This is a genomic window from Streptomyces sp. NPDC057616 (assembly GCF_042800575.1).
Lineage (GTDB): Bacteria > Actinomycetota > Actinomycetes > Streptomycetales > Streptomycetaceae > Streptomyces.
In genome coordinates this window covers 1-55284 of sequence record NZ_JBHVGU010000032.1, presented here as the reverse complement: position 1 = coordinate 55284, position 55284 = coordinate 1, and the positions used below count along the sequence as shown (strand labels likewise).

General features: G+C 71.5%; 52 protein-coding genes and 3 pseudogenes (1 of these 55 only partly in view). 31 read left to right on the top strand and 24 right to left on the bottom strand.

Annotated elements, in window-relative coordinates; genetic code table 11:
* The 3 genes from atpD to ACFU97_RS33170 form a co-directional block, all read left to right on the top strand.
* A protein-coding gene (atpD, locus tag ACFU97_RS33180; protein WP_384264137.1) for a F0F1 ATP synthase subunit beta crosses the window boundary here: on the top strand, positions 1 to 745 show its 3' portion. 692 nt of this gene lie to the left of the window's left edge; the window shows 745 of its 1437 coding nt (coding positions 693-1437); its start codon lies off the left edge, out of view; the stop codon is at positions 743 to 745.
* Positions 746 to 858: 113 nt separating this feature from the next.
* A complete protein-coding gene (locus ACFU97_RS33175) occupies positions 859 to 1233 on the top strand; it encodes a F0F1 ATP synthase subunit epsilon (RefSeq protein WP_384264136.1) in 375 nt (124 codons plus the stop codon).
* 142 nt (positions 1234 to 1375) lie between these two features.
* Entirely contained in the window at positions 1376 to 1822 is a 447-nt protein-coding gene (locus ACFU97_RS33170; protein ID WP_384264134.1) for a DUF2550 domain-containing protein, read from the top strand.
* Positions 1823 to 2212: 390 nt separating this feature from the next.
* Here the strand turns inward: ACFU97_RS33170 and ACFU97_RS33165 are convergent, their stop codons facing one another.
* The 3 genes from ACFU97_RS33165 to ACFU97_RS33155 all read right to left on the bottom strand — a co-directional run bounded on the left by ACFU97_RS33165 (position 2213) and on the right by ACFU97_RS33155 (position 5973).
* Positions 2213 to 4039: a glycosyl hydrolase family 18 protein gene (locus tag ACFU97_RS33165; RefSeq protein ID WP_384264133.1), complete on the bottom strand. Its 1827-nt coding sequence runs from the start codon at positions 4037 to 4039 to the stop codon at positions 2213 to 2215.
* Positions 4040 to 4162: 123 nt separating this feature from the next.
* Positions 4163 to 4804, bottom strand: a complete 642-nt coding sequence (locus ACFU97_RS33160; protein ID WP_384264131.1) for a response regulator — start codon at positions 4802 to 4804, stop codon at positions 4163 to 4165.
* Positions 4801 to 5973, bottom strand: coding sequence for a sensor histidine kinase (locus tag ACFU97_RS33155; protein WP_384264130.1), 1173 nt, complete (start codon positions 5971 to 5973; stop codon positions 4801 to 4803). The genes ACFU97_RS33160 and ACFU97_RS33155 overlap by 4 nt, the downstream gene beginning before the upstream one ends.
* Before the next feature lie 161 nt (positions 5974 to 6134).
* Between ACFU97_RS33155 and ACFU97_RS33150 the strand changes: the two genes are divergently transcribed.
* Genes ACFU97_RS33150 through ACFU97_RS33130 form a run of 5 tightly spaced genes read left to right on the top strand, consistent with a single transcriptional unit; the run spans position 6135 to position 9595 of the window.
* Entirely contained in the window at positions 6135 to 6716 is a 582-nt protein-coding gene (locus ACFU97_RS33150) for a hypothetical protein (protein WP_384264129.1), read from the top strand.
* A 13-nt stretch (positions 6717 to 6729) separates the two neighbouring features.
* Positions 6730 to 7422 carry a response regulator transcription factor gene (locus ACFU97_RS33145; protein WP_384264127.1) on the top strand — a complete coding sequence of 231 codons (693 nt, stop codon included), beginning with the start codon at positions 6730 to 6732 and terminating at the stop codon, positions 7420 to 7422.
* Positions 7419 to 8882, top strand: coding sequence for a sensor histidine kinase (locus tag ACFU97_RS33140; RefSeq protein WP_384264125.1), 1464 nt, complete (start codon positions 7419 to 7421; stop codon positions 8880 to 8882). The genes ACFU97_RS33145 and ACFU97_RS33140 overlap by 4 nt, the downstream gene beginning before the upstream one ends.
* A 54-nt stretch (positions 8883 to 8936) precedes the next feature.
* On the top strand, positions 8937 to 9371 hold the full coding sequence (locus ACFU97_RS33135; RefSeq protein WP_384264123.1) for a hypothetical protein: 435 nt from the start codon (positions 8937 to 8939) through the stop codon (positions 9369 to 9371).
* Entirely contained in the window at positions 9371 to 9595 is a 225-nt protein-coding gene (locus ACFU97_RS33130) for a hypothetical protein (RefSeq protein ID WP_384264121.1), read from the top strand. The genes ACFU97_RS33135 and ACFU97_RS33130 overlap by 1 nt, the downstream gene beginning before the upstream one ends.
* A gap of 58 nt (positions 9596 to 9653) precedes the next feature.
* Here the strand turns inward: ACFU97_RS33130 and ACFU97_RS33125 are convergent, their stop codons facing one another.
* The 3 genes and pseudogenes from ACFU97_RS33125 to ACFU97_RS33115 form a co-directional block, all read right to left on the bottom strand.
* Entirely contained in the window at positions 9654 to 10226 is a 573-nt protein-coding gene (locus ACFU97_RS33125; protein WP_384264119.1) for a cob(I)yrinic acid a,c-diamide adenosyltransferase, read from the bottom strand.
* A gap of 13 nt (positions 10227 to 10239) precedes the next feature.
* A pseudogene (locus ACFU97_RS33120) lies at positions 10240 to 10706 on the bottom strand (ABC transporter permease); the annotation flags it as partial.
* Between the two features lie 5 nt (positions 10707 to 10711).
* Positions 10712 to 11510, bottom strand: a pseudogene (locus ACFU97_RS33115) (hypothetical protein); the annotation flags it as partial.
* Here ACFU97_RS33115 and ACFU97_RS33110 point away from each other — a divergent pair.
* The 4 genes and pseudogenes from ACFU97_RS33110 to ACFU97_RS33095 form a co-directional block, all read left to right on the top strand.
* Positions 11409 to 11752 (top strand): annotated as a pseudogene (locus ACFU97_RS33110) (TetR/AcrR family transcriptional regulator); the annotation flags it as partial. The pseudogenes ACFU97_RS33115 and ACFU97_RS33110 sit on opposite strands and share 102 nt — an antisense overlap.
* Positions 11753 to 11890: 138 nt before the next feature.
* A complete protein-coding gene (locus tag ACFU97_RS33105; protein WP_384264117.1) occupies positions 11891 to 12739 on the top strand; it encodes a 3-hydroxyacyl-CoA dehydrogenase family protein in 849 nt (282 codons plus the stop codon).
* Between the two features lie 170 nt (positions 12740 to 12909).
* Positions 12910 to 13233, top strand: a complete 324-nt coding sequence (locus tag ACFU97_RS33100) for an STAS domain-containing protein (RefSeq protein WP_384264115.1) — start codon at positions 12910 to 12912, stop codon at positions 13231 to 13233.
* Positions 13234 to 13501: 268 nt separating this feature from the next.
* On the top strand, positions 13502 to 16024 hold the full coding sequence (locus ACFU97_RS33095; RefSeq protein ID WP_384264113.1) for an ATP-binding protein: 2523 nt from the start codon (positions 13502 to 13504) through the stop codon (positions 16022 to 16024).
* Between the two features lie 68 nt (positions 16025 to 16092).
* Here ACFU97_RS33095 and nucS read toward each other — a convergent pair whose 3' ends face one another.
* Entirely contained in the window at positions 16093 to 16764 is a 672-nt protein-coding gene (gene nucS / locus ACFU97_RS33090; protein WP_384264111.1) for an endonuclease NucS, read from the bottom strand.
* Between the two features lie 311 nt (positions 16765 to 17075).
* On the opposite strand from nucS, the gene ACFU97_RS33085 reads away from it, so the two are divergent.
* Positions 17076 to 17468: an SCO5389 family protein gene (locus tag ACFU97_RS33085; protein ID WP_097269047.1), complete on the top strand. Its 393-nt coding sequence runs from the start codon at positions 17076 to 17078 to the stop codon at positions 17466 to 17468.
* 91 nt (positions 17469 to 17559) lie between these two features.
* On the opposite strand, the gene ACFU97_RS33080 is transcribed toward ACFU97_RS33085, so the two are convergent.
* Positions 17560 to 18588 carry an LLM class flavin-dependent oxidoreductase gene (locus ACFU97_RS33080; RefSeq protein WP_384264108.1) on the bottom strand — a complete coding sequence of 343 codons (1029 nt, stop codon included), beginning with the start codon at positions 18586 to 18588 and terminating at the stop codon, positions 17560 to 17562.
* 224 nt (positions 18589 to 18812) lie between these two features.
* On the opposite strand from ACFU97_RS33080, the gene ACFU97_RS33075 reads away from it, so the two are divergent.
* A complete protein-coding gene (locus ACFU97_RS33075) occupies positions 18813 to 19154 on the top strand; it encodes an ATP/GTP-binding protein (RefSeq protein WP_384264106.1) in 342 nt (113 codons plus the stop codon).
* A gap of 7 nt (positions 19155 to 19161) precedes the next feature.
* Here the strand turns inward: ACFU97_RS33075 and ACFU97_RS33070 are convergent, their stop codons facing one another.
* The 7 genes from ACFU97_RS33070 to mce form a co-directional block, all read right to left on the bottom strand.
* Positions 19162 to 20037: an ABC transporter permease gene (locus tag ACFU97_RS33070; RefSeq protein ID WP_384264104.1), complete on the bottom strand. Its 876-nt coding sequence runs from the start codon at positions 20035 to 20037 to the stop codon at positions 19162 to 19164.
* A complete protein-coding gene (locus ACFU97_RS33065; RefSeq protein ID WP_384264102.1) occupies positions 20034 to 21260 on the bottom strand; it encodes an ABC transporter ATP-binding protein in 1227 nt (408 codons plus the stop codon). The genes ACFU97_RS33070 and ACFU97_RS33065 overlap by 4 nt, the downstream gene beginning before the upstream one ends.
* A 113-nt stretch (positions 21261 to 21373) precedes the next feature.
* Complete coding sequence (locus ACFU97_RS33060) at positions 21374 to 22144, bottom strand: ABC transporter permease (RefSeq protein WP_384264100.1); 771 nt, start codon at positions 22142 to 22144, stop codon at positions 21374 to 21376.
* A complete protein-coding gene (locus ACFU97_RS33055) occupies positions 22141 to 23121 on the bottom strand; it encodes an ABC transporter ATP-binding protein (RefSeq protein ID WP_384264098.1) in 981 nt (326 codons plus the stop codon). Before ACFU97_RS33055 ends, ACFU97_RS33060 begins: the two co-directional genes overlap by 4 nt.
* A gap of 89 nt (positions 23122 to 23210) precedes the next feature.
* The gene (locus tag ACFU97_RS33050; protein WP_384264096.1) at positions 23211 to 24146 is read right to left on the bottom strand and encodes a cellulose-binding protein; all 936 of its coding nucleotides are present in this window, start codon (positions 24144 to 24146) and stop codon (positions 23211 to 23213) included.
* Positions 24147 to 24329: 183 nt separating this feature from the next.
* Positions 24330 to 28175, bottom strand: coding sequence for a polarized growth protein Scy (scy, locus tag ACFU97_RS33045; RefSeq protein WP_384264094.1), 3846 nt, complete (start codon positions 28173 to 28175; stop codon positions 24330 to 24332).
* Positions 28176 to 28408: 233 nt separating this feature from the next.
* Positions 28409 to 28849 carry a methylmalonyl-CoA epimerase gene (gene mce / locus ACFU97_RS33040; RefSeq protein WP_384264093.1) on the bottom strand — a complete coding sequence of 147 codons (441 nt, stop codon included), beginning with the start codon at positions 28847 to 28849 and terminating at the stop codon, positions 28409 to 28411.
* Positions 28850 to 28998: 149 nt separating this feature from the next.
* Here mce and ACFU97_RS33035 point away from each other — a divergent pair, with 149 nt between their 5' ends.
* The 3 genes from ACFU97_RS33035 (at position 28999) to ACFU97_RS33025 (ending at position 32594) form a co-directional block, all read left to right on the top strand.
* The gene (locus ACFU97_RS33035; RefSeq protein WP_384264092.1) at positions 28999 to 30198 is read left to right on the top strand and encodes an acetyl-CoA C-acetyltransferase; all 1200 of its coding nucleotides are present in this window, start codon (positions 28999 to 29001) and stop codon (positions 30196 to 30198) included.
* A gap of 37 nt (positions 30199 to 30235) precedes the next feature.
* Complete coding sequence (gene meaB, locus ACFU97_RS33030) at positions 30236 to 31192, top strand: methylmalonyl Co-A mutase-associated GTPase MeaB (protein ID WP_384264090.1); 957 nt, start codon at positions 30236 to 30238, stop codon at positions 31190 to 31192.
* Between the two features lie 157 nt (positions 31193 to 31349).
* A complete protein-coding gene (locus ACFU97_RS33025) occupies positions 31350 to 32594 on the top strand; it encodes an MFS transporter (protein WP_384264089.1) in 1245 nt (414 codons plus the stop codon).
* Between the two features lie 149 nt (positions 32595 to 32743).
* Here ACFU97_RS33025 and ACFU97_RS33020 read toward each other — a convergent pair whose 3' ends face one another.
* The 4 genes from ACFU97_RS33020 to ACFU97_RS33005 form a co-directional block, all read right to left on the bottom strand.
* Positions 32744 to 33220 carry a MarR family winged helix-turn-helix transcriptional regulator gene (locus ACFU97_RS33020; protein ID WP_384264088.1) on the bottom strand — a complete coding sequence of 159 codons (477 nt, stop codon included), beginning with the start codon at positions 33218 to 33220 and terminating at the stop codon, positions 32744 to 32746.
* 93 nt (positions 33221 to 33313) lie between these two features.
* The gene (locus tag ACFU97_RS33015) at positions 33314 to 34111 is read right to left on the bottom strand and encodes an AIM24 family protein (protein WP_384264211.1); all 798 of its coding nucleotides are present in this window, start codon (positions 34109 to 34111) and stop codon (positions 33314 to 33316) included.
* A 2-nt stretch (positions 34112 to 34113) separates the two neighbouring features.
* Positions 34114 to 34764, bottom strand: coding sequence for an AIM24 family protein (locus ACFU97_RS33010; RefSeq protein ID WP_384264086.1), 651 nt, complete (start codon positions 34762 to 34764; stop codon positions 34114 to 34116).
* On the bottom strand, positions 34764 to 35396 hold the full coding sequence (locus ACFU97_RS33005) for an AIM24 family protein (protein WP_384264210.1): 633 nt from the start codon (positions 35394 to 35396) through the stop codon (positions 34764 to 34766). The genes ACFU97_RS33010 and ACFU97_RS33005 overlap by 1 nt, the downstream gene beginning before the upstream one ends.
* 205 nt (positions 35397 to 35601) lie before the next feature.
* Here ACFU97_RS33005 and ACFU97_RS33000 point away from each other — a divergent pair, with 205 nt between their 5' ends.
* The 5 genes from ACFU97_RS33000 (at position 35602) to ACFU97_RS32980 (ending at position 38473) form a co-directional block, all read left to right on the top strand.
* Positions 35602 to 35946, top strand: a complete 345-nt coding sequence (locus tag ACFU97_RS33000) for a DUF3817 domain-containing protein (protein ID WP_384264085.1) — start codon at positions 35602 to 35604, stop codon at positions 35944 to 35946.
* Entirely contained in the window at positions 35943 to 36236 is a 294-nt protein-coding gene (locus ACFU97_RS32995) for an MTH1187 family thiamine-binding protein (protein WP_384264083.1), read from the top strand. Before ACFU97_RS33000 ends, ACFU97_RS32995 begins: the two co-directional genes overlap by 4 nt.
* 145 nt (positions 36237 to 36381) lie before the next feature.
* Entirely contained in the window at positions 36382 to 37143 is a 762-nt protein-coding gene (locus tag ACFU97_RS32990; RefSeq protein WP_384264081.1) for a hypothetical protein, read from the top strand.
* Positions 37140 to 37826 (top strand): DUF4166 domain-containing protein, encoded by a 687-nt coding sequence (locus ACFU97_RS32985; RefSeq protein WP_384264079.1) that lies wholly within the window; start codon positions 37140 to 37142, stop codon positions 37824 to 37826. The genes ACFU97_RS32990 and ACFU97_RS32985 overlap by 4 nt, the downstream gene beginning before the upstream one ends.
* A complete protein-coding gene (locus ACFU97_RS32980) occupies positions 37823 to 38473 on the top strand; it encodes a TetR/AcrR family transcriptional regulator (RefSeq protein WP_384264078.1) in 651 nt (216 codons plus the stop codon). Before ACFU97_RS32985 ends, ACFU97_RS32980 begins: the two co-directional genes overlap by 4 nt.
* Before the next feature lie 263 nt (positions 38474 to 38736).
* Here ACFU97_RS32980 and ACFU97_RS32975 read toward each other — a convergent pair whose 3' ends face one another.
* Complete coding sequence (locus tag ACFU97_RS32975) at positions 38737 to 39720, bottom strand: DUF5937 family protein (RefSeq protein ID WP_384264077.1); 984 nt, start codon at positions 39718 to 39720, stop codon at positions 38737 to 38739.
* A gap of 85 nt (positions 39721 to 39805) precedes the next feature.
* On the opposite strand from ACFU97_RS32975, the gene ACFU97_RS32970 reads away from it, so the two are divergent.
* The 4 genes from ACFU97_RS32970 to ACFU97_RS32955 all read left to right on the top strand — a co-directional run bounded on the left by ACFU97_RS32970 (position 39806) and on the right by ACFU97_RS32955 (position 43855).
* Positions 39806 to 41134: an MFS transporter gene (locus tag ACFU97_RS32970; RefSeq protein ID WP_384264076.1), complete on the top strand. Its 1329-nt coding sequence runs from the start codon at positions 39806 to 39808 to the stop codon at positions 41132 to 41134.
* A gap of 10 nt (positions 41135 to 41144) precedes the next feature.
* Positions 41145 to 41654, top strand: coding sequence for a MarR family winged helix-turn-helix transcriptional regulator (locus ACFU97_RS32965; protein ID WP_384264075.1), 510 nt, complete (start codon positions 41145 to 41147; stop codon positions 41652 to 41654).
* A gap of 53 nt (positions 41655 to 41707) precedes the next feature.
* Positions 41708 to 42046 (top strand): DUF3817 domain-containing protein, encoded by a 339-nt coding sequence (locus ACFU97_RS32960; RefSeq protein ID WP_384264073.1) that lies wholly within the window; start codon positions 41708 to 41710, stop codon positions 42044 to 42046.
* A gap of 108 nt (positions 42047 to 42154) precedes the next feature.
* The gene (locus ACFU97_RS32955; protein ID WP_384264072.1) at positions 42155 to 43855 is read left to right on the top strand and encodes a methylmalonyl-CoA mutase; all 1701 of its coding nucleotides are present in this window, start codon (positions 42155 to 42157) and stop codon (positions 43853 to 43855) included.
* Positions 43856 to 43887: 32 nt separating this feature from the next.
* Here the strand turns inward: ACFU97_RS32955 and ACFU97_RS32950 are convergent, their stop codons facing one another.
* Positions 43888 to 44508, bottom strand: a complete 621-nt coding sequence (locus ACFU97_RS32950; protein ID WP_384264071.1) for a TetR/AcrR family transcriptional regulator — start codon at positions 44506 to 44508, stop codon at positions 43888 to 43890.
* Between the two features lie 209 nt (positions 44509 to 44717).
* Between ACFU97_RS32950 and ACFU97_RS32945 the strand changes: the two genes are divergently transcribed.
* The 4 genes from ACFU97_RS32945 to ACFU97_RS32930 all read left to right on the top strand — a co-directional run bounded on the left by ACFU97_RS32945 (position 44718) and on the right by ACFU97_RS32930 (position 48977).
* A complete protein-coding gene (locus ACFU97_RS32945; protein ID WP_384264069.1) occupies positions 44718 to 45698 on the top strand; it encodes a tetratricopeptide repeat protein in 981 nt (326 codons plus the stop codon).
* Positions 45699 to 46343: 645 nt separating this feature from the next.
* The gene (locus ACFU97_RS32940) at positions 46344 to 46976 is read left to right on the top strand and encodes a DUF6230 family protein (RefSeq protein ID WP_384264068.1); all 633 of its coding nucleotides are present in this window, start codon (positions 46344 to 46346) and stop codon (positions 46974 to 46976) included.
* 131 nt (positions 46977 to 47107) lie between these two features.
* Positions 47108 to 47665: a DUF6114 domain-containing protein gene (locus tag ACFU97_RS32935; protein WP_384264067.1), complete on the top strand. Its 558-nt coding sequence runs from the start codon at positions 47108 to 47110 to the stop codon at positions 47663 to 47665.
* Positions 47655 to 48977: a hypothetical protein gene (locus ACFU97_RS32930; protein ID WP_384264065.1), complete on the top strand. Its 1323-nt coding sequence runs from the start codon at positions 47655 to 47657 to the stop codon at positions 48975 to 48977. The genes ACFU97_RS32935 and ACFU97_RS32930 overlap by 11 nt, the downstream gene beginning before the upstream one ends.
* 108 nt (positions 48978 to 49085) lie before the next feature.
* Here ACFU97_RS32930 and pyk read toward each other — a convergent pair whose 3' ends face one another.
* The 3 genes from pyk to pta all read right to left on the bottom strand — a co-directional run bounded on the left by pyk (position 49086) and on the right by pta (position 53932).
* A complete protein-coding gene (pyk, locus tag ACFU97_RS32925) occupies positions 49086 to 50513 on the bottom strand; it encodes a pyruvate kinase (RefSeq protein ID WP_384264064.1) in 1428 nt (475 codons plus the stop codon).
* Between the two features lie 114 nt (positions 50514 to 50627).
* Entirely contained in the window at positions 50628 to 51836 is a 1209-nt protein-coding gene (locus tag ACFU97_RS32920; RefSeq protein ID WP_384264063.1) for an acetate kinase, read from the bottom strand.
* Positions 51833 to 53932, bottom strand: coding sequence for a phosphate acetyltransferase (pta, locus tag ACFU97_RS32915; protein WP_384264061.1), 2100 nt, complete (start codon positions 53930 to 53932; stop codon positions 51833 to 51835). Before pta ends, ACFU97_RS32920 begins: the two co-directional genes overlap by 4 nt.
* Before the next feature lie 235 nt (positions 53933 to 54167).
* Here pta and ACFU97_RS32910 point away from each other — a divergent pair, with 235 nt between their 5' ends.
* Positions 54168 to 55193 (top strand): ATP-dependent 6-phosphofructokinase, encoded by a 1026-nt coding sequence (locus ACFU97_RS32910; protein ID WP_384264060.1) that lies wholly within the window; start codon positions 54168 to 54170, stop codon positions 55191 to 55193.
* The last annotated feature ends 91 nt before the right edge of the window (positions 55194 to 55284 follow it).

Here is a 55284-nt window from a genome sequence, read left to right as displayed (position 1 = left end):
TCTGCGCGTCGCGCTGGCCGGCCTGACCATGGCCGAGTACTTCCGTGACGTCCAGAAGCAGGACGTGCTGTTCTTCATCGACAACATCTTCCGCTTCACGCAGGCCGGTTCCGAGGTCTCCACGCTGCTCGGCCGTATGCCGTCCGCGGTGGGTTACCAGCCGAACCTGGCCGACGAGATGGGTCAGCTGCAGGAGCGCATCACCTCGACGCGTGGTCACTCGATCACCTCGATGCAGGCGATCTACGTCCCCGCGGACGACCTGACCGACCCGGCCCCGGCCACCACGTTCGCCCACCTCGACGCGACGACGGTTCTCTCCCGTCCGATCTCCGAGAAGGGCATCTACCCGGCCGTGGACCCGCTGGACTCCACGTCCCGCATCCTGGACCCGCGCTACATCGCGCAGGACCACTACGACGCGGCCATGCGCGTCAAGACGATCCTGCAGAAGTACAAGGACCTCCAGGACATCATCGCGATCCTCGGTATCGACGAGCTCGGCGAGGAGGACAAGCTCGTCGTCCACCGTGCCCGTCGTGTGGAGCGCTTCCTGTCCCAGAACACCCACGCCGCCAAGCAGTTCACCGGCGTCGACGGGTCGGACGTTCCGCTGGACGAGTCGATCGCCGCGTTCAACGCGATCTGCGACGGCGACTACGACCACTTCCCCGAGCAGGCGTTCTTCATGTGCGGTGGCCTGGAGGACCTCAAGGCCAACGCCAAGGAGCTGGGCGTCTCCTGACCCCGGTGCTCGTGGCGTGAGGGGGCGGGCGCGTCCCGCCCCCTCTGCCACGCCTACTAGACTTGTAACCAACACCCGGCGAGATGGCCGGGTGGTGACCCGAGGAGCCACCCTTGGCTGCTGAGCTGCACGTCGAGCTGGTCGCTGCCGACCGCCAGGTCTGGTCCGGTGAGGCCCGCCTGGTCGTCGCTCGCACCGCGTCCGGCGACATCGGCGTCATGCCCGGTCACCAGCCGCTGCTCAGCGTGCTGGAGTCGGGCCCGGTGACCATCCGCACGAGCGATGGTGGAACGGTTGTCGCCGCGGTGCACGGCGGTTTCATCTCGTTCGCGGACAACAAGCTGTCGCTGCTGGCGGAGATCGCCGAGCTCGCGGACGAGATCGACGTCCAGCGCGCGGAGCGGGCGCTGGATCGCGCCAAGTCGGACGCCGACGCTTCCGCCGAGCGTCGTGCGGACGTACGACTGCGTGCGGCGACGACGAGCTGAACCCGCGCGGAGCGTGATGACGTCACTCAGCCGCGGTCGGAACCGGAGCAATCCGGAGCCGACCGCGGCTGAGGCAGATCTGGATGTTTTTTCCGTTCCGTTACCTGTTTTCGGTACCTAGGAGACGAGGAGGTCGGTGTCGATGGTCCTCGCTCTGACTGTGTGCGGAATCGTCGTGGCCCTGGTGGTGCTGGGGCTGTTCGTCTTCGGCCTGCGCCGCAGACTCATCCAGCGCTCCGGCGGCACCTTCGACTGTTCGCTGCGATGGGGTGTCCAGGAGAAGGCCGACACCAGCGGCAAGGGCTGGAGCTACGGCGTCGCCCGCTACAACGGCGACCGCATCGAGTGGTACCGCGTCTTCTCCTACGCCTACCGGCCGCGGCGCACCCTGGAGCGCGCCGCGATCGAGGTCGCGGGCCGCCGTCTTCCGGAAGGTGAGGAGGAGCTGGCGCTCCTCTCCGACGCCGTCGTCCTCACCTGCCTGCACCGTGGCACCCGTCTCGAACTCGCCATGAGCGAGGACGCGCTGACCGGCTTCCTCGCCTGGCTCGAGGCGGCCCCGCCCGGTCAGCGCGTCAACGTCGCCTGACACACCGGATTCGGGCTCTCCCCCTGACCGGCCACGGCGGTGCCGGGCCCTGGGCTCAGACTCACCGTGACGTGCAGCGGCAGGGCGGCCAGCACGGCCGCGAGGGCCGTCCCGGTGAACACCCCCGCAGCCATGGTCCTGTTGGGCCTGTCGGTCCTCCGCCTCGTCTGGTTCCCCCGTGACATCTCATCCCCCTGGTCGTGCACTTCCACTTGCTGGCTGAGGTGTACATCTTTCACGGTCGGCAGGCGTCCTCCACCTGCCGTTCGGACCCGCCGCGAGGGGCCGAATGTCCCCCCACAGTGCACGCGGGGGGCGTGCGGGGCGCGCAAAAAGGTCCGCCGCGGACGGCTCGTGGCCGTCCGCGGCGGAGGTGTGACGCGGTGAGGATCAGCTCAGACCGCTGCTGATGGCGCTCACCAGCTCGCCGTTGCTGGTGTCACCGCTGAACTCCCAGAAGAACGCGCCGCCGAGGCCCTGGGTCTTGGCCCAGCTCATCTTTCCGGCGATGGTCGACGGGGTGTCGTAGGACCACCAGTTGCTGCCGCAGTGCGCGTAGGCCGTTCCCGCGACCGTGCCGGTCGCCGGGCAGGACGTCTTGAGGACCTTGTAGTCCTCGATGCCCTGCTCGTAGGTGCCGGCGGCCGGGCCCGTGGCCGTGCCGCCCGGGGCGTCCTGCGTCACGCCGGTCCAGCCGCGGCCGTAGAAGCCGATGCCGATGAGCAGCTTCTTCGCGGGGACGCCGATCGCCTTGAACTTGGCCATCGCGTCGGCCGTGGTGAAGCCGGCCTTCGGGATGCCGGAGTACGAGGTGAGCGGGGAGTGCGGGGCGGTGGGGCCCTGCGCGTCCCAGGCGCCGAAGAAGTCGTACGTCATCACGTTGTACCAGTCGACGTACTGGGCGGCGCCCGCGTAGTCCGCGGCCTCGATCTTGCCGCCGGCCGAGCCGTCGGCCGTGGTGGCCGCCGTGACCAGGTTGTTCGAGCCGAACTTGGCGCGCAGCGCCTGCATCAGGTTCTTGTAGGCCGCCGCACCGCTGGTGTCGCAGCTCAGGCCGCAGGCGTTCGGGTACTCCCAGTCGATGTCGATGCCGTCGAAGACGTCGGCCCAGCGCGGGTCCTCGACCAGGTTGTAGCAGGACTGCGCGAACGCGGTCGGGTTGGCCGCGGCCTGGGCGAAGCCGCCGGACCAGGTCCAGCCGCCGAAGGACCACAGCACCTTGATGTTCGGGTACTTGGCCTTCAGCTCGCGCAGCTGGTTGAAGTTGCCGCGCAGCGGCTGGTCCCAGGTGTCCGCGACGCCGCTCACCGACTGGTCGGCGGTGAACGCCTTGTCGTAGTCGGCGTAGGAGTCGCCGATGGCGCACTGGCCGTTGGTGACGTTGCCGAAGGCGTAGTTGATGTGCGTGATCTTCGCGGCCGAGCCGGACGTCACCAGGTTCTTGACGTTGTAGTTGCGGCCGTAGATGCCCCACTCGGTGAAGTAGCCGAGCTTGACCGTGTCGCCGGTGGCCGGGGGCGGGTCGGTGGTGCCGCCGGTGGTGTGCACGGCGACCGCGCCGCTGACCGGTCCGGTCTGGTCGGCGGTGTCACGGGCCTGGACGGTGTAGGAGTAGTCGGTGCCGGCGGTGAGGCCGGTGTCCGTGTACGACGTCGTGGTGACCGTCGAGACCTTCTTGCCGTCGCGCAGGACGTCGTAGTTCTTGACGCCCTTGTCGTCGGTGGCCGCGCTCCAGGAGAGCTTCACCGAGGTGTCGGTGACGGAGGAGGCGGTGGGGGTGCCCGGCGCGGAGGGCGCCGCGTCGCCGGGGACCGTGGTGCCGTCGCAACTGTCGCCGTTCAGCTTGCAGTTGGACGGGGAGCCGGAGCCCGCGCCGTTGAAACCGAAGGAGACGGAGGCGCCCGGGGCCAGGGTGCCGTTGTAGGACTTGTTCTTGGCGGTCCAGTGGGTGCCGGAGTTCGTGACGTCCGCGTCCCACGCGGAGGTGACGGAGGTGCCGGAGGGGAAGTCCCACTCGACGGTCCAGGAACTGATGCTGCTGGAGCCGGTGTTCTTCACGGTCCACTGGCCGCCGAAGCCGGTTCCCCAGTCCTGGGTCTTGGTGTACGTGGCGGTGGCGTTCGTCGCGGCCTGGGCGGGGCTCGCGAGGCCGACCAGACCGGCCAGGGGGAGCAACAGGGTCGCGAACCCTGCCGCGGCTCTGTGTCTGAAGCGCATGCTGCGCCTCCCTCGTCTAAGGGGATGAGGGCGCGACTGAGCCTTCGCACCCACGGTGCCGCGAGAATAGAAAGGTCTGGACCACCGGTCAATAGGTCTGTACCACTGGGACGACCGATCGCGTCAGATCCCCAACTCCTGCGCCAGCACCGCCGCTTGGACCCGGCTGCGCAGCTCCAGCTTGCCCAGGAGGCGGCTGACGTGCGTCTTCACCGTCGCCTCCGCCATGTCCAGCCGGTCCGCGATGGCCGCGTTGGACATCCCCTCGCCGAGACAGGACAGCACCTCGCGCTCGCGCCGGGTCAGGGAGTCGAGCACGGCCGGGTCGGCCGCCGGTGAGCGCACCGGCCGGGCGGCGAACTCGGCGATCAGGCGCCGGGTGACGGCCGGCGCGATCAGGCCCTCCCCGCGGGCGACCGTGCGCACCGCCTCCAGCAGATCCTTCGCCTCGGTGTTCTTCAGCAGGAAGCCGGCCGCTCCCGCGCGCAGCGCGCCGAACACGTACGCGTCGAGGTCGAAGGTGGTCAGCACCAGGACGTCCGCGAGGTGTTCCGCGACCACCTGCCGGGTCGCCGACACCCCGTCCAGGCGCGGCATCTGAACATCCATCAGGACCAGGTCGGGGCGCAGCTCCCGGGACAGCGCCACCGCCTGCTCGCCGTCGGCCGCCTCACCGACCACCTCGATGTCCGGTGCGCTGCGCAGGATCAGGACGAGCCCCGCACGGACGGCGGACTGGTCCTCGGCGACCAGGACACGGATCATTCGGGGGCTCCTTCGGTCACGGGAAGCGTGGCGTGCACGGTCCACAGCGCGCCCTCGGGACCGGCCTCGAAGGTGCCGCCCAGCAGCGTGACCCGCTCGCGCATCCCGACCAGACCGGCGCCGGAGCCGGGGGCGCGTGGCGCGTCCCGGTGGCCGTAGGGGCTGGTCACCCGGATGTCGAGGGCGCCGTCCCGCTGGGCGAGGGCGACGGTGATCCGGCCGGGGCGGGCGTGCTTGAGCGCGTTGGTCAGGGACTCCTGGACGATGCGGTAGGCGGCGAGTTCGACCGGCACGGGGACCGCGCAGGCGCCGGTGTCGAGGGTGACGTCGAGGCCGTTGGCGCGGGCGCCGTCGACGAGGGCGGGCAGTCCGTCGAGGGTCGGGGTGGCCGCGGGCGCGTGGTCGTCGCCGCCCTCCCGCAGGATGCCGATCAGCCGGCGCATCTCGGCGAGCCCCTCCACGCTGTTCTCGCGGATGACGCCGAGGGCGTCCCGGGAGGTACCCGGATCGTCGAGGGACAGCGCGGCCGTGGAGTGGATGGCGATCGCGGACAGGTGGTTGGCGACCATGTCGTGCAACTCCCGTGCCACCCGAGCCCGTTCGGCGACGACGGCCTGGCTGCGGTCCATCTCGGCCAGCAGCGCGGTCTGTTCGGCGCGCAGCCGGGCCGCCTCGGCGGTGTCGCGGTGGTTGCGCACCACCCAGCCGGTCGCCGCGGGCACCAGGCTGACCAGGCCGACGCCCGCCCCGATCAGCAGCGCCTGCGGTACGCGCCAGGCCACGTAGGGGACGACGGTGCCGACCACCGTGAGGAGCCCGGTGATCCACGGCAGGCGGTGGGCGGAGGCGGGGGTGCCGTACAGGACGGCCGCGTAGACCAGATCGGTGAACATCACCACGGTGGCGAGGTTGCCCAGGGTGAAGAGGTCCGCCGTGATCGCCGCCGTGCCGATGAACAGGGCGGTGCGCGGGCGGGTGCGGCGCAGCAGCTCGCAGCCCGCGGTGACGCACAGCGGCACGAGGACCGCCCAGCGCGTGTCGACCACCGCCATCGGGTCGTCGATCGTACGGCTGAAGAGGCCGACCCCCCACAGCAGCAGCCCGCCGAGCAGTCCGCCCAGGGCGATGCGCACGTCGTCGCGGTGCGGGCGGGGGAGTCGCGGGGCCATGTCCCCATCCAACACGGCGCACGGGCCGCCCGCCTGATTCCCGGGAACGGTCCCGAACTGCATCTTTCGATGTACCGCGGCCTCCTCACCGCCGACGACGAAACCGGCCGAAACCGCCGGGAGCCTGGAAGCGTGACCGAACCCGCCGTGAGGAGCGAACCGTGATCGTCGCGCTGATCGTCGCCTGCGAGGTCGGCTTCTGGGTGCTGCTGGCGGCCGGCCTCGCCGTCCGCTACCTGCTGCGCCGGCGCCGCACGAGTGTGGTGCTGCTGCTGTGCGAACCGGTCCTCGAACTGGTCCTGTTCGCGGCCACGGCCGTCGACCTGAGGAACGGCGCGAAGCCGGGCTGGGAGCACGGCCTCGCCGCCCTCTACATCGGCTTCACCGTCGCCTACGGCCACTTCACCGTCAGCCGGCTCGACGCCCACGCCGCCCACCGGCTCGCGGGCGGGCCCAGGCCGCCCACACGCCCTCGGTACGGGACGGCGCGGGCCCGGTACGAGGGCCGGCTGTGGCTGCGCACCGTCCTCGCCGCGGCCGTCGCCTGCGCCCTGCTGCAAGGCGCCGTCTGGTACGTAGGCGACGGCGACACCTCCTCGCTGCGCGCCTTCCAGTGGGTGGCACTGAGGGCCGCGGGCATCCACGGGCTGATCGCGCTGACGTATCTGATCTGGCCGAAGAAGGCCCCGGCCGAGGCCGCCGGACGGGCCGGGCAGGAGGGCCGTACCCTGACCGGGCGGTGAGGGGAGAGGGCGCATGGGAGAGACCGGCAGTCCCGGAGCGGTCCTGGTCGTGGACGACGACCCGGCCATCCGGCGTTCGCTGGAGCGCGGGCTGCGGCTCAGCGGCTTCCGGGTGCGGACGGCGGACGGCGGCCGCGAGGCGCTCGCGGTGATCGGGCAGACACCGCCGGACGTCCTCGTCCTGGACGTGTCGATGCCGGACATGAGCGGCATCGAGGTGTGCGAACGGCTCCGCGGCGACGGCCAGGACCTCCCGGTGCTGATGCTCTCCGCGCTCGACGAGACCGCCGACCGCATCGCCGGGCTCCAGGCGGGCGGCGACGACTACCTGGTCAAGCCGTTCGCGCTGCAGGAACTGGTGCTGCGCCTGCACGCGCTGCTGCGCCGCCGCCCGCCCGCCGGCGAGGTGCTGCGGGTCGCCGGCCTGGTCGTCGACCCCGCGGCCCGCACCGCCGAGCGGGACGGCCGGCCGCTGGAGCTGACCCGGCGCGAGTTCGAACTCCTCGAGGTCCTCGCCCGCAACGCCGGGCTGGTCCTCACCCGCGACCAGCTCTTGGAACGGGTGTGGGGCTACGACTTCGACGTGCGCACCGACGCCGTCGACACCTTCGTCAGCTATCTGCGGCGCAAGCTGGAGGCCGGCGGACGGCCCCGGCTCGTGCACACCGTGCGCGGCGTCGGCTTCGTGCTGCGGGACGAGCCGTGAGGCTGTCCACCCGCATCGGGATCGCCGTCGGCGTCACCGTGCCGCTGCTGGTGCTGGCCTCCGGCTGGCTGCTGCTCCGGCTGGTCGACCGCGATCTGCACAGCGCCGAGGACGACCATCTGCAGGCCCGCGCCGCCGCCGTGGCCCCGGACGCCCGCGCCCTGCTGCGGGCCAGCGCGAACGGCCGGCCCAAGGCGGCCGACACCCGCGAACGGCAGCTCTACACCGCCGCCCTCGACGTCGGCGTACGTGTGGTCGGCCCGGACGGCACCTTCAGCGGCGGCCCGCAGCCGGACGCCTCGGTGCCGCTCCCGGCGCGCCGGAACACCCCGGTCACGGTCCGGGACGGCGCCACCAGCTGGCGCGCGCTGTCCGTGCCGGTCAGGACGGGCCGCGGCCCCGGGACCCTGTGGGTCTTCTCGCCCAACGCCGCCGACCAGGCCCAACTCCGGCTCGTACGGCGGCGGGTGGCGTGGACGACCCTGCTGGCCGTGCCGCTGTCCGGGCTGCTCGCCTGGGGCATCGCCACCGGGGCGAGCGGCCCCCTGCGCCGCCTCGGCCGCCGTACCGCCGGACTCGACCCGCGCATCAGCAGCGCCCGGCTGCACCACGAGCGGACCGGGGTGACCGAGGTCGACGAGCTGGCGGCGACCCTCCAGAAGGCCCTCGCCCGCTACGACGAGCAGGCCGCCCGCACCGCCGAGGCCCTGGACACCGCTCGCTCCTTCTCCGCGGCCGCCTCCCACGAACTGCGCACCCCGCTGATGAGCATGGGCACCAACCTCGACATCCTCGCCGCCCATCCCGACCTGCCTGAGCCGGACCGCGCCGAGGTCCTGGCCGATCTGCGCGGCGAGCACGCCCGGCTGCTGAACCTGCTGGTGATGCTGCGCGAACTGGGCCGCGGCGACCTGGTCGAGGCGGAGGCCTTCCGGACCGTGGACCTCGCCGAGACCGCGGACGCCGCGGTGGCGGAGGCCCGCCGGCGCGTGCCCGACGCCCGGATCACGCTGGACGCGGCACCCGGGCTCACCGTGCACGGCTGGGAGCCCGGACTGCGGCTGCTGCTGGACAACCTGGTGGCCAACGCCCTCGCACACGGGCGGGACGGGACCGGCCGGGCGGGCGCGGCGGTGGCGGTGCGGCGCGCGGGCGATCAGGTCGTCGTGACGGTCGACGACCGAGGACCCGGGGTGCCGCCCGAGGCCCGCGCCCGGATCTTCGAGCGCTTCGAGCGCGGGCCCGGAAGCACCGGCACCGGTCTCGGCCTGACGCTCGTGGCCCAGCAGGCGGCGCTGCACCGGGGCACCGTGACGGTCGCCGGCGGCCCCGGGGAAACCGGCTCCCGCTTCGAGGTACGGCTGCCGTCCACGGGCGGCACGCTGCCGGCCCACCGCGACTGGCTGATCACCACGGCCGGGACAAACCGGTCACAGAGTTTCCCCAAAGAGCCTTCCTAGCCTGCACCGCGTACGGACGGACGAAGGTGGCCGTCCGCGACGACGGAGGCTGAGATGGACGTACGACGACACAGGCGCACGCTCCTGGTGGGGGTGGCCACGGTGACGGTCCTGGCGACCGGCACCGGTGTGGCGCTGGCCGAGAGCACGACCGCCACGACCGCTGCGTCGTCCACGGCGTCGCCGGCACCGGGGCCGACCGGGGACGGCGCGCAGAAGCTGTGCAAGCGGGTGCCGAAGATCGACCACCGCATCGACCGGGCCCTGAAGCGGCTGGAGGCCGGCGCGGGCAGGCGCGGTTCGGTGGCGCGGCTGCAGCAGCGCGTGGACAACGCCAAGAGCGCGGGCCACGACGAGATCACCACGTTCCTGCAGGACCGGCTGACCTTCCGCAAGTCCCTGGTCACCACGCTCAAGCAGCGCCGGACGGACCTGGCCGGCGTGAAGACCTGGTGCGACAACAACGGCAACGGCGCGGGAGGCAAGTGATGCGGGCCCGGGCGGCCGCCGCAGCGGCGCTGCTGGCCGTCGGGCTCCTCGCGGGCTGCGCCCGGGAGCACGGCTCGGCGGCGACCACGCCCTCCTCGTCCGCGAGCCCCTCGGGCTACGCGGACATGGAGAAGAAGGTGGCCGCGGCCGAGTCCGCGCTCGCGCAGGCGGACAAGGACGCGGCCCAGGACGACTCGGACGGCGCGGACGGCACGGGCCGCTGAGGAGAGGGGGTGCGGGCGGGGAGCGCACGGACCCGGCGCTCCCCGCCCGTCACCGAGCTCAGCGTTCGCCGCCGGGCACCCACAGGACGTCGCCCACGTCCTTGTTCGCGACCCGCGCCAGGATGAACAGCAGGTCCGACAGGCGGTTCAGATAGGTCGCGGTCAGCGGGTTCATCGTCTCGCCGTGCACCTCCAGCGCCGCCCACGTCGAGCGCTCGGCCCGCCGTACGACCGTGCATGCCTGGTGCAGCAGGGCGGCGCCCGCGGTCCCGCCGGGGAGGATGAACGAGCGCAGCTTCTCCAGCTGCTCGTTGAACCGGTCGCAGTCCGCCTCGAGCTTGTCGACGTAGAACTGCTCGACCCGCAGCGGCGGGAACTGCGGGTTCTCCACGACCGGCGTCGACAGGTCGGCGCCCACGTCGAACAGGTCGTTCTGGACGCGGGTGAGGACGGTCGCGACCTCCTCGTCCAGGCCGCCGAGCGCGAGCGCGGTGCCGATGACCGCGTTGGCCTCGTTGGCGTCGGCGTACGCCGAGATCCTGAGGTCGGTCTTGGCGACCCGGCTCATGTCGCCGAGGTTGGTGGTGCCCTGGTCGCCGGTCCGGGTGTAGATACGCGTCAGATTGACCATGTGACCAGCGTAGTTATGCTCCGGCCGTCCGGACCCCGCGTGTGCCCACTGTCACGGTGGGCGCCGCGAGACACACCAGATAGCGGAACGGCATCAGGTGTGAGAGCACGTTGAGCCAGGCGGGGGCGAGGCCCGCGAGCCGAGCGAGACCGTGAGCAGGGCGACGAACGCGAACCCGATCAGGATGCCGGCAAGGGCTGCGCGCAGGCCCATCGCGACGGCCGCCGGCACCGGCAGCGCCGACTGGAGGACGAAGACCGTGGTGTCGCGCAGCACCCGCCCCAGCAGCAGCGCGAGCCGGCTGCCGGGCGTCACCCGCATGCGCTCGACCACCCCCTGGCTCTTCTCGATGACGACCGTGAAGCCGGCGAACGCCGCGCCGACCAGGCCGAGTTGGAGCAGTGGTCCGGGCACCGGCAGCTGCCACGAACTGCCCCGCCCACCCAGCGGCGGCCCGAGCAAGAGCAGGTACAGCAACGGTCCTGTACGGCTACGGGGGCGGGGTCGGCCGGGACGGGGCCGGGGCCGGTGATGGCGAGGAACGTGTCCTGGAGCGTCGCGTCGATCGAGCCGCCGTGGCGGAGCTTGAGCGCGCTCGGCGTGCCGTCCGCGACGACCGTCCCCCGGTCGACGATCACCAGGCGGTCGGCGAGGGCGTCCGCCTCGTCCATGTGGTGCGTGGTCAGGAAGACGGTCGTGCCGTGCTCGTCGCGCAGGCGGCGGATCAGGTCCCACAGGTCGGCGCGGCTGCCGGGGTCCAGGCCGGTCGTCGGCTCGTCGAGGAAGCGCCTTCGGCCGGTGGGTGAGCGCCATGGCGATGTCCAGGTCGCGGGCCAACTCCTCGGGGCGGGCGACCGCCCGGGCCTTCGGCAGGCGGTACAGGCGGCCCTGGGCGACGGGTTCCTCGCGCACGCCGATCTGCCCGTCGACCCCGCGTCGACCCCGCCGGACTGGGCGACGTATCCGCAGGTTCGGCGCACCCCCGGCCGGGTCGGTGGCGAGGTCGTGCCCGGCGACGGTGGCCGGGTGGGCGGAACCGACCGTGATCGGTTCGGGGCGGTCGGTGTACGGGGGCACCGTCGCCTCGGCCGCCCGTACGAGCCGGCTGTGGGTTCTCACCCGAGCGGGGGTGCCCCCTGACCGCCCCTGCAGACCGCCGGGGGCACCCGCGCGGCCGGGGTCGTCCCGCCCGCGGTCGGACTGGGGGAGGGCTACGACCGGTTCATGCGGGTCCTGCACGGCGCGCCCGCCCTGCGCTCGCGCATGTGGGGCATGCGGCGGCAGATCCAGGAGCCCTGGAGCAGACCCTGCGCGAGACCGGCGCGCCGCCCGCCGACCCGCTGCCGGCCCTGATCGCGGGTCAGATCAACTGGGCCCACCAGACCGTCATGGCGGCCATCGGCCGGGCGATGGCCGACAGGTGCAATCCGCGCGAAGTGTCACGAGAGGTGCTGGTCCTCCTCGACGCCATCGAGGACCTGTTGGGCGAGAAGGCGCTCAACTACGCCGTCCGAGGCATGGAATGACCCGTGCCGGTGTGATGTCCGTCAGATGAGACGTGACGCGCATTACTTACCGGTCACACAGCACCGACGGAGCGCTAAGGTCCGCCGAAGAGGCATACGTAAACAGCGTGTAAGGCGTTTCAAAGGGGAGTCGCAGACGTGGCACGGAAGCTTGCCGTCATCGGAGCCGGTCTCATGGGTTCCGGCATCGCCCAGGTCTCCGCCCAGGCGGGCTGGGACGTCGTCCTGCGCGACGTCACCGACGAGGCACTGGACCGTGCCGTCGGCGGCATCCAGGCCTCGTACGCGAAGTTCGTCGGCAAGGGCAAGCTGGAGGCGCACGACGCCGACGCGTCCCTCGCCCGCATCACCACGACCACCGACCTGGACGCGGTCGCCGACGCCGATGTCGTCGTCGAGGCCGTCTTCGAGAAGCTCGAGGTCAAGCACGAGATCTTCCGCGCGCTCGACAAGATCGTGCGCGAGGACGCCGTGCTCGCCTCCAACACCTCCGCGATCCCGATCACCAAGATCGCGGCGGCCACGGAGCACCCCGAGCGGGTCGTCGGCGTGCACTTCTTCTCGCCGGTGCCGATGATGCAGCTCGTCGAGCTCGTCCGCGGCTACAAGACCAGCGACGAAACCCTCGCCACCGCGCGGGAGTTCGCCGAGTCCGTCGGCAAGACCTGCATCGTCGTCAACCGCGACGTCGCCGGTTTCGTGACGACCCGTCTCATCTCGGCGCTCGTCGTCGAGGCGGCCAAGCTGTACGAGTCGGGCGTGGCCAGCGCCGAGGACATCGACCTCGCCTGCAAGCTGGGCTTCGGCCACGCGATGGGCCCGCTGGCCACGGCGGACCTGACCGGCGTCGACATCCTGCTGCACGCCACCAGCAACATCTACACCGAGTCGCAGGACGAGAAGTTCGCGCCGCCGGAGCTGATGCGCCGGATGGTTGACGCCGGTGACATCGGACGCAAGAGCGGGCAGGGCTTCTACACGTACTGAAACACCAGTACGTACAGCCACTGAGACCGCACAGACCCCTGGAGCATCACTCGCCAGGGTGAATTCGGTATCGGTTCGCTTACAGACGGCAACCTCGTTGCCGCTGAAGCAGTCAGACGTTGCACAACCACCGTCACGGAGTACGCCACCGCACTCACGGGGAGCGACATATGTACATCAGGGGCGACCACGCCGAGCTGGTCGTCGGGGGCCGCCTCGACGTCCGCAGCGCGGCGGACGCCCGTACGGTCCTGCACTCGGCCGTCGACGACGGAGTCGGCGACCTGGTGCTGGACCTGTCCGAACTGGCCTCCTGGGACGCCACCGGACTCGGGGTGATCATGGGTGTCCACCGGCGGGCCGGCCGCCGCGGCCGGCGCCTGGTGCTGCGCGAGGTGCCGCCGCAGATGCAGCGCCTGCTCGTGGCCACCCGACTGCACCGGATCCTGGCGATCGAGGGCGGCATCGGGGTGGAGTCACTGCCCCGGGTGTGACCCTTCGTCCGGGTGTGGCCCGGGTTGCGGGGGAGGCGAGGCCGCACCACGGCGCGGAACAGGCCGGATGCGATCCGCACGAGACTGTGACGTCTCGCACGGAGCGGTACCCCGGGCTGTCGTAGATACTGAGCGAAGGTTTAGGGTTCGGTCGCCCGCTGCCCGACAGTCCCTGCGAGCGGGTCCGGACCAGAAGCGACAGCGCGGTGTGCAGCAAGGCCGGGAGGGGCTCGAGGCACACACGACGCTTTTGGGGGGCTTGAAACCTATGGACCCGAACAGCCGGGGACCCGAGGAGTACGGCCATGACGGCAGCGGCGGCCAGCCGCGCCAGCGCCCGCCCAGGGACCCCCTCACACCCGACTTCGGACAGCACACGCCCGCGCTCGCCCGCACGGTGCAGCTCGTCACGGGCGACTACCTGCTCACCGTCAATCCGGTCGACGGCAGCGAGATAGAAGCCTGCCCGCTCGGCGAGCGCCCGGGCCGGCCGGAGAAGCTCACGGCGGCCGAGCGCGCCGAGGTGGAACGCGCGGCCAGGCCGCCCGTCCCACCCGGTCCGGCCCTGCCCTCGCTGCCGCTCCTGGAGCGCCAGGAGGAGCGCGAGCGGCTCGTCCGGCTGCTCGCCCGCGGCCGCTCGGTCCGGCTCACCGGACCGGCCGGCTCCGGCCGCACCAGCCTCCTCGGCCTGGTCGCCGAGGACTGCGGGGACCTCGCCCCCGACGGCGTCGTCCGGCTCAGCGGCTTCCGCCGTACCGCGGACGACCTGCTGTACGACCTCTTCTACGCCGTGTACAACGCGCCCCTGCACCGTCCGGAGCGCGGCGAACTCCTGGAGTACGTGCGGGAGATCGGCGCGGTCGTCGTCCTCGACGACATCGAGTTCGGCGGTGCCGGGCTGGACGAGCTGCTGGACGCGACGCCGGAGTGCGCCTTCGTCATCGGCGCCACCCCCGACGTCCCCGCGCCCTCCGCCGACTCCGCCGTCGAGGAGGTTTTCCTCGGCGGTCTCGAGCGTGCCGGCGGCGTGGACATCATCGAGCGCACCGTCGGCCGGGCCCTCTCCGAGGAGGAGGCCAACTGGGCGGGCGACCTCTGGTTCGAGTCCGAGGGGCTGCCGCTGCGCTTCGTGCAGGCCGGCGCCCTGCTGCGGCGGCGCGACCAGCTGCGGGCCGGCACCAACGCCGTGGACGAGTTCGGGGTCTTCGAGGACGCGCTGCCCGTCGACGCGCCCTTCGAGACCGAGGCGGGCGACGACGTACCGCTGCCCTCGCTGGGCGAGGCCGCCGCGCCCGCCCCGCTGCTCGCCTCGCGGCTCAGCTCCTCGGCGCGCGCCACCCTGCGCTTTGCCGTCGCGCTCGGCGGCGAGGTGCCGCACCAGGCCCATCTGCCCGCACTCGTCGGCGACACCCACGCGGACGCCGCCCTCGGCGAACTCGCCTCCTGCGGACTGGTCTCGCCCGTCGGCACCCGCTACCGGCTCGCGGCCGGGGTGCTCCAGCAGCTGGAAGCCGCAGGCTACGGCGACGACATCGATGCCCGTGCGCTCACCGCCGCCCAGCACTACGCCTGGTGGGCCGGACACCCGTCGGTCACCCCGGAGCGCGTGTGCGCCGAGGCCGACGCGGTGCTCGCCGCCCTCGGCGTCCTGGTGCCCCGCACGACCCCGCCCGCCGAGGGCGAGGAGAGCGTCACCGTGCAGCTGGCCCGCACGGCGGCGCCGGCGTTCGCCGCGGGCATGCAGTGGAGCGCCTGGGAGCGGGCCCTGCGGTCCGGCGCCGAGGCCGCCCGGCTCACCGGCGAGGTGTCCGAACAGGCCTACTTCCACCACGAGTTGGGCATCCTCGCGCTGTGCGGCGGGCAGTTCGACCGCTCCCGCTCGGAGCTGGAGACCTCCATCGGCCTCAGGTCCGCGCTCGCCGAGAAGCACGGCACCGTGTCCGGCCGCCGCGCCCTCGCCCTGGTCGCCGACCGCACCGGCACGGCGCCGGGGCTCGGCTCGACGGCGGGCGAGGAGGTGCCGGACGCGCGCTACGAGGAGTCGCAGTCGCCGCCCGGGGGAGTGCCGGCCGCGCTGCCCGCACTGCCGCCGCCGTCCGCGGACGACTCGACGCTGCTCGTCCACCGGGCCGCGTCCGGTTCGATGCCCAAGGCCCACCGGGCCGGCATCCGGGGCCTGGCCCGGCGCAACCTGGTCGCGGCCGGTGCGGGCGCGCTGCTCGTGGCGGTGCTCGGCACGGTCGTGACGCTCGGGGCGACGTCCAACAACGACGCCAACACCCCGTCCGACAAGGTCGGCGTCAACCCGTCCGCCAGCCAGGGCCTCGACGACGGCAGCCTCGGCGCCGACAAGCCGAAGAGCGACACCGGCAAGGGCGACACCGGCACGGCGACGAGCCGTCCGACCGACCCGGGTCCCGACGGCACGTTCGGCACGTCCGACGACCCGACCCCGCCGTCCGACACGCAGGGGCCGTCGGACTCCCCGAGCGGCACCAAGGGCTCGGGCGGCGGTTCGACGGGCTCGCCCTCGCACTCGGCGACGTCGAAGCCGCCGACGAAGAGCCCGACGACGAAGCCGCCGACGTCCAAGCCGCCGACGTCGTCGCCTCCGCCCACGTCTGAGCCGCCGAGCAGCTCGCCCCCGCCGTCGGAGTCGACGTCACCGTCCACCTCCGACTCGGCCAGCGGCCCGGCCACCAGCGCCCCCGCCTCGTCGAGCGCCCCGGCGACGGCGGACAGCAGCTCGGCGAGCGCGCCGTCGAACAGCGCCACGGGTGCGGTGATCTGAGGTCCCGCGCACGCAGGAGGGCCGGGTCCGCAGAACGGACCCGGCCCTCCTCGTCGTTGCGCGTCGCCTCAGAACAGCCGGAGCTTGTCGTCCTCGATGCCGCGCAGGGCGTCGTAGTCCAGCACGGCGCAGCCGATCCCGCGGTCCGTGGCGAGGACGCGTGCCTGCGGCTTGATCTCCTGGGCCGCGAAGACACCGCGGACCGGGGCGAGATGGGGATCGCGGTTGAGCAGTTCGAGGTAGCGGGTGAGCTGCTCGACGCCGTCGATCTCACCGCGCCGCTTGATCTCGACCGCCACGGTCTGCCCGTCGGCGTCCCGGCACAGGATGTCGACCGGGCCGATGGCCGTCATGTACTCACGGCGGATGAGCGTGTAGCCCTCACCGAGGGTCTCGATGCGGTCGGCGAGCAGTTCCTGAAGGTGTGCTTCCACGCCGTCCTTGATCAGGCCGGGATCCACGCCGAGTTCGTGCGAGGAGTCGTGGAGGATCTCCTCCATCGTGATGATCAGCTTCTCGCCCGCCTTGTTGACGACGGTCCAGACACCCTCCTGCTCGTCCGTGCCCTCCTTCAAGGTGCAGGGCGGGGACATCCAGTTCAGGGGCTTGTAGGCGCGGTCGTCCGCGTGGATCGAGACGCTGCCGTCCGCCTTGACCAGGATCAGGCGGGGTGCCGAGGGGAGATGGGCGGTGAGCCGGCCCGCGTAGTCGACGGAGCATCGGGCAATGACGAGACGCATGGTCGGCAACGCTACTCGACGCACGCACCCCGGCGCGATTCGCCCTCCGGACACCGACCGCCGCCGTCCGGGCCGTCCCGGCGGGCCGCCCCTGTTGTCCGGGAACACCCGAGACAACCCTTGTTCATTCGTGGCTGATTGTGGGCCCAATGAGGGCGCCCCATGTACGCATTTTCCTGGTGCGGCCCCCGTCGGCTGCTTACCGTAGTAAACGGGAGGTCGCGAGACGGGTACTGAGCGTGTTCGGTATCGCGGACTCCCACATCTGTCCGGCAACCCCTGTCGACCACGGGGGTGCGAGAGGAGAACCCATGTCGCTCGACGTCTCACCGGCCCTACTCGAAAAGGCCGAGCGAGGCGAGGTCGACGAAGCGGAATTCGTCGACTGCGTCCGGACCTCCCTGCCCTACGCATGGGAGATGATCAGCTCCCTGGTGGCCCAGCTGAAGGTCGACGGCGGCTCGTTCGCCGACAACCAGACGCCCCCGCCGGACGAGCAGGCACGCGGTCAGCTGCTGCGTGCGCTCGCGAGTGACGCGATACGCGGCGCGCTGCAACGGCACTTCGGTGTGCGGCTGGCCTTCCAGAACTGCCACCGGGTGGCGGTGTTCCCGCTGGACGCCTCGGTCGACGAGACGCTGGCCCGCTTCACCTCGGTCCGCAGTCAGCTGCTCAACCAGTCACCGGAGTTCAGGGACTGCTAGGAGCATGCCGCCGCTTGCCGCTCCGTACGCGGGAGGTGCTTAAGTACTGGAGCGGCAAGCTCCCCGCCGGGCTCCCGGCGAGGTCGTCCCTTCAACCGAGCTGCGGGAGCACCTCGCCACCCAGCCGCCGTACGTTCTCCTCGGTGGCTGCCAGATCTCCCGAGCCCTCCACCAGCAGGGCGAAGCGGGAGATGCCGGTCCGCTCGCTGGTCGCCGCGAGCCGGTCGGCGCACAGCCGCGGAGTCCCCACCGGGTGCAGCCCGCAGAGCAGTTCGGTGTACGCCAGCGGGTCGCGCATCTGCCGGATCCGGCCGTCCACCGTGACATGCGCCTCCAGTCCGTGCTTCAGCCAGCCCGGCATCGCCTTCGTCAGCGCCTCCACCGCGTCCGTGCGCCGGTCCGCGATCTGGCAGACGCCGGCCGAGACGTGCGCGGCGCCGCGCACAACGTGCGCCGGATGCCCGGCGGCGCGGGCGAGCCGCCCCCACAGGGCCACCATCTCGGCCTTCTCCTCGTCCCCCACATGCATCCCGAGCAGCATCGGCAGCCCGCGCTCGGCGGCCAGCCGCACGCTCGACGGCGAGGTGCACGCGACGACGACCTCGGGGCCTGTGGCGTCCGACAGGGACTCCGACGGCCTTGGTACGACGGGGACTTCACGGAAGGCGAAGCGGTCGCCGGACCCCGCGACCGACGGCTCGCGCAGCCAGCGCAGCAGCAGATCGAGTGATTCCGGGAACCCCCGCTCGTACGCATCGAGGCCGGAGCCGAAGACCTCCAGGTCGACCCAGGGCCCGCCGCGCCCCACGCCCAGCGAGAACCGCCCGCCGGAGGTGATGTGCAGCAGCGCCGCCTGCTCGCCGACCGACACCGGGTGGACGGTGGGCAGCACGGTGACCGCCGTGCCCACCCGGATCCGCCGGGTCCGGCCCAGCAGCATCGCGGCCAGGGTGATCGCCGACGGACAGGTGCCGTACGGTACGAAATGGTGCTCGGCCAGCCAGACCGAGTCCAGACCCGCTTCCTCCGCGACCTCGGCCGAGCGGACCGCGCGGTGCAGTGCCTCCCCCTGGCCCTGCCCCGGGAACTGGGCCGCCAACACGAACGTTCCTACGCGCATTGCTTTTTCCTGCTTCCTTGGCCCCGACGCGGAGCTCCCCCACACCCGCATAACCGTCTGACACGTGCCGAGGACACGGCCTGGCGGAGAGATTTCCGGATTTTCTGCAGAATGGGTGCGCGAGGCGGGCGGGACCGGCGTCGGCCGGTCCTTTACGTCTACCCCTGTCCGCGGCCCGTAGGCTGGACACGACCCGCTTCCTGTATAGCCCCGTGAGGTGTCCTGTGTCCCCGCGTCGCAACCGGCCCAACGGAGCCGGCTCGTCGGGTTCGTCCGGCCGGAGCGCCGACGACGACCGCTCCGGCCGCTACGGCGGCTGGCAGTCGACCGAGAGCTGGCAGGGCGAGGAGTGGAACGTGCGGCATGTCGCGGGGGCGAGTGCCGAGGGCAAGACCTACCGCTGCCCGGGCTGCGACCAGATGATCCCCTCCGGCGTCCCGCACGTCGTGGCCTGGCCGGAGTACGCGGGCGTCGACGACCGCCGGCACTGGCACAAGGCCTGCTGGAACGCGAAGGACCGCCGCACCACCAGGGTGCAGCGGTCCCGGAACGCGCCGAAGTTCTGAAGGCGCGCTACACGTCGCGCTTCTGCAGCAGGGCGACCGCGCCGGCGAACGCGGCGGCCGTCACGCCCAGGGCGATCCACAGCGGGTCCCAGCCCGACGGGCCGGAGTCGCTCAGGGAGTTGGTGTAGAAGACGCCCAGCTGGTTCGGGATCGAGTAGTCGAACAGGGCCTGGCGCACGTCCTCCAGGGCCGACGAGACCATGAACAGCGCGATCACCAGCGGCGCCAGCACGAGGCCGATCATGATGGTGATGGCGCCCGCCGAGTGCCGGATGATCGAGCCGACGACGAGCGAGAGCAGGCCGAGCAGCGCGATGTAGAGCGAGATGCCGAGCGTGCCCTTCAGCCATTCCGAGTTGCTCGGCTGCCTGGCCCCGTCCAGCATGGCCACGTCGGCGAGCGCGACGAGCAGCGCCGAGACGAACGTGACGGTGAAGGCCACCCCGAAGAACACGATCGCCTTCGCCGCCAGCACCCGTGCACGGGACGGGCACGCCGTCATCGTGGTCCGGATCATGCCGGTGCCGTACTCGGAGGCGGTGGTCAGCACCCCGAGCGTGATGATGCACATGCTGCCGAGCAGCAGCCCGAAGACACCGAAGGAGAGCGGGTTCTCGCCCGCCAGGCTGCCCTCCGACTCGTTGGCGGCGACCAGCGAGGCGGTCAGCAGGCCGATGCCGACGACGAGCAGCACGAAGACGCCGAGCGTCCACATCGTGGAGCGCACCGACCGGATCTTCGTCCACTCCGAGGAGATCGCGTTCCCGAGATGGGTGCGCATGACGGGGATCGGCGAGGTGTAGGAGGGGTACGGCGAACCGGGCGCCGCCGCCCGCCAGTCGGGAGCGGCGGCCTGCGGCATCGGGGGCTGGGGCGTGCTCATCGGGCGTCCTCGGGCTTGGTCAGGTCGGCGGGGGCGGGCTGCGCGGGCGGCTGCGGCGCCGCGGCGGGCGGCTGGGCGTACGGGTTGGGCGCGCCCGCGCCGGGCGCCGCCGGAGCGCCGTAGGGACCCGGCTGGGGCTGCCCGGGGCCGCCGTACGGTCCCGGCTGTCCCTGCGGCATCGCGAACGCCTGGCCGCCCTGCTGGGGCGGCGGCGGGGCGTACCAGTCGGGCTGGCCCTGCCCGGGCACCGGCATCGGCGGCTGCGCGCCGGGCGGCAGGGGCTGCATCAGCCCCTCCTTCTGGTCGATCGTCGAGCGGTAGTCGACGGCCCCCTGCGTCATCCGCATGTACGCCTCCTCCAGCGAGGCCTGGTGCGGCGACAGCTCCCACAGGCGTACGTCGGCGTCGTGCGCGATGTCGCTGATGCGGGGGAGTGGCAGTCCCGTGATCCTGAGGGCGCCGTCCTGCTCGGGCAGCACGTGCCCGCCCGCCTCGGTCAGCGCGGAGGTCAGCTTCTCGCGCAGCTGCGGCTCGGAGTCGGGCGTGCGCACGCGCGCGAAGTCGGCGGAGTTGGCCGAAATGAAGTCCTTGACGCTCATGTCGGCGAGCAGCTGCCCGCGCCCGATCACGATGAGGTGGTCGGCGGTCAGCGCCATCTCGCTCATCAGGTGGGAGGAGACGAAGACCGTACGGCCCTCGGAGGCGAGCGCCTTCATCAGGTTGCGCACCCAGAGGATGCCCTCGGGGTCGAGGCCGTTGACCGGCTCGTCGAAGAGGAGCACCTGCGGGTCGCCGAGCAGCGCGGCGGCGATGCCGAGGCGCTGGCCCATGCCGAGGGAGAAGCCCTTGGAGCGCTTCCGGGCCACCTCCTGGAGCCCGACCACGCCCAGCACCTCGTCGACCCGGCGGGCCGGGATGCCGGAGAGCTGGGCGAGGCTCAGCAGGTGGTTGCGGGCCGACCGGCCGCCGTGCACGGCCTTGGCGTCGAGCAGGGCGCCCACGTGCCGGGGTGCGTTCGGCAGCTTGGGGTACGGGTGGCCGCCGATCGTCACCTGCCCCGCCGTGGGGTTGTCCAGGCCGAGGATCATGCGCATCGTCGTCGACTTGCCGGAGCCGTTGGGCCCGAGGAAGCCGGTGACGGCACCCGGCCGTACCTGGAAGGAAAGGTTGTATACGGCGGTCTTGTCGCCGTAGCGCTTGGTCAGGCCGACAGCCTCGATCATGCTCCGCACCCATCGAAAGGATCAGGACAGCAGGGCACACGCCCCCGTAAGGGTTAGGAGGATATCGAGGCGCTGACGGTTCCGCTCAAGAGGAAGTAAAAGTCCGGCCCCGTTCAGGCGTCCCGTCGCTTCAGCAACACGTACCCGCCGACCAGGGCCGCGAGCACCCACAGGACCATGATGCCGAGGCCGCCCCAGGGCCCGTACGGGGTGTCGTCGTCGATCGGCGTGATCACCCGCATGATCCTGCTGCCGGCCTGGTCGGGCAGGAACCGGCCGATCTTCTTCGTCGCCGAGACGTTGCCCAGGATGTTGGAGATCAGGAAGAAGAACGGCATCAGGATGCCCAGGGACAGCATCGGCGAGCGCAGCATCGTGGCGACGCCCATCGAGAACACCGCGATGAGCGTCATGTAGACACCGCCGCCGATGACCGCGCGCAGCACGTGCGGGTCGCCGATGGCGGCGCGGTGCGAGCCGAGCAGGGCCTGCCCGAGGAAGAAGGCGACGAAGCTGGTGACCATGGCGACGGCCAGGGCGAGGCCGGTCGCCACGGCGATCTTGCTGAACAGGAAGGTGCCGCGCTGCGGCACGGCGGCCAGCGAGGTGCGGATCATGCCGGTGCTGTACTCGTTCGAGACGACCAGCACACCGAACACGATCATCGCGAGCTGGCCGAGGCTCATCCCGGCGAAGCTGATGAAGGTCGGGTCGAAGGAGAGCCGGTCGTTGCGGCTCATGTCGTCGAACTGGTGGTTCGTCAGCGCCGAGATCAGCATGCCGAGCCCGACGGTGACCACCACGGCGAGCGAGAGCGTCCACACCGTGGACGCCACCGAGCGGATCTTGGTCCACTCGGACCGCACGACCTGGACCCCCGTCATGACCGGCTCCTCTCCCAGCCGTCGCCCCAGCCGCTCGCGGGCGGCGCCTGCGCGGGCGCGTCCGTGGGTGCGTCCGTGTGCGCGTGGTACTCCACCGACTCCGCGGTCAGCTGCATGAACGCCTCCTCCAGGGAGGCCTGCTGCGGGCTCAGCTCGTGCAGCACGATCTGGTGCTGCGCGGCCAGCTCGCCGATCCGCTCGGCCTTGCCGCCGTCCGCCTCCAGCGCCCCGGAGCCGGACTCGACGACGGTGATCCCGGCCTGGTGCAGCACGTCGAGCAGCCGCTCGCGCTGCGGGGAGCGGACGCGGACGTAGGACCGCGAGTTCTGCGCGATGAAGTCCGCCATGGAGGTGTCGGCGAGCAGCCGGCCCTGCCCGATGACGACGAGGTGCTCGGCGGTCAGCGCCATCTCGCTCATCAGATGGGAGGAGACGAAGACCGTACGGCCCTGCGCCGCGAGGGACTTCATCAGGTTGCGGATCCAGTGGATGCCCTCGGGGTCGAGGCCGTTGACGGGCTCGTCGAACATCAGGATCCGCGGGTCGCCGAGCAGGGCGCCGGCGATGCCGAGCCGCTGGCCCATGCCGAGCGAGAAACCGTTGGCCTTCTTCCGCGCGACCGCCGTGAGGCCCACCGTGTCCAGGACCTCGGCCACCCGGCGCCGGGGGATGCCGTTGCTCTGGGCGAGGCAGAGCAGGTGGTTGTAGGCGCTGCGGCCGCCGTGCACGGCCTTGGCGTCCAGCAGGGCGCCGATGTACTTCAGCGGGTCCTTGAGGCGGTCGTAGTGCTCGCCGTCGATCCGCACGTCCCCGGCGGTGGGCCGGTCGAGCCCGAGCATCATGCGCATCGTCGTGGACTTGCCGGCGCCGTTCGGCCCGAGGAAGCCGGTCACCATGCCGGGTCTGACGGTGCACGTGAGGTTGTTGACCGCCAGCTTGTCGCCATAGCGCTTGGTCAGGCCCTCGAGCTCGATCATGCGGCCACGCTAAGACGTACGCCAGAGGCCCGCACCTCCGGGGGAGACGGTACGGGCCTCTGGGTGCGCCGGTGCCGGCGCGCTGTCGACTAGCGGGACTGCTGGGCGGGAACCCCACGGGAGATGGGCTCGTCCTCGGCCGGCGTACCGGCGGCGGCCACCGCGGCGCCCGTGAGCGTCGCGAGCATCTCGCGGACGTTCGTCAGCTGGGCGTTGATGCTGTCGCGGCGGTTGGTGAGGGCGGCCAGCTCGCGCTCGGATTCCGAGCGGATCCGGTCGGCCTTGGCGTTCGCGTCGGCCACGATGTCCTCGGCCTGGCGCTGGGCCGTCTCCACCGTCTGGCGGGCGCGGCGCTCGGCGTCCGTGCGCAGCTTCTCGGCCTCCAGGCGCAGCTGCTCGGCGCGGTGCTCGATCTCGGCGAGGCGCTTCTCGGCCTTGGCCTGACGGGACGCCAGGTCGCGCTCGGACTGCTCGCGGCGCTTGGCGAGGTTCGTCTCGAAGTCGGCGGCGGCCTGGGCGGCCTTGGCGCGGGTCTCCTCGAAGAGGGCGTCCGCCTCCTCACGCTTCGACTGGGCATCCTTCTGGGCCTCGGAACGCAGCTGCGAGGCGTCGCTCTTCGCCTTCTCGACGATCCGGACGCCTTCGTCCTCGGCCTTGGCCTTGCGCTCCGCCGCGAACGATTCTGCGTCGTTGCGGACCTGCTGGGCCGCGGACTCGGCCAGCTCGCGGTGCTGCTCGGCGGCGCGCCGGGCCTCCTCGCGCAGGTCCTTGGCCTCTTCCTCGGCGAGGCGGAGGATCTTCTCGACGCGAGCACCGAGACCGGCGTACGACGGCTCGGCGTCGGTCACCTGGGCCTGGGCGTTCTGCGTCTCGAGGTGGAGTTCCTCGATGCGCTTTTCCAGAGCGGTGATGCGTGCGAGAGCACTGTCACGGTCGGAGACGAGCTTGGAGATCCGTTCGTCCACCTGAGCGCGGTCGTACCCACGCCGCACAAGCTCGAAGCCGTAGGGGGAAGTGTCGCTCATGGGGTTCCTGTCAACTGAGACCGGTGAGGTGATAGGGGGAATCCTAGGGGCCGAAGCGGTGTGTCATCGAGCGGATACGTGTTTGATCTGGAGAATGACACCCCTTTTGAGTGGCTGTCGGCCAGACCTCTTGCCAAAAAAATGGTCAAAGGCCCCAGAGTGGACGGGATTTGGGCCTGTCGATCAGCTGTCCGACGGCTTACCCGAACGAGGGGCGCCGACCGTGGCTCCCGCCTTGACGCCGCCGTCCTTGCCCCCTCCCGGGGCCTCGAACGACTCCAGCGCCTCCAGCACGTCCTGGACGCGGGAGATCTCGGCGTTGATGTCCTCGCGCCGGCGCACCAGGACCTCCAGCTCGCGCTTGCCCTCCTCGACCGTGCGCTTGGCCTCGCGGATCGCCTCGGCCTTGAGCTCCTCGGCCTCCTTGACCAGGGCCGACTTCTTCTGCTCGGCCTCCTTCAGGAGCCCCTCGGCCTTCTTCACGGCGGCGATACGGACCTTGCCGGCCTCCGAGTTGGCCTCCGAGACCAGCTCCTTCGCCTTCGCGTGAGCCTTGGCCAGCTGCTCCTCGGCCGCCTTGATGAGCGCGTCGCAGCGGTCGCCCGCCGACTTCATCGTCTCGGCCGACTCCCGGCGGGCCCGCTCGTGCAGCGCCTCGATCTCGCCCGTGATCCGGTCGCGCAGCTCCTCCGCCCGCTCCCGGATGGAGGTGGCGTCCCGGCGGGCGCCGACGAGCAGCTCGTCCGCGTCCGTACGGGCCTTCTCCACGCGGGTGTTGCCCTCGACCGTCGCCTCCGCGACCAGGCGGTCGGCCTCCGTGCGGGCCGCGCCCACCATGGTGTCGGCCTGCGCCTCGGCGTCGGCGGTGGTCTTGTGGGCCTGCTGCTGCGCCTCGGTGAGCAGCTTGTCGGCCTCGGCCGTGGTCTCCGTGATGAGCTTGTCGACCTGCTCGGCGACGTCCTGGCGCCGCTTGCTGGCGTCCTTGCGGACCTCGTCGAGCGTGCGGTCGGCCTCCTCGCGGGCGGAGTTGACGAGCCGTTCGGCCTCCGCCGCCGCCTCGGCCCTGACGCGCTCAGACTCGCTGCGGATCCGCTCGGCGTGCTGCTGGGCGGAACCGACCGTCTCGGCGGCCTCGGCCCGCAGCCGCTCCGCGTCCCCGGTGGCGTCCGCGATGAGCTTCTCGGCCTTGGTGACCGCCTCGGCGCGCATCCGGTCGGTCTCCGTGACCGTCTCGGTGGTCAGCCGCTCGGCCTCGCTGCGCGCCTCGGTGATGAGGGTGTCCGCCTGGGTGGCCGCGTCCGACCGGATGCGGTTGGCGTCGTCGCGGGCCTCGGCCCGGGTGCGGGTCGCCGCCTGGTCGGCCTCGGCGATCGCGTCCGAGGCCTCCGTGCGCGCCCGCTGGGCGTGCTCGGTCGCCTCCGACCGCAGGCGCTCCGCCTCCGCGATCGCCTCCGAAACGGTCCGCTCGGCGAGCGACTTGGCCGCCTCCGACTCCTCGGCCGCCTCGCGCCGCAGCCGGCCCGCGTCCTCGCTGGCCCGCTCCCGCTCGGCGTAGGCGTCGGCGCGGACCCGGTCGGCCTCCTCCTGGGCCTCGCGCCGGGTGCGGTCAGCCGCGTGCTCGGCGGCGCTGCGCAGGCCGGTGATCTCGTCCTGCGCCTGCTCGTGCAGCCCGGACACGGAGTCCCGTACCTGCTGGGCGTGCTGCTCGGCCGCCGAGACCATCTCGTTCGCGCGCCGGTCGGCCTCCTCGACCAGGCGGACCGCCTCGGTCTGGGCCTCCTCCACGCGGTTGCGCGCCGAGGCCAGCAGCTCCTCGCTCTGCTCGCGGGCCCGCTCGCGCTCCTGGTCGGCCTCGGTCCGCGCCGAGCCGAGGAGTTCCTCGGCCTCGCGGCGGCGCCGTACGGCCTCCTCCTGCGCGGCGGCCAGCGTCTCCGACGCCTCCGTCCCCAGCCGCTCGGCGGCGGCCTGCGCCTCCGCCCGGACCCGGTCGGCGGTCTCCTGCGCCTCCGCCTTCAGCCGCTCGGCCTCGGCGGCGGCCTCCGAGCGCAGCCGTACGGCGACGGCCTCGCCCTCGGCGCGGGACGCGGAGGCGTCCGACGCGGCCTCGTCGCGCAGCCGGTCGGCCTCGGTCTCGGCCTGCTGCTGGAGGGTGCGGATCCGCTCGGCGGCCTCGGCGCGCAGCCGCTCGGTCTCCTCGGCGGCCTCGCGGCGGATGCGTGAGGCCTCCTCGCGGGCCTCGGCCAGCGCCTGCTCGGCCGCGGCGAGCCGCTCCTCGGCCTCCGTGTGCAGCCGCGTCAGCTCCTCGGCGGCCTCCGCACGGCGTGCCTCTATGGCGCGTTCGGTCTCCTCGTGCAGCTCGCCCGCGGCCCGCTCGGCGTCGGCCTTGATGCCCTCGGCCTGCTCGACGACCTCCTCGCGGTGCCGCTCGGCCTCCTGGCGGGTGCGCTGCAGCGTCTCCTCGGCCTGCCGGCGCAGCGTCGTCGCCCGCTCGATGGCCTCGGTGCGGACCTTCTCGCTGTCCGCGGTGGCCTTCTGGCGCAGCTCGTCGGCGTCCTGCCGGGACTTGGCCAGCAGCTCCTCGGCGGTCTTGGCCGCCTCCTCGATCTGCTGGACGGCCTCCTTGCGGGCCGCCGCGCGGATCTTCTCGCCCTCGGCGACCGCCTCCGAGCGCAGCTGCTCGGCCTCGCCGCGCAGCCGGCGGGCCTCCTCCTGCAGCTCGACCGTCTTGGCGCGGTACTCCTTGGTGTCGTCCTTGGCCGCGCCCTTGAGCTGCTCGGAGATGTCGTGCGCCTCGGAGCGCAGGCGGTCCGCCTCGGCCTCGGCCTCGGAACGGATCCGCTCGGCCTCCTCGGCGGCGGCCTTGGTGGTGTTCTTCGCGTCCTCCTGCGCCCTGTTGAGGACGTCCTCGGCGGTCTTGGCCGCCTTCGACAGCTGGGTCGCGCTCTCCTCGGCGGTGATCGTGCGGGCCTTCTCGGAGGCCTCGGCGACGATCCGCTCGGCCTCGGCGCGCGCGTCCGCGACGACCTGCTCGGCCTCCGACTTGGTGGCCTCGGCGTCCTTCGTGGCCTCCTCGACCAGCCGGGCGACCTGCTCCCGCGCCGTGCGCGTGCGCTGCTCGTTCGCCGACTCGGCGCTCGAGAGGGCCTTCTCGGCGGAGGCGGTCGCCTCGGTGATCAGCTTGTCGGCCTCGGTCTGCGCCTTGCGCAGCGCCTCCTCGGCCTCGGCCATCCGCTGCTCGGCGGCCCGGCTCAGCTCCTGCGCCTGGCGGCGCGTGCTGTCCGACTCCGAGGCGGTGGAGGTGCGCAGCTGCTCGGCGTGGTCGGTGGCCTCCTGCGCCTGCGTGGAGGCGGCGTTCAGCAGCCGCTCGGCGTCCGTGCGGGCCCGGCGCAGGATCTGGTCGGCCTCCGCCCGGGCCGCCTCGGCGTCGCTCGTCAGGCGTTCCCGGGCCTCGGTGGTCAGCCGCTCGGCCTCCGCGCGGGCCGCGGCCATGGCCTGGTCGGCCTCGGCGCGGGACTCCTCGAGGAGCCGGCGGGCCTGGGACTCGCTGCGGGCGCGCAGCTGCTCGGCCCACGCCACGTTCTCGTTGACGTGCGACTCGACGGTCTGGCGGCGCTCGGCGAGCTCCTGGTCCAGCTGCTGGCGGCGGGTGACCGCCTCCTGGTGCAGCTCGGCCTGGAGCCGGGCGGCCTGCTCCGCGTGCTCCTGCAGGATGCGCTGGGTCTGCGCCCGCACCTGGCTCAGCTCGCGCTCGGCGTCCTGGCGCAGCTGGTCGGCCTGCATCTGCGCGTTGCGCAGCAGCTGTTCGGCCTGGTAGCCGATGTCACCGCCGTCGAAGGAGGGACGGGACATGAGGGTGCGGCGCGCCTCGTGCAGCTTGGCGCGCAGCACCTCGACCTGGTAGCCGAGGTCCTCGGCGTGCTGGATCGCCTTTTCCCGCTCGGTCTTCAGCCGCTCCATCTCGGCCTCGAACCGAGAGAGGTGGTCGACGTCAGCCGCCGGCTCTCGCTCCTGGCGTTCGTAGCCCCGCACTGCGCGGTCCCATCCGTCCCCTGGTCGCAAGTCTGGCCAAACGAGCTCCGTCCATCCGCCGAACGGGGCCCCCGGGGAATGGTGTCAGATCAACGGCGGAGCATGGGCTGCTGCCCCGACGCTCGCCCCCCGAAACCCGGACCCCGGCGTGGTCCTCCCTCTGACGGCAGGACCCGGCCACCCCGGTTCGAGAGGCGACCGCCCCCAACCCTACCGGCCCATATGTACGAGGGTCAGTGCTCAGGTGACTCAACAGGCGCCGAAGTGACCAGTTCTGTCAGTACGCCATGGCAATCCTTGGGGTGCAGGAACGTGATCCGTGACCCCATGGAGCCGCGTCGCGGCTCTTCGTACAGCACGCGGACGCCCTTTTCCTTGATGCCGGCGGCCTCGCCGTCCACGTCCGCGGTGCCGAAGGCGATGTGGTGGACACCCTCGCCGTTCTTGTCGAGCCACTTGGCGACGGTGGAGTCCGGCCGCGTCGGCTCCAGGAGCTGCAGGTAGGAGGCGCCGCCGTCGGACGTCTCGTTGATCTTGAGCATGGCCTCGCGCACGCCCTGTTCCTCGTTGACCTCGGAGTGGAACACCTCGAAGCCGTACGTGGCCCGGTAGAACTCGACGGTCTTGTCGAGGTCGAAGCAGGCGATCCCGATGTGGTCGATTCGCGTCAGCATGTTTGACAGTGCAGCGCTCCTGGCATGGTTGCGCAACGTGCCAGCGATCACATCGACGGCCGGGTGACGGCACGGAGTGCCACTCAGTACATTCGATGTAAACCCTCGTTCACTCCTCGGCTGTGCAGCCGGTAAGGGGATCGCAGCTCATGTCATCTGGAACGAACACCTCGGTGATCGTCGCGGGCGCGCGTACGCCCATGGGACGGTTGCTCGGCTCGCTCAAGTCCTTCTCCGGAGCCGACCTCGGCGGCTTCGCGATCAAGGCCGCCCTCGACCGTGCGGGGATCGGTGGCGACCAGGTCCAGTACGTGATCATGGGCCAGGTGCTCCAGGCCGGGGCGGGCCAGATCCCGGCGCGCCAGGCCGCCGTCAAGGCCGGCATCCCGATGAACGTGCCGGCGCTGACCGTCAACAAGGTCTGCCTCTCCGGCCTCGACGCCATCGCGCTGGCCGACCAGCTGATCCGCGCCGGCGAGTTCGACGTGATCGTCGCCGGCGGCCAGGAGTCCATGACCAACGCGCCGCATCTGCTGCCGAAGTCCCGTGAGGGCTTCAAGTACGGGGCGATCGAGATGCTCGACGCGATGGCCTACGACGGCCTGACCGACCCGTGGGAGAACATTCCCATGGGCGAGTCGACGGAGAAGCACAACACCCGCCTCGGCATCCAGCGCCCCGAGCAGGACGAGATCGCCGCCCTGTCCCACCAGCGCGCGGCCGCCGCCCAGAAGAACGGCGTCTTCGAGGCGGAGATCACCCCCGTCGAGATCCCGCAGCGCAAGGGCGACCCGGTCCTGTTCAGCAAGGACGAGGGCATCCGCGGCGACACCACCGCGGAGTCCCTGGGCAAGCTGCGCCCCGCGTTCACCCGGGACGGCACCATCACCGCCGGCACCGCCTCGCAGATCTCGGACGGTGCGGCGGCCGTGGTCGTGATGAGCAAGGCCAAGGCGCTGGAGCTGGGCCTGGAGTGGATCGCCGAGATCGGCGCCCACGGCAACGTGGCGGGCCCGGACAGCTCCCTGCAGTCGCAGCCGTCCAACGCGATCCTGCACGCCCTGAAGAAGGAGGGCCTGGAGGTCTCCGACCTCGACCTCATCGAGATCAACGAGGCGTTCGCCGCCGTCGCGGTCCAGTCAATGAAGGACCTCGGCGTTTCCACGGAAATGGTGAACGTGAACGGCGGCGCGATCGCGCTCGGCCACCCCATCGGCATGTCCGGCGCCCGCCTGGTGCTGCACCTGGCCCTGGAGCTGAAGCGGCGGGGCGGCGGCGTGGGCGCGGCCGCACTGTGCGGCGGCGGCGGTCAGGGTGACGCGCTGATCGTGCGGGTACCCAAGGCCTGACCCCTCTGTCTTACGTGAACCTCTGAACGGAGCTGTGATGCAGGACGTCTCCACCCTGGTGACCCAGGCCAGGGAAGGCCGGCCGCGGGCCGTGGCCCGGCTGATCTCGCTGGTCGAGGGGGCGTCCCCGCAGCTCAGGGAGGTCATGGAGGCACTGGCGCCGCTGACGGGGAACGCGTACGTGGTCGGCCTGACCGGTTCTCCGGGCGTGGGCAAGTCCACGTCGACCTCGGCGCTGGTGACGGCGTACCGCAAGCAGGGCAGGCGGGTCGGCGTCCTGGCCGTCGACCCGTCCTCGCCCTTCTCCGGCGGCGCCCTGCTCGGCGACCGGGTGCGGATGTCGGAGCATTCCTCCGATCCCGGGGTCTACATCCGCTCGATGGCGACCCGGGGCCACCTGGGCGGCCTCGCCTGGGCGGCGCCGCAGGCGATCCGCGTGCTGGACGCGGCCGGCTGCGACGTGATCCTGGTCGAGACGGTCGGCGTCGGCCAGTCGGAGGTGGAGATCGCCTCCCAGGCCGACACCTCGGTCGTCCTGCTCGCGCCGGGCATGGGCGACGGCATCCAGGCGGCGAAGGCCGGAATCCTCGAGATCGGCGACGTCTACGTCGTCAACAAGGCCGACCGCGACGGCGCCGACGCCACCGCGCGCGAGCTGAACCACATGCTGGGGCTCGGCGAGTCCCGGGGACCCGGCGACTGGCGCCCGCCGATCGTCAAGACGGTCGCGGCGCGCGCCGAGGGCGTCGACGAGGTCGTCGAGGCGCTGGAGAAGCACCGCGCCTGGATGGAGGAGCGGGGCGTCCTCGCCGAGCGCCGGCGGGCCCGCGCGGCCCGTGAGGTCGAGACGATCGCGGTCACGGCCCTGCGCGAGCGCATCGGCGACCTGCACGGCGACCGCCGGCTGAGCGCGCTGGCGGAGCGGATCGTCGCCGGCGACCTGGACCCGTACCGGGCCGCGGACGAACTGGTCGCGGGACTCACGGAGAGCTGACGCCGGCCGCCGGCATGGCCGGCTCGCGGGTGGCGCTGGTACGTTGACCGGCATGTACCTCCTCTTGGCATAGGGCACGCCCGGGCCCGCGCGGCCGTATCGACGGCCGGCGCGGCGACAAGGCGTCCCCTTTCCCGCCTCGAGTCGAGGAACTTCCGTGTCCACGAAGCCAGTTGCACGGCCGACGTATGCCGTCGTCCTTCATCTCCCGTACGCCCGCCGCACGTTCGCGGCCGCCCTGCTCGGCAGGCTGTCGTACGGAATCGTCCCCCTGTCCGTGATGCTCGCCGTCACCCGGGCCACCGGCTCCTACGCCGTCGCGGGTACCGCCATGGCACTGTTCGGCGGTACCAGCGTCTTCCTCTCGCCCGCGCGGGCGGCCCTCATCGACCGCCATGGGCCGCGCCGCGCGCTCGTCCCCATGGCCGCCGCCTACGCGGCCCTGCTGGGTCTGCTGACGGCGCTCGTGTGGCGCCCGGCGGCCGTCCCGCCGCTCGTCGTGGGCGCCGTGACCGCCGCGGCCGGCGCCTGCACCCCGCCGCTGGGCCCGACCATGCGGGCCGTGTGGGGGCAGCTCACCGAGGACCGGGCGCTGTTGCAGCGCGCCTACAGCCTGGACGGGGTCGCCGAGGAGCTGCTGTTCGTCTCCGGGCCCCTGATCGTCGGGGTGCTGGTGGGGTTCGCCCCGCCGACGGCCGGGATCGTCCTCGGCACCTGCCTGATGGTGGCCGGCACCGCCGGGTTCGTGCGGTCGCCGGCCGTGCGGGCGGCGGGGCCCGCCGAGCGGGCGCCGCGAGCGCGCCGGGCCGCCGCCCCGCGGGGTGCGCTGCGCGGCGTCCTGCGGCCCGTCCTCGCCGCGGGCGGCGTCGGGCTCGCGCTCGGCGCGGTGGACCTCGTGGTCGTGGCCTTCGCCGGCCGGCGGCACTACGGCGACGACGCAGTGGCCTGGACGCTGGCGGCCCTGTCCGCCGGAAGCGCCGTCGGCGGGCTGCTCAACGGGGCGGTCGCCTGGCGCGCCCCGGCCCGCGTGCGGCTGCCGCTCACGGTGGCGGGCCTCGCGCCGGCGCTGCTCGGTGCCGCCCTCGCCCCCGGCCTAGGCACCCTGGCCCTCGCCCTCGCGGCCACCGGGTTCTTCGTCGCCCCGGCCTTGACCACCGCCTACCTGAGCGCCGACGAGGCGGCGGCCCCCGAGGCGCGGGTACGGGCCGGCGCCTGGGTCAACACCGGTGTGAACGCGGGCAGTACGGCGGGCGCGGCCGGAGCGGGCGTCCTGCTGGGCGGCCTGTCCACCGCCCTCTGCTTCACGGCGGCGGCCGCGGCGGCCCTGCTGACCGCCCTGGTGACGGCGCGGGGCGCCGCCCGCGCGGACCGGGAGGCCCAGGAGGCCGTACCGGCGGTGTGACGGAGGGCCGACGGAGGGCCGGCCCCCTCGGCCCCTCGACCGCCCCTCGGTGACCCCCTCAGCGGCCTCTCGACGCCCCCGAAATGCCCGCAGGCGGCGTCCGGTGCGGACTCCGCCTGCTGTCGGTCCCGTCGAAGGGGTCCAGGGGCTCAGGGGCGTCCCCGCTGCCCGCGCAGGTGTTCCGCGATGGGCTTCAGGGCCTTGTCGAGTTCCGCCAGGGCCTCGGGCGACAGCAGGTCGATGAAGTGCCGCCGCACCGATGCCACATGGTGCGGCGCCACCCGCTGCATGGTCTCCATGCCGTGCTCGGTCAGCACCGCGTAGAGGCCGCGCCGGTCGGACTCGCAGTTCTCGCGCCGGACCAGGTTCGCGTTCTCCATCCGCGTGATCTGGTGGGAGAGGCGGCTCTTGGACTGGAGGGTGGCGGACGCGAGGTCACTCATCCGCATCCGCACGTCCTCCGACTCGGAGAGGTTCACCAGGATCTCGTAGTCGTTCATAGTCAGGCCGAACGGCTGCAGATCCCGCTCGAGCTGGTACGTCAACAGCCTGTTGACCTCCAGGTGGGTGCGCCAGGCGCACTGCTCCGCATCGGTCAGCCAGGGCGTGGCCGTCTCGGTCTCCATGAATCAAGTCTACCTAAAATGTTGAAAGGCGAACTAGTGAGGGGTGGTGTGACGGCGCGCATACGTTCGACGTCACACTCCGCAGACTACCGCTCACAGCCCGAAGCGACGCTGGAGGTCCCCCAGCTGTCCGGGAAGGCGCGGTGCGCCGGCTTGCTGTGAAGGACCTGTGTGTGCCCCACCGCCGCCGGGTACCCCCGGCTCGGGCGGGAGCACTCCCGAGGCCTGCTCGGCCATGAGGGTCTCCGAGGACTGGAGCAGGACCGTGCCGGCTCCGACGAACTCGAACTGGTGCTCCTCCCCGGAGGCGCCGCCGAGGCCCGTCATCGCACGTAGACCGCCCATTACACCTGTCAAGTAGCTGTGGTCGTAGTGATGGCACGGCGAGGGGCAGTCGGCCCAGCCGACGAGCGCCTGCGGGTCCACCCGGATCGGGGGTTCCATGAACACCACCGGACCGTTAGATGCGGCCACGAACTTTCCGGTTCCGATCAGGGTCAGAAAACCTGGCACGATCGATTGCTTGAGCGCGAGACTTGGCTGAAAAGCGAGCAGGTTGCCCGAGCGAATGGTCAGGTTGCCGTCTTCGAGGTCGTATGAATTCACGTCGAAGGCCCGGTCGGCGAGCAGCATCTTGCCCGAGCCCTCGGCCACGACCCACTCGGCGGCGTGCAGTGGCGAATGAAAGGACGTACGGACAAGTCGGTCGAGCCGGCCGTGCCCGATGCCGTTGAACTCCATCGAGCCGTAGTAGGCGATCATCTTCCCCTTCTGCAGGAACCACTGGCTCCCCTTGAGCTCCACGCAGAAGGTGTACTTGTTCACGTTGTCGTCGACCGGCAGGGTCATGGGGTCGTAGACCGTCGGGCCGCCGCCCGGAGCCCCGTACATGCTCACAGCTTCTCCTCCGAGGCCTGGACGTACACCGTGCCGCTCCCGCTGAGCTCCAGCTGGAAGGCCTCGCCGGAGCCGCGCCCCACCATGTCCCGCCAGCCCAGGGCGGTCGACAGCTTGTTGCGTACATCGCCGTGGTGGGCGACGTAGGCCTGCGGGTCGACGTGGACCGCGTGCTGCGGGGTGATCGGGATCTCGAAGACGCCGCCGTGGGCCATCACCGCCACGGAGCCGTGGCCCTTGAGCGTGGTGGTGAACAGGCCCTGGCCGGTGACCTGGCCGCGCACCATGCCCATGACGCCGCCCTGCGAGCCCATGAACATCGTGCCCTGCTGCAGCGTGCCCTCGAAGGCGAGCAGGCGGTCCGCCTCCACGTAGAGCGTGTCGCCGGTGAGGTTGATGACCTGGACGTGGTGGCCGCCGTGCCCGAACAGGACCGTGCCGCTGCCCTCGACGCTCATCAGCGGGGTCGCCTCGTTGGCCACCCGGCGGCCGATCATCGACATGATGCCGCCCTGGCCGCCCTGGAGGTTGGGGGTGAAGGACACCTCGCCCTTGTAGGCGAGCATCGCGCCGCGCTGACTGAACAGCCGCTGGCCCGGCAGCACCGTCGCCTCGACCATCTTGGAGTTGATCTCGCGGAAGGGCATCAGACGTCCCCCGCGATCGTGTTCCGCTCGCTCGGCTGTACGTACACCAGCCCGTCCCCCTCGAACCTGATCTGGAAGGCCTCGCCGCCGCCCTCGCCGAGGAAGGTGCGGAAGGTCACACCGGACTGGAAGGACTGCCGCAGGTTCCCCTGGTGCGCGATGTACGCGCCGGGGTCGACGGTCAGCGGGTACTGCGCGCTCACCCGCAGCACCACCGCCGGGCCGTCCGACATGATCGCCGCCTGGCCGTGGCCCTCGACGGTCGTCGTGAACAGCCCGTTTCCCTGCGAGGCGCCGCGCAGTCCGGTGAAGGTCGTGCCGGTCCTCAGGCCGGCGTCGGTCGCGAGCAGATTGCTCGACTCCACGTAGAGCTTGTCCCCCTGGAGAGCGACCAGGTTGATCTCGGAGGCGCGGTCCGCGAACCAGCAGGTGCCGTGCCCCTTCACCTCCATCACCGTCATCTGCTCGCCGGTGAGCCGGCGCGTCACCATCCCGCGCAGCCCCTCACCGCCGCCGCTGAGCTTCTTGAAGGCCATCTGACCGTCGTACGCGACCATCGAGCCGTTCTTCGCCTTCACGGCGTCCCCGGTCATGTCGACGGCGAGCACCTTGCTGCCTTGAAGTCGGAACATCGCCACGCTGCGAAGGTAGCCGCCGCCCGGGTGGACCGAACAGGGCCCGACGGGTGGAGAAAGCCCTGTCCGGACCCTTAGGGGACGCACATCACGTCCCCTCGTGCGACCCCTCGGCCGATGTCCGCCCGGGCGTTTGTCAGAATGGGGGAACGCTTGTGCCTCCGTTCACAAACAGCGACCTGTCTCCCACCGAAGGTGACCCGTGGACCTCAAGACCGCCACCGCCCTCCGCCGCCTGCGGCTCGTCTCGGCCCCCGAGGCCGTCTCCTTCCTGCTCCTGCTGGTCTGCTCCGTGCTGAAGCGGACCACGGACTTCAACGCGGTGCCGGTGATGGGCATGGTCCACGGCGTGCTCTTCATCCTGTACGTGGTCTTCTGGGCCGACGCCTGGAACCGCGCCAAGTGGCCGCTGGGCACGGCCGCCCTCTACTTCGTCCTCTCGATCCTGCCGACCGGCGGCTTCTTCGCCGAGCGCAAGCTCAAGCGCGCCGCCGAGGACGAGGTCATCGCCTCGCGCGCCCGCCAGGAAGGGGTCGTCAACGCATGATCGTCGCCTTCTCCGTGACGCCGCTGGGCGTCGGCGAGGACGTGGGGGAGTACGTCGCCGACGCCGTCCGCGTGGTGCGCGAGTCCGGTCTGCCGCACCGCACCGACGCGATGTTCACCTCGATCGAGGGCGAGTGGGACGAGGTGATGGACGTCGTGAAGCGGGCCGTCGCCGTCGTCGAGGAGCGGGCGCCGCGGGTGTCCCTGGTCCTCAAGGCCGACATCCGGCCCGGCGTGACCGACGGGCTCACCTCCAAGGTCGAGACGGTGGAGCGCCACCTCGCCCGGTAGGACCTCAGCAAGGAGAACCCCGGCCCGCGCGCGGGCCGGGGTTTTCTCGTCCCTGATGTTTGAGCGATCGCTCAAACAGGTGTAACTTCCTGCCCAAGCTGTTTGAGCGTTCGCTCAAAATATCTGCTGACCTGGGGGAATCAGGATGGGGCACGTAGGGCTCTATGTGGAGGCGCGGATCCGCGCCGACCTCGACGAGCTGTGGGCGCGGACGCAGGAACCCGCCCAGCACCAGCGCTGGGACCTGCGCTTCACCGAGATCGCCCTCCTCCCACGCGCGGAGGGCGAGCCGCAGCGTTTCCGGTACGCCACGCGCGTGCTGCCCTTCCTCACCGTCGCCGGCACCGGCGTCTCGGCGGGGGAGCGGGAGCGCCCGGACGGGACGCGCACGTCCGCGCTCCGGTTCGCCTCACCGCACCCGCTCTCGCTGCTGGCCGAGGGCAGCGGGTACTGGCGCTACCTCCCGGACGGCGACGGCGTCCGCTTCCTCACCGGCTACGACTACCGGCCCCGCTGGGGCGTGTTCGGCGTCCTGGCCGACCGGGTGCTGTTCCGCCCGCTCATGGGCTGGGCGACGGCCTGGTCCTTCGACCGGCTGCGGCTGTGGCTGGAGCGCGGGATCACCCCCGAGCGGGCGCGGGCGAACTGGCTGGCCGAGCTGCTCGTGCGGGCGCTGGTGATCGTCCTGGCCTGCACGGGCTTCGGCTACGGCCGCCTGCTGCGGCTGACCGGCCCGTTCGCTCCCCTCTTCTTCTACGCCACTCCGCTGCTCACGCTGGTCGCCCTGTCGCTGGCGCTCTGCGCGCCGCCGCTGTCCGGCACCCCGGCCGCCCGCCGCTGCCTGCGGACGCCGCCCACGCGCGTGCGTGCACCCCGGCTCCTGCGCACCCTGGAGAGCCACCGATGACGACGACCTCGATCTTCCGCACCGTCCTGGGCGCCGACTTCGAGCGCCTGCACCCTCAGCTGCAGCGCCGCTTCTCGGTCGGGCTGGCGAGCGGGGAGGCCTGCACCGGGCGGGGCGTGATGGACCGGATCTGGCACGGCCGGGCCTTCGTGAAGCCGTTCCTGGCGCTGGGCGCCACCCGCAACATCCTGGTCCCGCGGCCGGGCCGGCAGGTGCCGTTCGTGATCGAGAACGTTCCGTACACCGATGGCTTCGGGCGTGAGACGGTGACCTTCGTGCGCACCTTCGACCTGCCCGGACGTCCCCGGCGCTTCGACGCCCAGATGGTGCTCGGCCCCAAGGGCGACCGCATCCTGGACTACCTCGGGACGCACCAGCACCTCGCCAGCGACCTGCACCTGCGCGCCGAGCCCGACGGCTCGCTGCTGATCCGGTCCGGCGAACACCGGTTCCGGGAGGGCGTGGTGGACGTGCGGGTGCCGGAGCTGATCGGGGCCACGGCCGAGGTGCGCGAGTCGTTCGACGACGCGGCGGGCCTCTTCCGGATCCGGGTGCGGGTGGTGAACCGGTACTTCGGGCCGCTCTTCGGCTACGAGGGCTCCTTCGAGGCGTCGTACACGGACGTCCGCGCCTGCGGTGTGCGGCCGGGGCTGCGCCCCGTGCGGGAGGAGGCGCGCGCGTGAGTCCCGAGACGGCCAAGTCCGCGGAGACGAAGACGAAGCTCCTGGAGGGCGCCCTGCGCACCCTCACCGAGCAGGGCATCGCGAAGACCTCGGCGAGGACGATCGCGGCGACGGCCGGGGTCAACCAGGCGCTGGTCTTCTACCACTTCGGCTCGGTCGACGAACTCCTCGCGGCGGCCTGCCGGCACGGCACGGAGCAGCGGGTGCGGCGCTACCGGGAGCGGCTGGACGCGATCGGCTCGCTGGGCGAACTCCTGGCGTTCGGGCGGGAGATGCACGAGGAGGAGAAGGCGGGCGGGCATGTGGCGGTGCTCGGCCAGCTGCTCGCGGGCGCGCAGACGCATCCGCCGCTCGCGCCCGCGACGGCGGCGGGGCTGGAGCTGTGGATCGCGGAGATGGAGAAGGTCCTCACCCGCGTCCTGACCCGCACGCCGTTCGGCGAGTTCGCCGACCCGGCGGGTCTGGCCCGCGCCGTGGCGGCGTCGTTCGTCGGCATCGAGCTCTACGAGGGCGTCGACCCGGCGGGCGCCCACGCGGCCCTGGACACCCTGGAACAACTGGGCGCACTGGTGGCGGCGCTGGAGGACCTGGGCCCGGTGGCCCAACGCGCGGTACGGCATCGGCTGCGCCGTATGGGGGGTCGTTGAGGGCGAGTGGGCGGCGCGGGCGGGTATCGGGGAGATCCCGGGCGCGATCCTCGACGGCGGGCGTGTGCGGGGCCCGTTCGGCGGGTTCGCCGAGTCCGCGGGGCGGGCTCGCCCCGCTGCGGCGTCGGGGAGGTCTCGGCCGTGTGGCCAGGCGTACGGTGCCGCATCGGCTGCGCCGCGTGGGCGGTCGCTGAGCGAGGGTGGGCGGGTCGGGTCTTCGTGGCGCTGGAAGGTGCCGGGCCGGTCGTCCGGCGGGCTCGGGTTCAGGTTTCGCCTGATGCCAGTGCCATTCCCAACGGAGTGCGTTCGTACAGGACTTGGTGGCCGTAGCGGCGGGCCGTGAGCAGGCCCGCTCGGCGCAGGAGGGTCAGGTGGGCGGAGACGGACGACGGGGCGAGACCCAGGCGGTGCGCCAGGGCCGTCGTCGTGGCGGGTTCGTCGAGCGCGGTGAGCACGGACGCCCGGCCGCGGCCGAGGAGTTGCCCGAGCACCTCGCCCGTGCGGCCGCCCGGCTCGGACCACAATGCTCCGATGCCGCGCGCCGGGTAGACGAGGGTCGGCTGCCACGGGGGCTCGAAGGTGCTGACGACGTCCGGCCAGATGAAGACGCTGGGCATCAGGACCAGTCCCTGCCCGCCGAGCCGACGCTCGTGCCGGCCCCGGTGCTCGACGGTCAGCGTGCCCGCGTGCCAGCCGAAGCGGTGGCTGATCTCGGGCAGCAGTCCGCCCAGGCCCACCTCCGCGAGCCGCCGGGAGTGGAAGGCGACGTCCGCCTCCAGCAGGGCGCGCAGCCGGGGCCAGTCCGGGGCGACGAGGGCGCGGTACGCCTCCTCCATGAGGTCGGCGAGGTGCCCGACCATGGCGGCCGGGTCCCTCAACCAGGCGCGGGCCCGCGGCAGTTCGAGCGCGCCCGGGGTGTCCGCCAGCGACTGCGCCGTCTCCGCGCGCGCTGCCTTTGGATCGCTCGCCCGTACCGCCGCGATCTCCTCCTCGAAGGTCGCCGCCGGCCCGATCGGGGGCGGGCAGAGCCAGTCGGGGCAGTAGCCGGGCTGCGGCATCAGCAGCCACAGGTCCGCGAGGTCCAGCCCGGCCGCGGTCCGGCCCCTGCGGCGCAACCACTGCGCGTGGTAGCCCTGCCGCTCGGGCCGCTTGAGCATGCGCACCACCTCCTGCGTCTCCCAGAGCGGGGACACGGCGAAGCGGCAGCGCAGGAAGTCGTCCTCACCGAAGTGCAGACGTGACGGCATGACCACCCCCGGCGGACGAAGGCGAAACATTCGGCCTGTGCCGAATCTCTAGGATGCCCCGCCCGGTCCGAGCACGCTGCTGCCCATGCCGGACGAGCCCGAGGACACGACGACCCTGCCCGCACCACCTGCGGACGCACCGCCTGCCGCCGCACCCCGTGCCGCCGCCCCGCCCGCCGCCGCCCCGGCCGGCGACGGCCGCTACGCCGACGTCTTCGCCGTCCGCGAGTTCCGCGCCGTCTTCGCCGCCCACGCCTTCTCCCTGCTCGGCGTGATCGTCAGCGAGGTCGCCCTGTCCGTCCTCGTCTACGACCTCACCGGCTCACCCCTGATGAGCGCCCTCGCCTTCGCGCTGGGCTTTCTGCCCTACGTGGTCGGCGGCACGCTGCTGGCGGGCGTCGCCGACCGCTTCCCGGCCCGTCGGGTGCTGGTGGTGTGCGACCTGACGCAGGCCGCGTGCGTCGCGCTGATGGTGGCCTGCGGCGACCGCATCGCCGTCCTCCTCGCCCTGCGCTGCTGCCTGGCCGTCGTCTCACCCGTCTTCCAGGGCACCCGCATGGCCACGCTCACCGACATCCTCGGCGACGGCGACCTGTTCGTGCTGGGCCGGTCCCTGCTGCGGATCGTGTCGCAGAGCGCGCTGCTCGTCGGCTTCGGCCTCGGCGGGCTGCTGCTGATCGCCGTGTCGCCGCGGCACGCGCTGCTGATCACCGTCGGCACCTTCTGCGCCTCGGCCGCCCTCCTGCGCTTCGGCACCCGCCGCAGGCCCGCCCGCGCCGGTACCGGGAACCCCCTGGTGCGGGACTCCCTGCGGGGTGCCCGCCAGGTCCTCGCCCACCGCCGGGTGCGCGCCCTGCTCCTGCTCTTCTGGATCCCGCCGATGTTCTCGGTCGTCCCGGAGGCGCTGGCCGCCCCCTACGCCGACGACCTCGCCGCCGGCTCCGTGGGCCTCGGCCTGCTGATGTGCGCGCTGCCGGTGGGCACGATCGCCGGCGAGCTCTACGCGGGCTCCCGCCTGCGCCCCGCCACCCGCGAGCGCATCGCCCTCCCCCTGGTCGCCCTCACCCTTCTCCCCTACCTCGGCTACGCCCTCCACCCGGGCCTGGTCCCCTCCCTCCTCCTGCTGATGGTCGCGGGGGCGGGTTCGGCGTACACGCTCGGCCTGGACCAGTGGTTCGTCCGGGCCGTCCCCGGCGAACTGCGCGGACGGGCCATGACGTTGCTCACCGCCGGGCTGATGACGATCCAGGGCGTGGGCATGGCGCTGGCGGGCCTCGTGGCGGAGCTCGCGGGGGTGGCGGCCACCGTCGCGGGGGCCGGCGGACTGGGCGCGGCATGCTGCGCGCTGCTCGCCCTCGAGGGCCGGCGGACCGAAAGGCGAGACGGGGCTGACCACCATATGACCGGCCGGTAAGGTCAGTGCCGTGCCGAAGCCGCTCAGTCTTCCCTTCGATCCGATCGCCCGCGCCGACGAACTCTGGAAGCAGCGCTGGGGAAACGTGCCGTCGATGGCGGCCATCACCTCGATCATGCGCGCGCACCAGATCCTGCTCGCCGAGGTCGACGCGGTGGTGAAGCCGTACGGACTCACGTTCGCGCGGTACGAGGCGCTGGTGCTGCTCACCTTCTCCAAGGAGGGCGAGCTCACGATGTCGAAGATCGGCGAGCGCCTGATGGTGCACCCCACCTCCGTGACGAACACCGTCGACCGGCTGGTGAAGTCGGGTCTGGTGGCCAAGCGCCCCAACCCCAACGACGGGCGCGGCACCCTCGCCTCCATCACCGACCGGGGCCGCGAGGTGGTCGAGGCGGCCACCCGCGACCTGATGTCGATGGACTTCGGCCTCGGCGCCTACGACGCCGAGGAGTGCGGGGAGATCTTCGCGATGCTGCGGCCGCTGCGCGTGGCGGCCCACGACTTCGACGAGGACTGACGCGGGCCGACCCGGCCCAAGATCTCCCGGAACGTGCGGTTACGCTCGACGGCATGAAGAAGAGCGTGCTGACCCGCTACCGCGTCATGGCCTACGTCACCGGTGTCCTGCTGGTCCTGCTGTGCCTGAGCATGATCGCCAAGTACGGCCTGGACATCGACGGCGCCGCGGACTTCACCCGCGTCGTCGCCATCGCGCACGGCTGGCTCTACGTGATCTACCTGGTCTTCGCCTTCGACCTGGGCTCCAAGGCGAAGTGGCCGGTCGGCAAGCAGCTGTGGGTGCTGCTCGCGGGCACGATCCCGACCGCCGCCTTCTTCGTCGAGCGCAAGGTCAGCCACGAGCTGGAGACCAAGGTCGCCGACGAGGCCCCCGCGGTCGCCAAGGCCTGATCAGCGCCCCGCCGTACGCCTGGGAGCGTACGGCGGACCTGCTCGGTGCCTTGGTCGGACGTCCTACTACCTCGACATTTACTAGGACGTCCAAGTAAATTGGATCGCATGGACGCTGACGCCATCGAGGAGGGCCGCCGCCGCTGGCAGGCCCGGTACGACGCTTCGCGCAAGCGAGAGGCCGACTTCACCACGCTCTCCGGGGACCCGGTGGAGCCCGTGTACGGCCCCCGGCCGGGGGACGCCTACGACGGGTTCGAGCGGATCGGCTGGCCGGGGGAGTACCCCTTCACGCGCGGGCTGTATCCGACCGGATACCGGGGGCGGACGTGGACCATCCGGCAGTTCGCCGGGTTCGGGAACGCCGAGCAGACCAACGAGCGCTACAAGATGATCCTCGGCAACGGCGGCGGGGGCCTGTCCGTCGCCTTCGACATGCCGACGCTCATGGGCCGCGACTCCGACGACCCGCGCTCGCTCGGCGAGGTCGGGCACTGCGGCGTGGCCATCGACTCCGCGGCCGACATGGAGGTCCTGTTCAAGGACATCCCGCTGGGTGACGTGACCACCTCCATGACCATCAGTGGGCCGGCCGTGCCCGTCTTCTGCATGTACCTGGTCGCGGCCGAGCGCCAGGGCGTGGACCCCGCCGTGCTCAACGGCACGCTGCAGACGGACATCTTCAAGGAGTACATCGCGCAGAAGGAGTGGCTCTTCCAGCCCGAGCCCCATCTGCGCCTGATCGGCGACCTGATGGAGCACTGCGCCGCCGGCATCCCCGCCTACAAGCCGCTGTCCGTCTCCGGCTACCACATCCGCGAGGCCGGCTCGACGGCCGCGCAGGAGCTCGCCTACACGCTGGCCGACGGGTTCGGGTACGTGGAGCTGGGGCTCAGCCGCGGGCTGGACGTCGACGTGTTCGCGCCCGGGCTGTCCTTCTTCTTCGACGCGCACGTCGACTTCTTCGAGGAGATCGCCAAGTTCCGTGCGGCGCGCCGCATCTGGGCGCGCTGGATGCGGGACGTGTACGGCGCGCAGAGCGAGAAGGCGCAGTGGCTGCGCTTCCACACGCAGACCGCCGGTGTCTCGCTGACCGCGCAGCAGCCGTACAACAACGTCGTGCGTACGGCCGTGGAGGCGCTCGCGGCGGTGCTCGGCGGGACCAACTCGCTGCACACCAACGCCCTGGACGAGACCCTCGCGCTGCCGAGCGAGCAGGCGGCGGAGATCGCGCTGCGCACGCAGCAGGTGCTGATGGAGGAGACCGGGGTCGCCAACGTCGCGGACCCGCTGGGCGGTTCGTGGTTCGTCGAGCAGCTGACGGACCGGATCGAGGCGGACGCGGAGAAGATCTTCGAGCAGATAAAGGAGCGCGGGCTGCGGGCGCACCCGGACGGGAAGCACCCGATCGGGCCGATCACCTCCGGGATCCTGCGCGGGATCGAGGACGGCTGGTTCACCGGCGAGATCGCCGAGTCGGCCTTCCGCTACCAGCAGGCCCTGGAGAAGGGCGACAAGCGGGTCGTGGGTGTGAACGTCCACCACGGGTCGGTCACCGGCGACCTGGAGATCCTGCGCGTCAGCCACGAGGTCGAGCGCGAGCAGGTCCGGGTGCTGGCCGCCCGCAAGTCCGCCCGGGACGACGCCGCCGTGCGCACGGCGCTGGACGGCATGCTCGCCGCCGCGCGCGACGGTTCGAACATGATCGGGCCGATGCTCGACGCGGTGCGCGCGGAAGCCACGTTGGGCGAGATCTGCGGGGTGCTGCGGGACGAGTGGGGCGTCTACACGGAGCCCGCGGGCTTCTGACGCCCAAAAGCTCCACGAGGGACTGACGGGAGCTAGGACGCCCCCGTCAGTCCCACCAGGAGTACGCGCGTGAAGTCGCGTACCCACACCTCGTCCGCCGGTTCCGCGCTGACCAGCGTGCGGTGGACCACCGCGCCCGCCACCACGTCGAAGATGAGGTCGACCGTGCGGGCGGCCTCCGACGGGTCCGTCTCCGGCGGGAGTTCGCCGCGGACCTGGGCGCGGGCGCGACCCTCCCGAACCAGCCTTTTCTGCCGGGTGACGATCGAGTCGCGGATGCGCTCGCGCAGCGCCTCGTCGCGGGTGGCCTCGGCGACCACCGCCATCAGCCCGCTCCTGGCCTCCGGACGGGCCAGGATCGCCGCGAACTGCAGGACCACGCCCTCGATGTCGGCGGCCAGGGTGCCGCGGTCGGGCAGCACGAGCTCGTCGAAGAGCTCCGCCACCGCGTCGACCACCAGCTCGTTCTTGCCCGCCCAGCGGCGGTAGAGGGTCGTCTTCGCAACGCCGGCGCGCGTCGCCACGTCTCCCAGGGTGAGCTTGGACCAGCCCAGCTCCACCAGCGCCTCCCGCGTGGCCGCGAGGATCGCGGCATCGGCCTCGGCGCTGCGCGGGCGTCCTGAGGCGCGTGGGGCGGGTGTGCGGCTCTGCATCCGTCGACCATAACCGGCGGTTGTCGTGACGCAGTGAGGGAGATCACCGGGGGGTGGTCGCGGAGAGGCACCCGGTGCCATTACGCTACGACTCGTAGCGAAACCACTGGCGTGGCGCGGGGTGGGGACCCGGCGCCGGACACAGCGCAGTACGACCGGCTTTCACACGGCTTTTCACACACCGCGGGCGGACGGGGGAGGATAGACGCATGCAGCCACGGAACATGTCCATGAGCGGAGTCGTCGACCTCGCCGCGGTGAAGGCGGCCCAGGAGGCCAAGGCGAAGGCGGAGCAGGCCCGCGCGGAAGCGGTGCGCACGGGCGGCGGCCCGGGCGCCGTCTCCCCGGCCGACCTGGTGATCGACGTCGACGAGGCCGGATTCGAGCGCGACGTCCTGCAGCGGTCCACCGAGGTACCCGTCGTCATCGACTTCTGGGCCGAGTGGTGCGAGCCCTGCAAGCAGTTGAGCCCGGTCCTGGAGCGTCTCGCCGTCGAGTACTCCGGCCGCTTTCTGCTCGCAAAGGTCGACGTCGACGCCAATCAGATGCTGATGCAGCAGTTTGGGATCCAGGGCATCCCGGCCGTCTTCGCGGTCGTCGCCGGCCAGGCGCTGCCGCTCTTCCAGGGAGCCGCAGGCGAGGCCCAGATCCGCCAGACCCTCGACCAGTTGGTGCAGGTCGCCGAGCAGCGCTTCGGCCTGACCGGCCTGACCGTCGACCCCGAGGCCGAGCCTGGCGGCGCCCAGCCCGCGGCCGAGGCCGTGCCCGCCGGGCCGTACGACGCGCTTCTCGAGGCGGCCGTGCGGGCCCTGGACTCGGGGGACCTCGCCGGCGCGGTGCAGGCGTACAAGAACGTACTGAGCGACGACCCGGGCAACCCCGAGGCCAAACTGGGGCTCGCCCAGGCCGAGTTGCTCCAGCGCGTGCAGGGCCTGGACCCGCAGCAGGTGCGCAGGGACGCCGCCGACAAGCCGGCCGACGTCCAGGCGCAGATCGCCGCGGCCGACCTCGATCTGGTCGGCGGTCATGTGGAGGACGCCTTCGGGCGCCTCATCGACACGGTCCGGCGCACGGTCGGTGACGACCGGGACGCGGTACGGGTGCGACTGCTGGAGCTCTTTGAGGTCGTTGGGACCGATGATCCCAGGGTGGCGACGTCACGCAGAGCACTCGCGCGTGCACTGTTCTAGCAGGGTGGCGGGCCGGTTCTGACCAGTCGCTAAACGCCAGGGCATGTGATGCCCAAGTGAAAGATTTGCCGATGGAACGTCAGTGCGGCCGCGCTTTACCAAATCTTGGTAAACGCGGCCGCTGTTACTGCCAGTAAGTTCTGGGCGTTGATCTGTCGGTTTCTGTCCAATGATCAACGGTTTTGTCTCGGCCCCGGACTGCACCCTCCGTCGTCGCCCGAGACCTGTGGGTCGTCCATCGGTTATCCGGCCGTTACTACCGAGTAACGAAGCCCCTTGTGCGGGCGGCGAGAATGCACCACGATCGGCGACGCTCGGTCCATTCACGTACCCCGACAGCCGGTTGGGTTGCGCGAGTTCCTTGGGTCCCCACCGAGCAGAGCCGACGTCACTGGCGCCGGCTCTTGGGCAGGGGGGTCTTCGCCCACCCGGCGAAGCCTGTCCAGCAAGGTTGTGCGTGATGCGTGTCAGGCGCGACCAGTGGTTGTCGCTCGGGGGTGATCGCCGGTGTCGGTGCGCGGTTCGCGCCTCCGAGTGCAGGCGCTCTCCTTCCCGAGGACGTAGCACTTCTCCCATCCCTGCCCGGCCGAGCCGCCGACTAGGGGCGGTCGGGATCAGGAGATGTACGTCCGAGAAGGAGGAAATATGGAGTCCCAGGTGCGTGGCGGGACCAGATGGAAGCGGTTCGCTGTGGTCATGGTGCCCAGCGTCGCCGCTACGGCCGCGATAGGTGTCGCCCTCGCGCAGGGCGCTCTCGCCGCGTCGTTCAGCGTGTCCGGCCAGCAGTTCAAGGTGACGGCCGACCAGCTGACCGGCACCGGCTTCTCTCAGTACGGTGCCATCGACTCGGGGTACACCCTCGACGGCAAGAAGACGGCACACCCGGTCGCGGTCTCGGCATTCAAGTCCGCGAGCATCAAGGGCCTGTGCCAGTCCGTGGTCACCCCGGACATCCCGCTGATCGGCAGTGTCAGCCTCGTTCTGAAGGCCGGCGGCGGCAGCACGCCGGTGGAGGCGGACAACCTCTACATCGACCTCGATGACCTGAGCGCCGACGCGACGTTCAAGAACATCGACATCGGTGTGGCCGCCAAGGACGCCACCAAGGGTCCTGGCATTCACAGCGGTGACACCGCGAACCCGTACGGTTTCGCGCAGCAGGCCGACTCGGCCACGCTGAGCGGAGTGAAGCAGACGGCGTGGGCCACCACCGCCGGAACCTTCAAGCTCAGCGGGCTGAAGATGTCCGTGCAGACGGGCACGCACGAGTGCTACTAAGCACCCGTTGACGGGCGGGGGAGCCGATGGCGCCCCCGCCCGTCGACCTTCCACCACTTTCTTCACACGCTGTACAACCCACCACCACAGCACCACCACCACAGCAAAGCCGCACCAGGGAGCTGTATTCCATGAGCGCCGAGACTCCTGCCGAGCCCGCCGGCCAGTTCAGTCGCCGGAGGGTGCAGTTCCGCGCCTGGCGGGGCGAGCGGCCGTTCTGGGCCGGTCTGTTCGTCATGCTCGCCGGACTCCCCATCGCCTACTTCCCCTACGCCCACCTCCAGGTGGGCCACCTGACGCTGGCGATGGCCACCACCGCCGGTGCCGGGTCCCTGATCATCGGCGTCCTGCTCGTCGTGCTGGGCTTCAGCCTGTGGTTCCAGAAGCACGTGCGCACGTTCGCGGGCATCGCGGCGATCCTGCTGGGGCTGGTCTCCATCCCGGTGTCCAACATCGGCGGCTTCCTGATGGGCTTCCTGCTCGCGCTGATCGGCGGCGCCATGGCCGTGGCCTGGGCCCCGGGCGAGCCGCCCGCCGAGGAGGCGCGCGAGGACGACCCGGCGACGGGCGGTGCCCCCGCGGCCATGGACCCGGACACCACCATCCTCAAGCCCGTGGTGGGCGAGCCGAACGATCTGTCAGGAACGAGCCCGGCCAACGGGGCGAACGGGAGGCACAGTGCCGGCTGACGAGGTGATCCACGGGGCTGATGTGGACGAGTCCCGTGTGAGATCCGGGCCGCGCCACGCGGCCCCCAGGAAGCCGCTGTTCACCAGGTTCCACATGCCGGCCGGCAAGGCGATAGCCATGGCGGCGATGCCGACGGCGGTTCTCGTGGGCATGGGCTTCACGTCCTCGCTCGCCCTCGCGGACAGCGGTGGCTCGCCGTCCCCCACGGCCAAGAGCCTGACCGCGGACGAGTACAAGGACTGCGTGGCCGCACTGGGCGACAACGCGTCGGCCTCGCCGTCGCCGTCCGCCTCGGAGAGCAAGACGGACGACAAGGCGACCCCGTCGCCCTCGTCCACCCCGGACGCGTCGAAGGACTCCTCGAAGGGCTCCACGGGCTCCTCGGACTCGTCGTCGGACTCGGGTTCGGACGGCAAGGCCACGCCCACGCCGTCCGCCACGGACAGCTCGAAGGACACGTCGAGCGGTGACACCGCCTCGCCGAGCCCCTCGGCGTCCGAGAGCAGCGGCGGCGGTCTGCTGAGCGGCGTCGGCGACGCGCTCGGCAGCCTGCTGGGCGGCGGTTCGTCGTCGAGCACGAGCGCGACGCCGTCCGCGTCGGCCTCGCCGAGCGCGAGCGCGAGTTCGTCCTCGGACTCGGGCAAGAGCCTCACGGACACCGTCGGGGACACGACCAAGAAGGTCACCGACACGGTGAACAGCACCGTGAAGGACACGACCGACAAGGTCTCCAAGGCGACCGAGGACGCGACCAAGGCGGCCCAGAAGGCGGCCGACGCGGCCACCTCCGCGGCGAGCCCCTCGCCGAGCTCCAGCGCGGACGCGGGCAACTGCCCCACCGCCACGGACGACGAGAGCGGCGTCGACAACAAGGTGCCGGTGGCGGACGACCCCTGGTACCTGAACGCCAGCTCGCTGCTGCTGAAGGGCGCCGACTACAAGGGCGTCGTCGAGGTGAAGACGGCCAACGGCACCACCAAGAAGGTGCTGAAGTACATCATCTCCGGCGGCACCGACATCGGTGACCTGCACCAGACGGTCAAGGACAAGCAACAGGGCAAGACCTACCACGTGCAGGCCGGCTCGGGGACGACGTCCACCATCCGCGACGGCGACACGACGATGTACACGGAGTCCATCTCCGGGAACCTCTTCGGTCTGATCCCGATCACGTTCAGCCCGGACAGCCCGCCGCCGCTGAACATCCCGCTGATCTACTTCACCAACGTGAAGGTGGTCCAGGCCGCGCAGTTCGGCGGGACCCTGCACGTGCCGGGTATGCACGTGTACACGACCGACGGCGCCGGCTGAGCGCCGCCACAGGCCCGTTCGGGAGCCGCACAAGCGCTGAGGGCGCCCCCTGTCGCAGGGGGCGCCCTCAGCGCCGTAGAAAGGCCGTCAAGGCCCTTTGCGAGTCCGTCAGTTGCTGCCGCCGCCGATGTGGTGGACGCGGAGCATGTTGGTGGTGCCGGGGACGCCGGGGGGCGAGCCGGCGGTGATGATGACGACCTCGCCCGGGTGGAAGCGGTTGATCTTGGCGATCTCCTGGTCGACCATGTCGACCATCTCGTCCGTGGTGTTCACGAACGGCACGATGTGCGACTCCACGCCCCAGCTGAGCGTCAGCTGGTTGCGGGTGTCCTCGTCGGTGGTGAAGGCGATGATCGGCTGCTGGGCGCGGTAGCGCGACAGCCGGCGGGCGGTGTCGCCGGACTGGGTGAAGGCCACCAGGCCCGTGCCGCCCAGGAAGTCGGCGATCTCGCACGCGGCGCGCGCGACCGAACCGCCCTGCGTGCGCGGCTTCTTGCCGGGCACGAGCGGCTGCAGGCCCTTGCTCAGCAGCTCCTCCTCGGCCGCGGCGACGATCTTCGACATCGTCTTCACGGTCTCGACCGGGTAGGCGCCCACGCTCGACTCGGCGGACAGCATGACCGCGTCCGCGCCGTCCAGGATCGCGTTGGCGACGTCGGACGCCTCGGCGCGCGTGGGGCGGGAGTTGGTGATCATCGACTCCATCATCTGGGTCGCCACGATCACCGGCTTGGCGTTGCGGCGGCACAGCTCGATGAGCCGCTTCTGCACCATGGGGACCTTCTCGAGCGGGTACTCGACGGCCAGGTCGCCGCGGGCCACCATGACGGCGTCGAACGCCATCACGACGTCCTCCATGTTGTCCACCGCCTGCGGCTTCTCCACCTTGGCGATGACGGGGACCCGGCGGCCCTCCTCGTCCATCACCTTGTGGACGTCGGCCACGTCCCGGGCGTCCCGCACGAAGGACAGCGCGACCATGTCGCAGCCCATGCGCAGCGCGAAGCGGAGGTCCTCGACGTCCTTCTCGCTCAGCGCGGGCACGTTGACGGCCGCGCCGGGCAGGTTGATGCCCTTGTGGTCGGAGACGACACCGCCCTCGATGACGATCGTCCTGACCCGCGGGCCGTCGACGTCCAGGACCTTCAGCTCGACGTTGCCGTCGTTGATCAGGATCTGGTCGCCGCGGTCGACGTCGCCGGGCAGGCCCTTGTACGTCGTGCCGCAGATGGACTTGTCGCCCGGGACGTCCTCGGCGGTGATGACGAACTCGTCACCGCGCTCGAGCTCGACCGGGCCCTCGGCGAAGGTCTCCAGGCGGATCTTGGGGCCCTGCAGGTCGGCCAGGACACCGATGGCCCGGCCGGTTTCCTTGGACGCGGCCCGGACGCGGTCGTACCGCGCCTGGTGCTCGGCGTGCGATCCGTGGCTGAAGTTGAACCTGGCCACGTTCATTCCGGCCTCGATCATCGAGACCAGCATTTCGTGTGAGTCGACCGCGGGGCCGAGGGTGCAGACGATTTTCGAACGGCGCATGGGGGCGATCCTATCGGTTTGTTTCGCCGCGGAATATTCCGTCTGGCGGAAGATACAAATGGGCGGGTCCGCGCTCAGGCGTGTTACTCCGGTGTATTCCTCGGCGGTCGCCGCCTAGCTGTTCTTCGCGACCAGTTCGTAGGTCTGTGTGGCGATCTCCAGTTCCTCGTCGGTCGGCACCACCGCGACCGCCACGCGCGCGTGCGCCGGCGAGATCAGCCGCGGTTCGTCACTGCGTACGGCGTTCAGTTCCCCGTCCACCGCAAGGCCCAGGTTCTCCAGCCCCGCGACAGCAGCCTCCCGCACCGGACTCGCGTTCTCCCCGACTCCCGCTGTGAAGGCGATCGCGTCCACCCGGCCGAGTACGGCGTAATAGGCGCCGATGTACTTCTTCAGGCGGTGAATGTATATGTCGAAGGCGAGTTGCGCCTCTTCGTCACCTTCGTCGATCCGGCGCCGGATCTCCCGCATGTCGTTGTCGCCGCACAGGCCGAACAGACCGCTCCTCTTGTTGAGAAGAGTGTCGATCTCGTCCATGGACATTCCGCCAACCCGGGCCAAATGGAAGATGACGGCCGGATCCAAATCCCCGGACCGCGTACCCATCACCAGCCCCTCCAAAGGCGTCAGTCCCATGGAGGTGTCCACGCACCGGCCCTTCTCGACCGCGGAGGCCGAGGCTCCGTTGCCCAGGTGCAGCACGATGACGTTCACCTCGGACGGGTCCTTGCCCAGCAGCCGGGCGGTCTCCCGGGAGACGTAGGCGTGCGAGGTGCCGTGGAAGCCGTAGCGGCGGATGCGGTACCGGTCGGCGACCGCCGGGTCGACGGCGTAGCGGGCCGCGGACTCCGGCATGGTCGTGTGGAACGCGGTGTCGAAGACCGCGACCTGCGGCAGGTCGGGGCGCATCGTCTGTGCGGTGCGGATGCCGGTGAGGTTCGCCGGGTTGTGCAGCGGGGCGACCGGGATCAGCCGCTCGATCTCGGCGAGCACCTCCTCGTCGACGACCGTGGGCTCGGTGAAGGTCATCCCGCCGTGCACCACCCGGTGCCCGATGGCCGCCAGGTCCGGCGAGTCCAGGCCGAGGCCGTCGTGGCCCAGCTCCTCGGCGACCGCCTTGAGGGCCGCGTCGTGGTCGGCGATCGGCCCGGAGCGCTCGCGGGTGTCGCCGGTGGCCAGGCACGTGTGCTTCAGCCGCGAGGTCTGCTCGCCGATCCGCTCGACGAGCCCGGCGGCCAGCCGGCTGCCCGTCCGCATGTCGAGCAGCTGGTACTTCACCGACGAGGAGCCGGAGTTGAGGACGAGGACGCGGGACGCGCTCACTGGGCGGCTGCCCTTTCGTCGGAGTCGTTCGAGTTCTGGGCCTGGACGGCCGTGATGGCGACGGTGTTGACGATGTCCGAGACCAGGGCGCCCCGGGACAGGTCGTTGACCGGCTTGCGCAGGCCCTGCAGTACCGGCCCGACCGCGATGGCGCCGGCCGAACGCTGCACGGCCTTGTAGGTGTTGTTGCCCGTGTTCAGGTCCGGGAAGATCAACACGCTGGCCTGGCCCGCCACTTCGGAGCCCGGCAGCTTGGTGGCCGCGACGCTCGGCTCCACGGCGGCGTCGTACTGGATCGGCCCCTCGATCATCAGGTCGGGGCGCCGCTGCCGCACCAGCTTCGTCGCCTCGCGCACCTTGTCGACGTCGGCGCCCGTGCCGGAGGTGCCCGTCGAGTACGAGAGCATCGCGATCCGCGGCTCCACGCCGAACCGCGCGGCCGTGGCCGCGGACTGGACGGCGATGTCGGCCAGCTGCGCCGCGTTCGGGTCCGGGTTCACGGCGCAGTCGCCGTAGACGAGGACCTTGTCGGCGAGACACATGAAGAAGACGGACGAGACGATGTCGGTGTCCGGCTTGGTCTTGATGATCTCGAAGGCGGGCCGGATGGTCGCGGCGGTCGAGTGCACCGAACCCGACACCATGCCGTCGGCCAGCCCCTGCTCGACCATCAGCGTGCCGAAGTAGTTCACGTCGGAGACCACGTCGTACGCGAGCTCGACGGTGACGCCCTTGTGGGCGCGGAAGTGTGCGTACTTCTCGGCGAAGGAGTCGCGCAGCTCGCTGGTGGCCGGGTCGATCAGCTCGGTGCCGCCCAGGTCGATGCCGAGGTCGGCGGCCTTCTTGCGGATCTGCTCGACCGGGCCGAGCAGGGTGAGGTCGCAGACCCCGCGGCGCAGCAGCACCTCCGCGGCGTGCAGGACCCGCTCCTCGGTGCCCTCCGGCAGGACGACCCGCCGCCTGTCGGCGCGGGCCTGCTCCAGCAGCTTGTGCTCGAACATCATCGGCGTGAGGCGGTCGCTGCTGGGCGCGGAGACCCGCTTGAGCAGGTCCCCGGTGTCCACATAGTGCTCGAACAGGCCGAGCGCGGTCTCCGCCTTGCGCGGTGTGGCCGCATTCAACTTCCCCTCCAGGGAGAAGAGTTCGGCGGCGGTGGGGAAGCTGTTTCCGGCCACCGAGAGCACCGGGGTGCCGGGGGCCAGGCGGCCGGCGAGGGTGAGGATGTCGTCGCTCGGCACCTCGTTCAGGGTGAGCAGCACACCGGCGATCGGTGGGGTGCCGGCGCTGTGCGCGGCCATCGAGCCGACGACGAGGTCGGCGCGGTCCCCGGGGGTGACGACCAGGCAGCCCGGGGTCAGGGCGCCGAGGAAGGTCGGCAGCATCGCGCCGCCGAAGACGAAGTCGAGGGCGTCGCGCGCCAGTCCGGCGTCGTCGCCGAGCAGCACCTTGGCGCCGAGCGCCTGGGCGATCTGGGAGACGGTGGGCGCGGAGAGGGCGGGCTCGTCCGGGACGACGTAGCACGGCACGGGGAGCCGGGCGGTGAGGCGCTGTGCGATCTCGTCCCGGTCGTCGCGGGCGACCCGGTTGGTCACCATGGCCAGCACGTCGCAGCCCAGGCCCTCGTACGCCCGGTAGGCGTTGCGCGTCTCGGCGAGCACGGACTCGGCGTTCTGCCCGCGGGCGCCGACCACCGGGATCACGGACGCCCCGAACTCGTTGGCGAGACGGGCGTTCAGGGACAGCTCGTCGGGGAGCTGGGTGTGGGCGTAGTCGGTGCCGAGGACGAGGACGACCTCGTAGTCGCGCGCGACCGCGTGGAAACGGTCGACGAGCGTCGACACCAGCTCGTCCGTGCCCTGTTCGGCCTGGAGGGCGGACGCCTCGTGGTAGTCCATGCCGTAGACCGTGGCCGGGTCCTGGGACAGCCGGTACCGGGAGCGCAGCAGCTCGAAGAGGCGATCGGGGCTGTGGTGGACGAGCGGCCGGAAGACGCCGACCCGGTCGACCTGCCGGGTCAGCAGCTCCATGACCCCCAGTTCGGCTATCTGGCGGCCGTCGCCGCGGTCGATTCCGGTCACGTACACGCTGCGCGTCACGCGTGCTCTCCGTTTCGTCTGGCGTCGGGTGAGGGCTCGCGACATCGCCCACCGGGGTGAGCGGAACGTTCTTGACAATACCCCCGTGGCTGGATATGGCGCCCATCAGCCCGGGTCCCCCGGGCCGGGACCTGCGGCCTTGTGCGGAGGCGGGCGGGGATCGGCGCCCCCGTGCCGGACATGAAACAATCGGACCGGCTCACCGGTACCGAAAGCGAGCAGGAGACACAGCACGATGCGCATCGGAGTTCTCACCGCAGGCGGAGACTGCCCCGGCCTGAACGCCGTGATCCGGTCGGTCGTGCACCGCGCCGTCGACAACTACGGCGACGAGGTGATCGGTTTCGAGGACGGCTACGCCGGTCTGCTGGACGGGCGCTACCGCACCCTCGACCTGGAGTCGGTCAGCGGCATCCTGGCCCGCGGCGGCACCATCCTCGGCTCCTCCCGCCTGGAGCGGGACCGGCTGCGCGAGGCCTGCGAGCGCGCCGAGGACATGGTCGAGGCCTTCGGCATCGACGCGCTCATCCCGATCGGCGGCGAGGGCACGCTGACGGCCGCGCGCATGCTGTCCGACGCCGGCCTGCCGGTGGTGGGCGTGCCGAAGACGATCGACAACGACATCTCCTCCACCGACCGCACCTTCGGCTTCGACACGGCGGTCGGCGTCGCCACCGAGGCGATGGACCGCCTGAAGACCACGGCCGAGTCCCACCAGCGCGTGATGGTGGTCGAGGTCATGGGCCGGCACGCGGGCTGGATCGCGCTGGAGTCCGGCATGGCGGCCGGCGCGCACGGCATCTGCCTGCCCGAGCGGCCCTTCGACCCGGCCCACCTGGTCAAGATGGTCGAGGAGCGCTTCTCCCGCGGCAAGAGGTTCGCGGTCGTGTGCGTGGCGGAGGGCGCCCACCCGGCCGAGGGCACCATGGACTACGGCCACGGCGAGATCGACCAGTACGGCCACGAGCGCTTCCAGGGCATCGGCACGGCGCTGGCCTACGAGCTGGAGCGGCGGCTCGGCAAGGAGGCCAAGCCGGTCATCCTCGGCCACGTCCAGCGCGGCGGCGTCCCGACGGCGTACGACCGCGTCCTCGCCACCCGCTTCGGCTGGCACGCGATCGAGGCGGCACACCGCGGCGAGTTCGGCAGGATGACCGCGCTGCGCGGCACCGACATCGTGATGGTGCCGCTCGCGGAGGCGGTCACCGAGCTGAAGACGGTGCCGAAGGACCGCATGGAGGAGACGGAGTCGGTCTTCTAAAGGGTGTTGCGGAAGGTTGTGTTCGGGCAGGTCAGGGCCCGTGGAGGCAGTCCTCTGGTCATGATGCGAGGGCGAGGTTGTGCATGTGGGC

Excerpts from the sequence above, each read along its gene's own strand:
- ACFU97_RS33170 (WP_384264134.1), top strand. The coding sequence starts at position 1,376 with ATGGTCCTCGCTCTGACTGTGTGCGGAATCGTCGTGGCCCTGGTGGTG.
- ACFU97_RS33165 (WP_384264133.1), bottom strand. The coding sequence starts at position 4,039 with ATGCGCTTCAGACACAGAGCCGCGGCAGGGTTCGCGACCCTGTTGCTC.
- ACFU97_RS33160 (WP_384264131.1), bottom strand. The coding sequence starts at position 4,804 with ATGATCCGTGTCCTGGTCGCCGAGGACCAGTCCGCCGTCCGTGCGGGG.
- ACFU97_RS33155 (WP_384264130.1), bottom strand. The coding sequence starts at position 5,973 with ATGGCCCCGCGACTCCCCCGCCCGCACCGCGACGACGTGCGCATCGCC.
- ACFU97_RS33145 (WP_384264127.1), top strand. The coding sequence starts at position 6,730 with ATGGGAGAGACCGGCAGTCCCGGAGCGGTCCTGGTCGTGGACGACGAC.
- ACFU97_RS33135 (WP_384264123.1), top strand. The coding sequence starts at position 8,937 with ATGGACGTACGACGACACAGGCGCACGCTCCTGGTGGGGGTGGCCACG.
- ACFU97_RS33130 (WP_384264121.1), top strand. The coding sequence starts at position 9,371 with ATGCGGGCCCGGGCGGCCGCCGCAGCGGCGCTGCTGGCCGTCGGGCTC.
- ACFU97_RS33125 (WP_384264119.1), bottom strand. The coding sequence starts at position 10,226 with ATGGTCAATCTGACGCGTATCTACACCCGGACCGGCGACCAGGGCACC.
- ACFU97_RS33100 (WP_384264115.1), top strand. The coding sequence starts at position 12,910 with ATGTACATCAGGGGCGACCACGCCGAGCTGGTCGTCGGGGGCCGCCTC.
- ACFU97_RS33095 (WP_384264113.1), top strand. The coding sequence starts at position 13,502 with ATGGACCCGAACAGCCGGGGACCCGAGGAGTACGGCCATGACGGCAGC.
- nucS (WP_384264111.1), bottom strand. The coding sequence starts at position 16,764 with ATGCGTCTCGTCATTGCCCGATGCTCCGTCGACTACGCGGGCCGGCTC.
- ACFU97_RS33085 (WP_097269047.1), top strand. The coding sequence starts at position 17,076 with ATGTCGCTCGACGTCTCACCGGCCCTACTCGAAAAGGCCGAGCGAGGC.
- ACFU97_RS33080 (WP_384264108.1), bottom strand. The coding sequence starts at position 18,588 with ATGCGCGTAGGAACGTTCGTGTTGGCGGCCCAGTTCCCGGGGCAGGGC.
- ACFU97_RS33070 (WP_384264104.1), bottom strand. The coding sequence starts at position 20,037 with ATGAGCACGCCCCAGCCCCCGATGCCGCAGGCCGCCGCTCCCGACTGG.
- ACFU97_RS33065 (WP_384264102.1), bottom strand. The coding sequence starts at position 21,260 with ATGATCGAGGCTGTCGGCCTGACCAAGCGCTACGGCGACAAGACCGCC.
- ACFU97_RS33060 (WP_384264100.1), bottom strand. The coding sequence starts at position 22,144 with ATGACGGGGGTCCAGGTCGTGCGGTCCGAGTGGACCAAGATCCGCTCG.
- ACFU97_RS33055 (WP_384264098.1), bottom strand. The coding sequence starts at position 23,121 with ATGATCGAGCTCGAGGGCCTGACCAAGCGCTATGGCGACAAGCTGGCG.
- ACFU97_RS33050 (WP_384264096.1), bottom strand. The coding sequence starts at position 24,146 with ATGAGCGACACTTCCCCCTACGGCTTCGAGCTTGTGCGGCGTGGGTAC.
- mce (WP_384264093.1), bottom strand. The coding sequence starts at position 28,849 with ATGCTGACGCGAATCGACCACATCGGGATCGCCTGCTTCGACCTCGAC.
- ACFU97_RS33035 (WP_384264092.1), top strand. The coding sequence starts at position 28,999 with ATGTCATCTGGAACGAACACCTCGGTGATCGTCGCGGGCGCGCGTACG.
- meaB (WP_384264090.1), top strand. The coding sequence starts at position 30,236 with ATGCAGGACGTCTCCACCCTGGTGACCCAGGCCAGGGAAGGCCGGCCG.
- ACFU97_RS33020 (WP_384264088.1), bottom strand. The coding sequence starts at position 33,220 with ATGGAGACCGAGACGGCCACGCCCTGGCTGACCGATGCGGAGCAGTGC.
- ACFU97_RS33015 (WP_384264211.1), bottom strand. The coding sequence starts at position 34,111 with ATGTACGGGGCTCCGGGCGGCGGCCCGACGGTCTACGACCCCATGACC.
- ACFU97_RS33010 (WP_384264086.1), bottom strand. The coding sequence starts at position 34,764 with ATGCCCTTCCGCGAGATCAACTCCAAGATGGTCGAGGCGACGGTGCTG.
- ACFU97_RS33005 (WP_384264210.1), bottom strand. The coding sequence starts at position 35,396 with ATGTTCCGACTTCAAGGCAGCAAGGTGCTCGCCGTCGACATGACCGGG.
- ACFU97_RS32995 (WP_384264083.1), top strand. The coding sequence starts at position 35,943 with ATGATCGTCGCCTTCTCCGTGACGCCGCTGGGCGTCGGCGAGGACGTG.
- ACFU97_RS32990 (WP_384264081.1), top strand. The coding sequence starts at position 36,382 with ATGGGGCACGTAGGGCTCTATGTGGAGGCGCGGATCCGCGCCGACCTC.
- ACFU97_RS32985 (WP_384264079.1), top strand. The coding sequence starts at position 37,140 with ATGACGACGACCTCGATCTTCCGCACCGTCCTGGGCGCCGACTTCGAG.
- ACFU97_RS32975 (WP_384264077.1), bottom strand. The coding sequence starts at position 39,720 with ATGCCGTCACGTCTGCACTTCGGTGAGGACGACTTCCTGCGCTGCCGC.
- ACFU97_RS32970 (WP_384264076.1), top strand. The coding sequence starts at position 39,806 with ATGCCGGACGAGCCCGAGGACACGACGACCCTGCCCGCACCACCTGCG.
- ACFU97_RS32960 (WP_384264073.1), top strand. The coding sequence starts at position 41,708 with ATGAAGAAGAGCGTGCTGACCCGCTACCGCGTCATGGCCTACGTCACC.
- ACFU97_RS32955 (WP_384264072.1), top strand. The coding sequence starts at position 42,155 with ATGGACGCTGACGCCATCGAGGAGGGCCGCCGCCGCTGGCAGGCCCGG.
- ACFU97_RS32950 (WP_384264071.1), bottom strand. The coding sequence starts at position 44,508 with ATGCAGAGCCGCACACCCGCCCCACGCGCCTCAGGACGCCCGCGCAGC.
- ACFU97_RS32945 (WP_384264069.1), top strand. The coding sequence starts at position 44,718 with ATGCAGCCACGGAACATGTCCATGAGCGGAGTCGTCGACCTCGCCGCG.
- ACFU97_RS32940 (WP_384264068.1), top strand. The coding sequence starts at position 46,344 with ATGGAGTCCCAGGTGCGTGGCGGGACCAGATGGAAGCGGTTCGCTGTG.
- ACFU97_RS32935 (WP_384264067.1), top strand. The coding sequence starts at position 47,108 with ATGAGCGCCGAGACTCCTGCCGAGCCCGCCGGCCAGTTCAGTCGCCGG.
- pyk (WP_384264064.1), bottom strand. The coding sequence starts at position 50,513 with ATGCGCCGTTCGAAAATCGTCTGCACCCTCGGCCCCGCGGTCGACTCA.
- ACFU97_RS32910 (WP_384264060.1), top strand. The coding sequence starts at position 54,168 with ATGCGCATCGGAGTTCTCACCGCAGGCGGAGACTGCCCCGGCCTGAAC.